Below are 57,411 nucleotides of genomic sequence, written 5' to 3' on the forward strand. Positions count from 1 at the left end.
TCACGGTGCTCGCCTTTCGTTCGCGGCTGCGGGACTCCGCTTCGCTGCGTTCCTCGCGCTCACGGGATCACATCCGGAAGACGCCGAAGCCGTCGGCGCCCTTCACCGGTGCGTTGTGGATCGCCGACAGGCAGAGCCCCAGGACGGTACGGGTGTCCCGGGGGTCGATCACCCCGTCGTCGTAGAGCCGGCCGGACAGGAACAGCGCCCCCGACTGCGACTCGATCTGCTGCTCGACCATCATCCGCATCGCCGCGTCGGAGTCCTCGTCGTAGTCCCGGCCCCGGGCGGCGGCGGCCTGCCGGGCGACGATCGACAGCACCCCGGCCAACTGCGCCGGACCCATCACCGCCGACTTCGCGTTCGGCCAGGTGAACAGGAACCTCGGTTCGTACGCCCGGCCGCACATGCCGTAGTTGCCGGCCCCGTACGAGGCACCCAGGTTGACCGTCAGGTGCGGCACCGTCGAGTTCGCCACCGCGTTGATCATCAGGGCGCCGTGCTTGATGATGCCGCGCTGCTCGTACTCGGTGCCGACCATGTAGCCGGTGGTGTTCTGGAGGAAGACCAGCGGGGTGTCGGCGGCGTTGGCGAGCTGGATGAACTGGGCCGCCTTCTGCGCCTCCGCGCTGAACAGCACCCCCCGGGCGTTCGCCAGCACCCCCACCGGGTAGCCGTGCAGCTCGCCCCAGCCGGTGACCAGCGCGGTGCCGTACGCCGGCTTGAACTCGTCGAACTCGCTGCCGTCGAGGACCCGGGCCAGCACCTCACGCGGGTCGAACGGCACCTTCAGGTCGGCGCTGACGATGCCCAGCAGCTCCTCCGGGTCGTACCTCGGCGTTCGGGGTGCCGGGTCTCGCGGCGGTGGACCCTGCTTGCGCCAGTTGAACCGGCGTACGCACCGCCGGGCCAACCGGATGCCGTCCCGCTCGTCCTCGGCGAGCTGGTCGGCGAGGCCGGACGTGCCGGCGTGCATCGCCGCGCCGCCGAGCGACTCGTCGTCGGTGACCTCGCCGGTGGCCATCTTCACCAGCGGCGGCCCGGCCAGGTAGACCTGCGACCGGTCCCGGATCATGATCACGTGGTCGGACATCCCCGGCACGTACGCGCCACCGGCGGTGGCGTTGCCGAAGACCACGCTGACCGTGGGGATCCCGGCGGCGGAGAGCCGGGTCAGGTCGCGGAACACCCGACCGCCCGGAATGAAGATCTCCGCCTGGGTGGGCAGGTCCGCCCCGGCGCTCTCCACCAGGTTGACCATCGGCAGCCGGTTCGCCAGGGCGATCTCGCCGGCCCGCCGGGTCTTCGCCAGCGACCACGGGTTCACCGCGCCACCGCGTACCGTCGGATCGTTCGCGACGACCAGGCACTCGACGCCCTCGACGACGCCGATGCCGGTGACCACGCTCGCCCCGACCGGGAAGTCGCTGCCGTACCCGGCGACCGGCGACAACTCCAGGAACGGGCTGTCCCGGTCCAGCAGCAGCTCGATCCGCTCCCGGGGCAGCAGCTTGCCGCGCCGGTGGTGCCGGGCCACGTACTTCTCGCCGCCGCCGGCCCGCGCCTGGTCGAGCGCGGCGTCCAACTCGGCCAGCCGTTCCCGCAGCGCCTCCCGGTTGGCCACGAAGGCCGGCGCGGCCGGATCGACCGCACTCTCCAGTGTCGTCATAGACCCAGGCCCTTCGCGATGATCTCGTTCATGATCTCGGTGGTGCCGCCGCCGATGCCGAGGATGCGGGCGTCCCGGTAGTGCCGCTCCACCTCGGCGTCGCGCAGGTAGCCGAAGCCGCCGTGCAGTTGCAGCGCGGCGTCGACCACCTGGTCGCAGGCGGCCACCGCGACGTTCTTCGCCATCGCCACCTCGGTCACCACCGGCTCGCCGGCCGCCACCCGGGCGGCCACCTGGTGCACGTACGCGCGGGCCGCCTCGGCGCGGGTGTGCATCTCGGCCAGCCGGTGCCGGACCAGTTGCCGGCTGGCCAGCGGACGACCGAACGTGGACCGGTCCCGGCACCACCGGGTCGACAGCTCCACGCAGCGTTGCGCCGTCGCGTACGCCTGGGTGGCCAGGGAGAGCCGCTCGGCGGCGAAGCCCTGCATGATCGCCAGGAAGCCGGTGTCCTCCTCGCCGATCCGGTTGCCCACCGGCACCCGCACGTCCACGAAGGACAACTCGGCGGTGTCCGAGCAGTGCCAGCCGAGCTTGTCCAGCTTCCGGCCGACGGTGAACCCGGGGGTGTCCTTGTCGATCACCAGCAGGTGCAGCGACCCGCTGCCGGGGAAGTCGCCGCAGACCGCGGTGGTGACGAAGTCGGCGCGTACCCCGCTGGTCACGTACGTCTTCGACCCGTTCACCAGATAGTGGTCGCCGTCGCGGCGGGCGGTGGTGCGGATCGCGGCGACGTCGGAGCCGGCGTCCGGTTCGGTGATCGCCAGCGCGCCGATCAGCTCGCCCGCCAGCGTCGGCCGGACGTACCGGTTGACCAGGGGATCGTCGGCGGCGGACCGGCGGGCGGCGAGCCGGCCACCGAGCGTGCCGCCGGTCCGCCCGCCGGCCGCCGCGACGATGTGCGGCAGCGCGATACCGTGCGTGAACAGGGCCGCGACCAGCCCGGACGAGCCGCCGGAGCGGATGATCTCCTCGGTGACCACGATCGAGTCGAGCAGGTCGCCGCCGCTGCCGCCGACCGACTCGGGGAAGCCGACGCCGAGCAGGCCGAGCTTCGCGGCGGTGGCGTGCAGCGCGCGCGGCACCTCGCCGGCCCGTTCCCAGTCGGCCAGGTGCGGCAGCACCTCCCGGGTGACGAAGGCCCTGGTCAACTCCCGTAACTGCCGCCGCTCCGGGGTGTCCACGATGGTCACCGGTCCGCCTCCCCGGCTGCCGGCGGTCCGGGGGTGAGGGCGGCGGGCAGGTCGACGATGCGGGAGCGGAGCAGTTCGCCGAGCGCCTTGGCCTGCGGGTCGAACCGGGTGGAGGCGGCCACCCCCGGCCCGAGCAGTCCCCGGATCACGAAGTTGACCGCCCGCAGGTTCGGCAGCTCGTACCGCTCGACGGTCGACGCGGCCGTCTCCGGCAGCAGCTCGGCCAGCCGGTCGACGGTCAGCCACCCGCGCAGCCACTCCCAGGTCGCGTCGGTACGCGCCCAGACGCCGAGGTTGGCGTCGCCCCCCTTGTCGCCCGACCGCGCCCCGACCAGCTCACCCAATGGCCCCCGCCGGGTCGGCCCGGCCATCGGGGTCGGGCCCGCCGTGCCGGGCGTCGGACCGGCCACGGCCGGTGCCACCGTCCGTGGCGGCGGGGGAACCGGCAGCCGGGTGCCGTCGGGCAGGACTGCCACGTGCGGCACGTCGGCCTGGGGCACCGCGTCGGCGGTGAAGACCCCGTACGGGATGGCGTCGCCGGGCAGGGTGGTCAGGGTGCAGCCGGGGTAGGAGGCGAGGGCCAGTTCCACCGCCGCCGCCGAGAACGCCCGCCCGGCCCGCGCTCGGTCACCGTCACGCAGGTGTACGTGCAGCAGCGCGCTCGCCGTCTCGGTGTCGACCGCGTCGACATGGTCGGTACGGGCCAGCGTGAACTCCAGCCCGTCCGCACCGACCGCCGCCTCGATCTGCCCCCGGACCAGGGCGGCCTTGGCCGGGACGTCCAACCCGCAGAGTACGAACGTCATCGCGTTGCGGAAGCCGCCCAGGTTGTTGACGCCCACCTTGAGGGTGTCCGGCGGTGGGGTGCCCCGGACCCCGTCCACCCGGACCCGGTCCGGCCCGTCCGGGCGCAGCCTCACCGTGTCCAGCCGGGTCACCACGTCCGGGCCGAGGTAGTCGGGGCCGCCCACCTCGTACACCAGTTGGGCGGTGACCGTTTCGACGGTGACCGCGCCGCCGGTGCCGGGGTGCTTGGTGAGCACCGACGAGCCGTCCGGGTGGATCTCGGCGATCGGGAAGCCGGGCCGGTGCCCGCCGTCGGGCAGCTCGGTGAAGAAGCTGAAGTTGCCGCCGGTGACCTGCGCCCCGCACTCGATCAGGTGCCCGGCGACGGTCGCCCCGGCCAGCGCGTCCAGGTCGTCCCGCCCCCAGCCGAACCGGGCGATGGCCGGCCCGACCGCCAGCGAGGCGTCGGTGACCCGGCCGGTGACCACCACGTCCGCCCCGGCGTCGAGGCAGGCGGCGATGCCGAACGCGCCGAGGTAGGCGTTGGCGGTGAGCGCGTCCGGCCGGGCCAGGGCGTCACCCTCGACGTGGGCGACCCGGACGGCGAGGCCGAGCCGGTCGGCGAGCGCGCCGATCGCGGCGGCCAGCCCGGCCGGGTTCAACCCGCCCGCGTTGGTGACGATCCGTACCCCCCGGTCGAGGGCGGTGCCGAGACACCCTTCGAGCTGGCGGAGGAAGGTCTTCGCATAGCCGAGACCGGGGTCGCGCAGCCGGTCCCGGCCGAGGATCAGCATGGTCAGCTCGGCCAGGTAGTCGCCGGTCAGCACGTCCAGCTCGCCGCCGTCGAGCATCTCCCGCCAGGCGGTGGACCGGTCGCCGTAGAAGCCGGAGGCGTTGCCGACCCGCAGCACCCCGGTCACCGGACGGCCGTCCCGGCCGCGCTCGCGCGGATCGTCCGGCCGGGGGCCGGCCGCGCGCACGCCTCGGCGGACGGCGCATCGGGCTGGTCGGACTCGTCGGTCGGATCGACGAGCGGTGCGGTCGGGTCGACCATGGTGCCTCCGGTCGGGTGGGCCGGTGAGTACGGGTCAGGTCGGGTCGGCGTCGTGGGGCTGATCCGGTGCCGTCCCGGGGGGGAGCAGGGTGGCGAGCTGGTGTTTCCAGGTGCGCAGCAGCGCGGTGCGCCGGGCCGAGTCGTCGTTGAGCAGGTTGGCCACGCCGAGCCCGCGCAGCAGGTCGAGGGTGGCCTGCACGGCCTCGCGGACGCCGGGGCGGCGCTCGTCCACGTCGAGCAGCGCCACGGTGAGCCGGTGCATCTCCCGACCGACCCGCGCCTCCAGCGGCACCAGCGCGTCGCGCAGCTCCGGGTCGGTGCGGGCGGCCACCCACAGCTCCAGCGCGGCGACGAAGAGCGGCCCGGTGAAGGCGACGCCGAGCAGGTCGACCACGCGGTCGAGGCGCTGTGGCCCGGCCGGCAACGCCTCGGCCTCGACGCGTAGCTCCTCGGCGCGTCGCTCGGCGAGGTGGGCGACGGCGGCGGTGACCAGGGCCGCCTTGGTGGGGTAGTGGTGCAGTTGGGCGCCCCGGGAGACACCGGCGTGGGCGGCGACCACGGTCGTGGTGGTGCCCGACCAGCCGTACCGCACCAGGCAGTCGACAGTCGCCTCCAGCAGTCGGGCCTGGGTGGCGCGGCTGCGTTCCTGCTGCGGGACGCGGGTCGACGGGGTGGACACGGGAACAGCGTGCCGTCGCCGAAACAAACAGTCAAGCCTGCCTTTTTTCTGCTCCGGGGTGACCCCGGCCGGTGCCGCCGGTCCGTGCCGGTCGCTGGTCCGGCGCCGGTCGCCGGTCAGCGGCCGTCGCGCGGGGCGAAGGCGGTGAGCGCGTCGAGGTCGCTGTGCCGGGAGCGCAGGTACTCGTCCGCCCAGGCGGCGGCGTCCGGGTAGGCCGATTCGGCGGCGACCCGGGCACAGGCCGCGTCGACGTCGAACCCCGTACGGCGCAGCTGCACCCCCGGACCGAGCAGCGCCCAGTACGCCCCCGGCCCGCCGTACGGCATGCCCACGCTGCCCGGATTGACCACCAGCCGGCGGTCGACCAGCCGGGTGAACGGCATGTGGGTGTGCCCGCAGACCACGGTGCGCACCTGCGGGGGCAGCCCGGCGAACACCTCGGCCCAGCGGGCCGGCCGGGAGTCGACGAGCACCACCTCCTCGTCGTCGCGGGGCGTGGCGTGGCAGAAGAGCACCGGGCCGAGGCCGGCGACCGGGAGGGTGAGCGTCAGTGGCAGCGCGCCCAGCAGGGCCACCTGGTCGGCCCGGAGCTGGTCGGCCGCCCAGTTCGAGACGTCGTGCTCCGACGGGTGGCCGGCGCGGGCCTGCACCAGCTCCCGGTCGGCGTTGCCGCGTATCCAGCGGACCCGGTCACCCAGCCCGGTCAGCAGGTCCAGCACCTCGACCGGCTGCGGGCCGGCCGCCACGTCACCGGTGACCACGATCAGGTCGGCGGCGGCCACCTCCGGCTCGGCCAGCACCACCTCCAGCGCGGGCAACGCGCCATGGACGTCGGAGAGCACCGCTACACGTTCCAGCACCGGTCCAGGGTCGCGCCCGGCGGAGCGGGTTGTCGAGGGATTCTGCGCCGGGCAGAGCGGGCCGTCGCCGACCGGTCGACCGGGGCGGGTGGAACCGGGCCGGAATGCCGACGAGCCAGGGCCGCCGGCGGGGGCGGTCCTGGCTCGGACGGTGAGGCGGTGCCGGTCAGACCCGGGCGCGGCGGGCGAGGCGCTCCGGGTCGAGGATGATGATGCTCTTGCCGTCCAGCCGCAGCCAGCCCCGCGAGGCGAAGTCGGCGAGCGCCTTGTTGACCGTCTCCCGGGAGGCGCCGACGAGCTGGGCGATCTCCTCCTGGGTCAGGTCGTGGGTCACCCGCAGCACGCCGCCGTCGCGGGTGCCGAACCGGCCGGCCATCTGGAGCAGGTTCTTGGCGACCCGGCCCGGTACATCTGTGAAGATCAGGTCGGCCAGCGAGTCGTTCGTCCGGCGCAGCCTGCGGGCGAGCACCCGCAACAGCTGCTCGGCGATCTCGGGCCGGTTGTTCAGCCAGGGCCGCAGCGCCTGCTTGCGCAGCCGGACCAGGCGGGTGTCGGTGACCGCGGTGGCGGTGGCCGTACGCGGGCCGGGGTCGAAGAGCGACAGCTCACCGACCATGTCCGACGGGCCCATCACCGCGATCAGGTTCTGCCGGCCGTCGGCTGCCCGCCGCCCGACCTTGATCTTGCCTGACAGGAGGATGTAGAGACTGTCGCCGGGCTCGCCCTCGTTGAACACGATCTCGCCCTTGCGGACGTCGATCGTCTCCATCTCCTTGGCGAGCGCCTCGGCAGCCTCCGGGTCCACACCCTGGAAGATCCCGCTGCGGGCCAGTACCTCGTCCATCGCGCACCTCCGGTTGCGCGTTGCCGTCCCTCGGCCGGGTCCGCCGTCCGCTGATCCCTCGCGCGCCGCCAAGTCTAGGCGCATGTGAGGACGAATCAGAGCTGCACCCCTGGAATCTTGATCGTTGGGCGTAACCTCGCCGACGCGGTCGGGCACTATGATCGTCCGCCCGAACCACCTGGTCACCGGGTCGGCCATCGCCGGTCGTAGGGTGTCCGGGTGCTGAGCGACCCGGTGCTGACCCACCGCCCCGAGGACGGGTGGGACATTCCGGTGCTCGTGTGGCGGGCCGACGTCCCGCTGCGGGCGGTCAGCTCCGGCCCGCTCGGTGGCGGCGTCGGCCCGCGCAACTGGGTGGTCAACGCGACCGTGCCGATGTCGTACCACCGGGACGACCCGGCGGCCCACCTGGCCGCGCTCGCCGACCGGTTCGACCTCGACGGGCCCGGGGTCGGCCTGCTCACCGGCGTCGACGTCGCCGAGGTGGTGACCCGGACCGACACCGGGGTCCGGGCCTGGGCCACCGTCGGCCTCGGCACCCCCCTGTGGGCCGCCGCCCCCGACCCCGCCCACGCCCCGGCGCAGCGGGTGGGCACGGTCAACATCGTGGTGTACGTGCCGACGGCGCTCAGCGACGCCGCACTGGTGAACGCCGTGGCCACCGCCACCGAGGCGAAGTGCCAGGCGATCGGGGAACTGGGCCTGCCGGGCACCGGCACGCCCACCGACGCGGTCACCGTGCTCTGCCCGATGGGCGACCCGGTCGAGCCCTACGGCGGACCCCGGTCGACCTGGGGCGCGCCGCTCGCCCGCGCCGTCCATGCGGCCGTGCGGGACGGCGGCGCGGTGCCCTGCGTCCCGTGGTCGCAGCGGCGGACGGGCTGAACTTCCGTCCGATCGGCCCGTCGTCGGTCGATTCGCCACCCGGTAGCGTCGCGGGCGATGTACTCTGCCGCCTTCCTCCAGCCCCGTCCCCGCCGCCGCGTCGCGCTCGCCTGCGGTGCGCTGCTCACCGTGCTCCTCGCCGGCTGCGGCCAGTCGTCCGACAGCCCGGACCCGGTCTGGCGGCCGGGCGGCGGCGGTGGCACCACCGGTTCCCCGGTGCCGACCACCGGGGCGGCCGACAAGACCGAGGCGATCACCCTGTCGGCGACCGGGGACATCGTCATGGGGATGGCCCCGTCCCGGCTGCCCGCCAACGGCGGCAAGGGCTTCTTCGACGAGGTCAAGGGCGCGCTCAAGGCCGACCTCGTGATGGGCAACCTGGAGGAGCCGCTCACCACCGACACCGGCACCGGCAAGTGCGGCGCGAACTCCAGCAACTGCTACCAGTTCCGGGTGCCGCCGGAGTACGCCTCCCATCTCAAGGACGCCGGGTTCCAACTGCTCAACCAGGCCAACAACCACGGCTACGACTTCGGCCCGCAGGGCTACGAGAACACCCAGCAGGCACTGGAGAAGCACGGCCTCAAGCACACCGGCGCACCCGACCAGATCACCGTGGTCGAGGTCGAGGGGGTGAAGGTCGCGGTGGCCGGCTTCTCGTCGTACCCGTGGTCCAACAGCCTGGTCGACATCGACGCCGCCAAGGGGGTCGTCGAGAAGGCCGCCACGATGGCCGACCTGGTCGTGGTGCAGGTGCACATGGGCGGCGAGGGGTCGGACAAGACCCGGGTCCGCCCCGGCACCGAGATGTTCCTCGGCGAGAACCGGGGTGATCCGGTGAAGTTCTCCCACGCCATGATCGACGCAGGGGCCGACCTGATCGTCGGGCACGGCCCGCACGTGCTGCGCGGGATGGAGTTCTACCAGGGCCGGCTGATCGCGTACAGCCTGGGCAACTTCGCCGGTGGCGCCCGGTCGCTCAACCCGACCGGCCGGCTCGGCTGGGGCGGGGTGCTGAAGGTGTCGCTCAAGCCCGACGGCAGCTTCGCCGGTGGCTCGTTCACCTCCACCCGGATGAGTTCGGTGGGCAAGCCGGGGATGGACCCCGCCGGGCAGGGGCTCGGCCTGGTCAAGCAGCTCAGCACCAACGACTTCCCGCGTACCGCCGCCCGGTTCGACGGCAAGGGGAAGATCAGCCCGCCCGACGCCGGCTGACCGGGGGCGTGCTCCGGCGGCCCGTCGGGGCGGCGACGTAGGCTGGCCGGCGTGACCATCAGCTCTCCCGGCCGGGTCGAAACGGAACTCGGCCGTACCCGGCGCGCCCGGCGGATCGGCCGGGCGCTGACCGAGGCGCACCCGGACGCCCACTGCGAACTCGACCACACCACCGCGTTGGAGCTGGCCGTCGCCACGATCCTCTCCGCGCAGTGCACCGACAAGAAGGTCAACGAGGTCACCCCGAAGCTGTTCGCCCGCTACCCGACGGCGGCCGACTACGCCGGGGCCGACCGGGGTGAGCTGGAGGAGCTGATCCGGCCGACCGGGTTCTACCGCAACAAGACCGACTCGCTGATCAAGCTCGGGCAGGCCCTGACCGAGCGGTACGACGGCCGGGTCCCCGGCCGGCTGACCGACCTGGTGACGCTGCCCGGGATCGGCCGCAAGACGGCCAACGTCATCCTGGGCAACGCCTTCGACGTCCCGGGGATCACCGTCGACACCCACTTCCAGCGGCTGGTGCAGCGGTGGGGGCTGACCATCCAGACCGATCCGGTCAAGATCGAACACGAGATCGGGGCGATGTTCCCGAAGCGGGAGTGGACCATGCTCTCCCACCGGATCATCTTCCACGGCCGGCGGGTCTGCCACGCCCGCAAGCCCGCCTGCGGGGCGTGCACCCTGACCCGGCTCTGCCCGTCGTACGGGCTCGGGCCGACCGAGCCGGCCGCCGCCGCCAAACTGCTCAAGGGCCCCCGCGCCCGGGACCTCGCGGTCGCCGCCGGGGTCGACCCGGAGCTGGTGCCGGCGCAGGCCGCCGCCGCGGAGGCACCGTGAAACCCCGGCTCGCCGCGCTGCTCGTCCCGGTGCTGCTGGCACTCGCCGGCTGCACCGCCACCACCGGCGGGGAGGACCCCGCCGCCGGCCCCACCCGCGCCGCCCGCCCGTCGCCGTTCGCCGACTGCGCCACCCTCACCACCGCGCCCGGCTCCACCCCCGCGCCGACCGGCTCCGCCGCCGCTGACGCCGGCAGCCCGCTGCCCGAACTGGTGCTCTCCTGCTTCACCGGCGGAGCCCCGGTGCAGCTGCGCGACATCCACGGCCCGGCCGTCATCAACGTGTGGGCCTCCTGGTGCCCGCCCTGCCGCAAGGAACTGCCGGCCTTCCAGCGGCTCAGCGTCCGCGCCGCCGGCCAGCTCCAGGTAATCGGGGTGAACAGCCGGGATAGCCGGGACGGCGCACAGGCCATCGGCGAGGACTTCGGCATCCGCTTCCCGGTCCTGTTCGACCAGGGCGAGGCCCTGCAACGGGAGCTGCGCCGCACGGCGGTGCCGCTGACCCTGCTGGTGGACGCGCAGGGGCGGATCAGGCACACCGACACCTCCGGCGCGCTCGACGACGCCCGCCTCGCCGACCTCGTCCGCCGGCACCTCGGCCTGGTGGTGCCCGCGTGAGGCCGACCGTCGGTGCCGGGTCGACCCGATGAACCGCCGTCCGCCGTCCTGGTTCGATCCGCTGCTGGGCCGGCTCGGCACCGCCCGGGCCGAGGACTTCACCCGGCTGACCACCCCCGAGCAGGGCGGCCGGGAGAGCGCGGTGCTGGTGCTGCTCGGCGAGGAACCCGGTGTCGGGCCCGACGTGCTGGTCCTGCAGCGGGCCGCCACCCTGCGCAACCACGCCGGCCAGCCGGCCTTCCCCGGCGGCGCGGCCGACCCGGGGGACGCCGATGCGCGGGCCACCGCGCTGCGCGAGGCCAACGAGGAGGTCGACCTCGACCCGGCCAGCGTGACCGTCCTCGCCGAACTGCCCAGGCTCTGGATCCCGGTCAGCGAGTTCGTGGTCACCCCGGTGCTGGCCTGGTGGCACAGCCCGCACCCGGTGCACCCCCGGGAACCGGCCGAGGTGGCGCACGTCGCCCGGCTGCCCGTCGCCGAACTGGTCGACCCGGCCAACCGGATGCTGGTCCGCCACCCCAGCGGCTGGACCGGCCCGGCGTTCTCCGTCCGGGGGATGCTGGTCTGGGGCTTCACCGCCGGGGTGCTCGCCGCGCTGCTGGAGATGGCCGGGTGGACCCGCCCGTGGCCCCGGTCGCGGGTGGTCGACCTGCCGCCGACCGGCGCCACCCCGGCCCCCTCCGCCGGCACCGACAGGGCCGACGAACTGGCCGGCCCGCTGACCTGACCGTCACGTTCCGCAGCCGCGACGCCGCACGGGTGTCCGGTGCACGTACCCTTGACCGGTGTCGGCCGTGGATCTCGTCCTGCTCCTGCTCATGCTCGTGTTCGCGATCAGCGGATACCGTCAGGGCTTCGTCATCGGGGCGCTGTCGTTCTCCGGGTTCTTCCTGGGCGCGCTCATCGGCCTTCAGCTCGGGCCGATGCTGGCCCGCCAGTTCATCGACAGCGGGACGCGGGTGCTGGTCAGCCTGGTCGCCGTCTTCGGGCTCGCCGTCCTCGGTCAGGCGTTGGCCGGCTGGCTCGGCTCCCACCTGCGCCGCACGATCACCAACGACGTCGCCAAGCGGGCCGACGACATCGGCGGCGCGTTCGTCTCGATCCTCGCGGTGATGCTGGTGGCCTGGCTGGTCGCCGTGCCGCTGGGTTCCTCGTCGCTGCCCTGGCTGGCCGCCTCGGTCAAGAACAGCGCGTTGCTGACCGTGGTGGACCGGGTCCTGCCCGACCAGGCCCAGGAGCTGTCCACGGCGCTGCGCGACACCGTGGACACCAACGGGTTCCCCGACGTCTTCAACGGGCTGGGGCGTACCTCGGCCCGGCAGGTCGCCCCGCCGGACCCGGCGCTGGCCGGCTCGCAGGTGGTGGCGAACAGCCAGCGGGCGGTGGTGAAGGTGCTCGGGTCCGCGCCGAGCTGCTCGCGCCGGATCGAGGGTTCCGGTTTCGTCTACGCCGACGACCGGGTGATGACCAACGCGCACGTCGTCGCCGGCACCCGCTCCGTCGCTGTCGAGCTGCGCGGCGAACGGTACGACGGCGTGGTCGTCGTCTACGACCCGGACCGGGACCTCGCCGTGCTGCACGTGCCGGGGCTGCCCGGTCCGTCCCTGCGCTTCGCCGCCGGGCAGGCCGGCAGCGGTGCGGATGCGATCGTGCTGGGCTTCCCGCTCGACGGCCCGTACGACGCCCGCCCGGCCCGCATCCGTGACGTCGACCGGATCGAGGGCCCGGACATCTACAACGCCAGCAAGGTCAACCGGGAGATCTACACCATCCGGGCGCTGGTCCGCAGCGGGAACTCCGGCGGGCCGCTGGTCTCCTCCAACGGGCTGGTGCTCGGGGTGATCTTCGCGGCGGCGGCGGACGACCCGAACACCGGCTTCGCGGTGACCGCCGAGGAGGCCCGGCCGGTGGCGCTGGCCGGCGCGGAGCGTACCCGGGGCGTGGGCACCGGCGACTGCACCTGAGCCCCCGGACGTGCCCCGACCGGCCGGGGCCGGGGTGCCGTTCCACCGGCGCGGTGGGGCGGGCGGGGGTCAGCCGCCGGCCGGCGCGGTGGCCGGGGCGTCACCGCCGGCCGGGGTGAGGCCGGGCAGCTTGGCCCGACCCCAGGTCAGCGACCTGTCGAGCACCGCCCGCGCCATGATCGCCACACAGGTGCCGCCGTTGACGAAGGACGCCACCACGTCGCTCGGGTGGTGCATCCCCCGGTACATCCGGGTCAGCGCCACCCCGACCGGGACCAGCACCAGCAGCGTCCACCAGGTCACCTTGCCGGCGGTGCTCCGGGCCCGCAGGGCCAGCAGCAGCGCGATGCCGACATAGAGGGCGACCGCCGCCGAGGTGTGCCCGGACGGGAAACTCGACGTCGGCGGCGAGACGTCCATGTGCTCCACCGCCGGCCGACGCCTGTCGATCGCCAGCGTGGTGAGCAGGAAGACCAGCGCCTGGGCGGACACCGCCGCGCACAGGAACAGCGGCTCCCGCCAGCGGTGCAGCACCAGCCGGAGCACCAGCGCCACCAGCACGGTGACCACCACGATCAACTGGGTGCTGGCCAGCGTGCTGAACACCAGCGAGACGTCGTTCCACCCCCCGGTCCGGTCGGCCGCCAGCTCGCGGTTGACCGCGTCCTCCACGGTGAACGGCCAGACGTCGTCGAGGACCCGGGTCACCAGCAGCCCGAGCAGGACCATGAACGAGAGCAGCAGGGTCACCGGAAGGAGCACCCGCTTGGCGACCTGCGCAGCGATGGCGGACATGGCCGCCCAGTACCCGGACCGGGAGGCCGCTACGCGTGCGGGTCGGTCAGCTCCGGTGCCACCCCGTCGACCGTGGCCCGGCCGGCCGGCAGCCCGACCCGCTCCCGCCAGGTACGGAACGCCGCCGCGGTGGCCGCCACCACCGCCACCCCCAGCAGGCAGCCGGCGAGCACGTCGCTGGCCCAGTGCACGCCCAGCGCCACCCGGCTCAGGCAGGTCACCCCGACCAGCAGCACGGCCACCGTCCACAGCGCCACCCGGGCCGCCGGACGACCCCGGGTGAACGGCAGGAACACCAGCAGCAGCACCCCCGCCGCGAGGGTCGCGTTCAGCGCGTGCCCGGACGGGAAGGAGTACCCGGCGGCCCGCGCCACCGGATCGAGCAGCTCCGGGCGGTCCCGGCCGACGAGGAGCTTCAGCACCGCCCCCAGCGCCCCGCCGGCGACCATCGTGGTGACCACCCAGAGCGCCAGCCGGCGGGCCCCGCGACGCCACAGCCACACCACCACGACCAGCGCGGCCACCCGCAGCGGCCCCGGCGAGGCCAGGTGCGTCCACGCCGTCATCGCCCGCACCCACAGCGGATGGTCGGCGGCGAACCGGTGCAGGGCGTCGGTGACCGCCGCGTCCAGGTCGTGCAGCGGCGGCCAGGCCCCGACCACCAGCACCGCCAGCAGCGAGAACGGCACCAGCACCAGGAACGCCGCCGCCGACGCCAGGGTCAGCCGCAACCCGAGCGAATGGTCCCGGTCCAGGCGGCGGTCCCGCCAGGACCGGCCCGACGGGGATACGGAGGTACGCCGACCGGAGGCACTCATGCGACCTGCTCTACCCACCCGGACCCACGATCAGGCCCGGTTAGTGACCCCGCAGCCGGAACCGGCGGACCATCATCGCGAACCCGGTGACCAGGGCCGCCACGACGGCGACACCCGTCCACAGCCGACGGGGGGCGTCCTCGTCGGCGCCACCGGCGGGCTGTGCCGTCCACCGGGTCTGCTGGCGGGGCGCGGTGAACCCGAGCGGGTCGCTGCCGGTGCCACCATCGCGGGCGTCCTCGGCGGAGCCGGGGGCCGGCCCGAACCCGACCACCCCGGGGGAGTCGTTGTCGTCCAGCGGGTTGTGGCCGATCAGCGGCACGTCGGCGGTGAGCGCGGCCACCGGGTCGACCAGGCCGTACCCGAAACGGTCGTCCCGGCCGACGGGCCCGATGTCCTTCGCGGTGCTCAGCAGCCGGTTCACCACGTCCCCGGCGGACATGTCCGGGTAGCGGGCGCGGACCAGGGCGGCGGTCGCCGTCACCAGCGGCGCGGCGAAGCTGGTGCCCTGCACGCCCCAGTAGTTGCTCGGCGGGCGGGCCCCGACCAGGCCGGTCGCCGGTGCGGTCAACGTGGTGGCGTGACCGGTGATCGAACCGGACCAGAGGTTCTCGCTGTCGCGTTCCAGACCGGCCACCGCGATCACGCCCGGCTCCCGGGCCGGGTACCAGACCTTCGAGGTGGTGGACGTGGCGACGTTGCCGGTGCAGGCCACCACCACCACGTCCCGGGCGAACGCGTAGTCCAGCGCGGCGGCCAGGGCCGGGCTGTCGCCGCTGCCGCCCAGGGACAGGTTGATCACCCGGGCGCCGTTGTCGACCGCCCAGCGCACGCCCTTGGCGACGATCATCGCGTCGTCGTACCGGTTCTCGTCGTCGAGCACCCGCACGGGCAGGATGCGTGCGTCCGGCGCGAGCCCGACCACGCCCCGCCGGTCGTCTCCCCGCCCGGCGATCAGGCTGGCCACCGTCGTGCCGTGCCCCACCGGGTCCGGCTCCTCACCGCCGCCCGGAGAGACCAGGTCCATGCCGGGCAGCACCTGACCGACCAGGTCGGGGTGGTTGCCGTCCACCCCGGAGTCGATCACCGCCACCGTGACGCCACGCCCGGTCGAGGTACGCCAGGCGGTGGCCGCGTTCAACTCGTCGAGCTGGAACTGGTCGTCGCGGACCCGGTCGGCACGCGCCTGGGCCGGGGCGAAGTCGGGCTCGGTCAGCGGACTGCCGGCCCGCGTCCCGACCAGGGTGGACGACGACGGGGGCGCGGCGGACGCGGGAGGCGGGGCCGTGCCGAGCACGGTGACGGTGGTCGCCGCGACACCGAGCAGCGCCCGCCCGGCGAACCGGTGCAGCGCCGTCGGGGAGCCCTGCCGAACCCTGGTCACATCGTCAGCCATTCGTCACGTGGGACACATGCTGCTCGGAGATTACCGGTTCCGGCTGCCGACACGGCACGTTCCGGCACACCAGGATCACGGTGGCGGAAGATGAGCCAGTTGAACGAGGCGGACACCCTCGCGTCGAGTGACCAGCCGACCACGCCCCGCCGGCAGCGGGCCGGGACGGACCGCGCCGACGAGCTGCCCCTCGTCGGGGCTGCCGCTCATCACCAGCCCGGCGGTGGACAACTCCCGCAGCCGCTGCACCACCGGCTCGTACTGGGACCGGCCCGCGCCACCACAGCGCCGGGCCAGCACCAGGTGCAGGCCGACGTCGCGGGCCTGGGGCAGGTGCTCCTCCAGCCCGCGCAGCGGGTTCGCCGGGCCGCTGGCCACCAGGTCGTAGTCGTCGACCAGGATGAACAACTCGGGACCGGACCACCAGGAACGGTCCCGCAACTGGGCCGGGGTGACCTCCGGGCCGGGTAGCCGGCCGCGCATGTAGCCGGCGACCGACTCGATCAGCTCGGTGGTGTGCGCCGCCGCCGTGCCGTACCCGATCAGGTGGTCGGTCTCGACCGTGCCGAGCAGGCTGCGCCGGTAGTCGACCAGGATCACCCGGGCCTGCTCCGGGGTGAACCGCGTGACGATCGAGGTGGCCAGCGCCCGCAGGAACGACGACTTGCCGCACTCGGCGTCGCCGAAGACCACGAAGTGCGGCTCGATGGCGAAGTCGAGCAGCACCGGGCGCAGGTCCGCCTCGGCGATCCCGACCGGGAACGCCAGCCCGGTGCCGGCGGTGGTGTCCAGGTCGGCGTAGGGCAGCACCGGGGGGAGCAGCCGCACCCGGGGGGCGGGCGGCCCCGACCAGGCCCCCGCGACCGCCTTGACCAGATCCGCCGTGTCCCCGCCGGTGAGCTGCGGCAGGGCGGTGAGGAAGTGCAGGCTCTGCGCGGTGATCCCCCGTCCCGGCTGCTCCGGCACGCCGGCCGCCGCCACCCGCTTCACCACCGAGTCGGACGGGTCACCCAGGCGCAGCTCCAACCGGGACCCGAACAGGTCCCGGATGCCGGGCCGGAAATCCAGCCAGCGCACGGCACTCGCCACCACGTGCACCCCGTACGACAGGCCCCGGGTGGCCAGGTCGGTGATCAGGGGTTCCAGGTCGTCGTACTCGCCGCGCAGGGTGGCCCAGCCGTCGACGACGAGGAACACGTCACCGAACGGGTCGACGGGGGGCTGACCGGCGACGGCCAGCTCCCGCCGCCGCTCGCGCCACGCCGCCACCGACTCCACGCCCAGCTCGGTGAAGCGGCGTTCCCGCTCGGCGAGCAGGGTGGCGATCTCCCCGACCGTACGCCGGACCACCGTCGGGTCGGCCCGGCCGGCGACCCCGCCCACGTGCGGCAGCTCCCGCAGCGCGGTCAACCCGCCGCCGCCGAAGTCCAGGCAGTAGACCTGCGCCTCGGCCGGCGTGTGGGTGAGCGCCAGCGCGCAGACCAGCGTCCGCAACGCGTGCGACTTGCCGCTCTGCGGCGCGCCGACCACGGCCACGTGCCCGGCCGCCCCGCCCAGCGCCAACCACAGCACGTCGCGGCGCTGCTCGTACGGCTTGTCGACCACCGCCACCGGCACCTGGAGGCCGCCGTGCAGCTCCGGGCTGGCGAAGCCCAGACCCCGGTCGGGGTCGACGCCGGGCGGGCCGAGCAGCTCGTCCAGGGTGGGCGCCCGGTCCAGCGGCGGCAGCCACACCTGGTGCGCCGGCGGCCCCTGCCCGGCCAACCGGCCGACCAGCGTGTCGAGCAGGCTTCCCGCCTCGTCCTCGACGACCGGTGGGGTGACCGGGGCGGCCGGCTCGGGCACCGGCACCAGATGGGTGGAGAAGGTGAGCAGCCGGGCCGCCCCACCGGCCCCGCCCCCGGCCGGGCCGCCGTGGCGTCGCAGCGGACCGGAGACGTACGCGGCCCGGAACCGGACCAGCGGGTCGGTGCCGGCGCGCAGGAAGCCGTGCCCGGGGGAGCGGGGCAGCTCGTGCGCGTCCGGCACCCCGAGCACCGTGCGGGACTCCAGCGCCGAGAAGGTCCGCAACCCGATCCGGTACGACAGGTGGGTGTCCAGCCCGCGCAGCCGCCCCTCCTCCAGCCGCTGGCTGGCCAGCAGCAGGTGCACGCCGAGTGAGCGGCCCAGCCGGCCGATCTGCACGAACAGGTCGATGAAGTCGGGCTTGGCGGACAGCAGCTCGGAGAACTCGTCGCAGACCAGCAGCAGCGACGGCAGCGGGGCCAGTGGCGCGCCGGCCGCCCGGGCCCGCTCGTAGTCACGCAGGCTGGCGAAGTTGCCGGCCCGGCGCAGCAGCTCCTGGCGGCGCATCAGCTCACCGTTGATGGCGTCCACCATCCGGTCGACAAGCGGCAGCGCGTCGACCAGGTTGGTGATCACGGCGGCGGTGTGCGGCAGCCGGTCGAAGGAGGCGAAGGTGGCCCCGCCCTTGAAGTCGACCAGGACGAAGTTGAGCTGCTCCGAGCTGTGCGTGGCGGCCAACGCCAGGACCAGGGTGCGCAGCAGCTCCGACTTGCCGGAGCCGGTTGCCCCGATCAGCAGCCCGTGCGGGCCCATCCCGTCCTGCGCCGACTCCTTGAGGTCCAGCTCGACCGCGCCGCCGTCCGGGCCGACCCCGATCGGCACCCGCAGCCGGTCCCGGGGCGAGCGGGGCAGCCAGCCCTGGTCGGCGGTGAACCCCTCCGGGTCGCCCAGCCCGAGCAGCTCGGGGAGGCCGGGTTCGGCCCCGGGGGCGGCCTCGGTGCCCCGGGCGACGGCGGCGAGCCGCAACGGGGCGAGCCGCCGGGCGACCGCCTCCGCGTCGACCACGTCCAGCCGGTCGGCGGTGCCCACCTCGGCGTGCCCCTCGGCCGACCAGGAGTGCAGCCGTCCGGCGCGCACCTCCAGCAGCAGGGCGAACCGGTCCAGCAGGCGCGGCGGCGGGGTGTCCAGGTCGAGCACGGTCACCGCGTCGATGCCGCCGTCGCCGGTCAGTTCGGTGGCGTCGGTCAGGTCACCGCCGTCGAGGAGCACCACCACGTGCGGGCCGTCGGTGGCCGGCCCGGCCGGGCTGAACCGGGACCGGCTGGCCAGCACGTCGCCGAGGAGCCGTTCCAGGTCGACGGCGGAGCTGGTGACCAGCCGGACGGGGCCCAGCGCGTCGACCCTGCTCGGGTGGTGGGCGTGCGGCAGCCACTTCACCCACTCCCAGTGCCGACGCCGTTCCGGGCCGGCGCAGACGGCGACGAGCAGCTCGTCGGGGGCGTGGAAGACGGCGAGCTGGACGAGCATCGCGCGGGCCAGCGCCTGCGCGTGGGGCGACCCGGTGCCGCTCTCCGCCGCGCCCCCGCCCGGCCCGACCGTGCCGCCCGGCTGCCCGCCCCGGACGAAGACCCGGGCGAAGCTGCGCAGCGACAGCGCCACCGGCAGGTCCGGCACCACCGAGTACGCGTCGAGGAAGCGCCGCAGCGCCCCCGCGGTCATCGGCTCCAGCTCCTCCAGCGGTCGGGTGACCGGCGGCACCAGCGGGGTGGCCAGCGTCTGCGGACCGACGGCGACCCGCACCACGCCGAAGTCCGGGTCGCCGGGGCGGCGTTCCCAGACCCGGTGACTGTCCACCGTCGACCAGAGCCGCTCCGGGTCGGGATGCCGGTAGTACAGCCCGGCCCGCTGCTGCCGGGCGGTCTGCCGGACCCGCCGTCGCAGGGTGGTCAGGTGCCGCAGGTACTCCCGGCGGGCGGCCATCATCTCCGACTTCCGCGGGCTGCCCGAGGCGCTGCCCCAGGAGGTCATCAGCATCGCCACCGAGGAGAGCCCGAACATCCCGCCCACCACGTACGAGTAGGCACCGCCACCGCGACCGAACATCATCGCCATCGCCACCGTGCCGCCCAGCATCGGCAGCACCATCAGCGCCTGCTGCCAGCGCCCGCCGGTGACCACCGGGATCTCCGGCGGACCCTCCACGGGCAGCTCGCCGACGGGGATCTCCGGGGCGGGCCGACGCGGTGGCCGCCTGATGACGACAGTGGACAAATCCACCTCCCTGTGGCGCTCGGTAACCCGAACCTGGCTCATCGTAGGTAAAGTGCGCGTCGTCCGTCAGCCGCCACCGCCTATCGATATGGAGTCCAGTCGATGACCATCGGGCTGGCCAGGGTCACCATCAGCGCGCCGGGGCGACGCGTCGACGTGGCCCTGCCGGAGCAGGTCCCCCTGGCCGAGCTGCTGCCCGAGGTGCTCCGGCACGCCGGGGAGGGGCTGGCCGACGACGGCGAGCGGCACGGCGGCTGGGTGCTGCGGCGTACCGACGGGGCGGTGCTGGTGACCGCGCAGCCGCTGCTGCCGCAGGGGGTACGCGACGGCGAGGTGCTGCACCTGGTGCCCGCCCACGACCAGTGGCCCGAACTGGAGTACGACGACGTGGTCGAGGCCATCGCCGACGGCGCGCGTCGCCGGGGGGCGGCCTGGTCGGCGGCGACGACCCGGGCGGCCGTGCTGGCCGGTGCGGGCGTCCCGCTCGCCGTGGGGCTGCTCGCCGTGCTGGCCGCCGGGCCGGGACAGCCCGCCGCCTGGCCCGCCGCGGGTGTGGTGGCGCTGCTGCTCACCCTCGCCGGCACCACCGCCTCCCGGGCGTGGGGTGACGGCCCCACCGGGGCCACCCTCGGCGGCTACGCCCTGCCGTACGCCGCCGCGGCGGGCGCGCTCGCGGTCAGCTCGGGCGACCCGGTGGGGGTGTTGCGGCCACTGCCCTGGCTCGGCGCACCCGAGCTGCTCGCCGGTGCGGTGGCGCTGCTCCTGACCGCCGTGCTGGGCCTGCTCGGCGTCGCCACCCGGCTGCGGGTCTTCGTGGCCGGTGCGACGGCGGGAGCGGTGGGCGGGCTCGCCGGTCTGGGCGGGCTGCTGCTCGACCCGGCCGGCACCGCCGCCGTGCTGCTCTGCGTCATGGTCTTCGTCCTGGGGGCGCTGCCGCTGCTGGCGATCCGGCTGGGCAAGGTACCGCTGCCACCGATCACCCTGCCGGCCGGCCCGACGGGTGGCCCGGACGGCGTACGGGACCTGCCGGACCGGGCCCGGGTGCATGCGGCGGTGGCCCGCAGCGAGGAGATGCTGACCGGGATGCTGCTCGGGCACGCGGTCGCGGTGGTGGCCGCCACGCTGGTGCTCGCCGCCGACGGTGGGCTCGCCGGGCGGGTGCTGGTGGCCGTCGGCGCGGGGGTGCTGCTGCTGCGGTCCCGGCTGTTCGTGGCCGTCCGGCACCGGGTACCCCCGGTCACGGCCGGCCTGGCCGGGTTCGCGGTGCTCGGGGCGGTGCTCGCCGGCCGGCCCGGTGTCCCCGGGCTGCTGGCGTTGAGCGGGGGCGGGCTGGTCGTCGCCCTACTCGCCGTCGCCGCCGGTACGACGTACGCCCGGCGGCCGGTCTCGCCGTACCTCGGTCGGGTGGCCGACCTGACCGACACGGCGCTGGTGGTGGCGGTGGTGCCGGTGGCCTGCGCGGTGCTGGACCTCTACGACGCGGCCCGGGGCCTGCTGGGTTGACCGCCGCCGACCGGGACCCGCGGCCGGCCGGGCGACGACGAAGGCCCGGACCGTCCGGTCCGGGCCGCTCGCGGTAAGCCGGTCAGTGCGCGGTGCCGCCCTGCGCCTCGGCGTCGCGGGCCCGCTGGTAGGACGCCAGCACCTCGGCCTCGGCCTCGACCCGGCCGACCCAGGTCGCGCCCTCGACCGACTTGCCCGGTTCGAGGTCCTTGTAGACCTCGAAGAAGTGCTGGATCTCCAGCCGGTCGAACTCGCCCAGGTGGTGGATGTCGCGCAGGTGCTCCTGACGCGGGTCCTCGTAGGGGACGCAGAGGACCTTGTCGTCGCCGCCCTTCTCGTCGGTCATCCGGAACATGCCGATGGTGCGGCAGCGGATCAGGCAGCCCGGGAAGGTCGGCTCGGGGACCAGCACCAGCGCGTCCAGCGGGTCGCCGTCCTCGCCGAGGGTGCCCTCGATGAAGCCGTAGTCGGCCGGGTACTGGGTCGACGTGAACAGGGTGCGGTCCAGCCGGATCCGGCCCGTCGCGTGGTCCACCTCGTACTTGTTGCGGTGACCCTTCGGGATCTCAACCGTGACGTCGAAATCCATCTCCCACGCTCCCTCGTCTGCCCACGCTGGCTGAACGGAACCACTGACGCCCGGTACGGATGAATGGCCACCCGTCGGCTCCGGACGCCGCATAGTCTTCGGACCGAAGTAGTGTCACCCAGGCGAGTTCGGCGGCGGGAGGAGGGGGTCGTGGGGAGGGAAGATTCACACTACCGCCCGGAGGGGGTTGACGGCCGGGGATCGGGCCGGTCCGTGACCGGCGGTGCCACCGGTCGGGTCTCGGTGCCCGACGCGAACGTCCCCCGTCGCCCCGAGTCGACGCCCGAACCGCCGGTCACCGGCCGGTCCGAGGAGCATCCGCCACCGCCGGCCTGGCGTCCACCGTCCGCGACCGAGGGCCGACCGGCCGTCGGGTCCGCCCCGGTGTCGCCCCCGTTCCCCCCGTCCGGTGCCGCCCCGGCGTCTGCCGCGCCGGCCGCTCCGGCGTCCGGCTCCGCGGCGGTCCCTCCGCACCGGGGCTCGGCCCCGGTCGCCACCCACCCGGTCGTGGCGTCGCCGCCGGCCCGTCCGGAGCCGTCGGCCCGTCCCGGCTCCGCGCCGCCGGACGGTGGCCCGCCACCGCCCGCCGGTCCACCTCGTCGGCGTCGGCGGTGGGTGCCGGCGCTGCTGGTCGTCGTGCTGCTGGTGGGTCTCGCCGGAGCGGCGGCGGTGCTCCGGCCGGGCCCGGTCGCCGGCTGGCTGGGCGGGGCGGACAGCACCCCGTCGCCCACCGCGCGACCGCCCGAGCCCGACCCGTCCCCGGTGCTCGCCGGCCCCGACGGCACCGCACCGGAGCCGACCCCGGCCGGGGTACGCGCCGCGGTGGAACCACTGACCACCGCCGCCGCCCTGGGCAGTCGGGTCAACGTGTCGGTGGCCGACGTCGTCACCGGCGAATCGCTGTACGCCAAGGGCGGCGACGACGCCACCGTGCCCGCCTCGGTCACCAAGCTCGCCACCGGGGTGACCGTGCTGAAGGCGCGGGGCCCCGGGCACCGGATCGCCACCCGGGCGGTGGCCGGGGCGAGCCCGGGCGAGGTGGTGCTGGTCGGCGGCGGCGACCCGACGCTGGCCGTGGACAAAAACGGCTTCTACCCCGGCGCGGCCCGCCTCGACGCGCTCGCCGCGCAGGTCAAGCAGGCCCTCGGCGGCACCGCCCCGACCCGGGTGGTGGTCGACTCCACGCTCTTCCCCGGCCCGGTCCACGGTCCCGGCTGGGATGCGGACATCCCGACCGGCGGATTCGGCGCGTCGATCACCGCGCTGATGACCGACGGCGCGCGCCGGGACCCGGTGGGGGCGCGGAAGAACTTCGCCGACAGCCACGGTGCGGCCACCCGGTACGCCGAGCCTGACCTGGCCGCCGGCCGTTCCTTCGCCCGGCTGCTCGGCCTGCCCCAGGGCGGGGTGGTCCGGGGCACCGCCCCGGCGGCCGGTGGCGCGACGGCGGCCGGCACGCCCGCGCCTGGCACCGAACTGGGCAAGGTCGAGTCGTTGCCGATGGTCCGGCTGGTCGACATCATGATCACCGACAGTGACAACGTGATCGCCGAGGCCCTGGCCCGCCAGGTCGCCCTGGCCCGCAACCAGCAGGCGTCCTTCGCCGGTGGCGCGGCGGCGATGGACGAGGTGATCGGCGAGCTGGGACTGCCGGCCGACGAGATCAGCCTCGCCGACGGCAGCGGGCTGTCCCGCAGCAACCGGATCAGCCCGTCGCTGCTCACCGACCTGATCGCGGTGGCCGGCAACGGCACCCACCCGGAGTTGACCGCGATCTTCGGCGGTCTCCCGGTGGCCGCCTGGTCGGGCACCCTCGGCACCCGCTACGAGTCGACGGAGACCGCCGCCGGAGCCGGCGTGGTCCGGGCCAAGACCGGCACCCTGACCGGGGTGCACGCCATCGCCGGCCTGGTCACCACCCGCGACGGCCGGCTGCTCACGTTCGCGGTGCTCACCGACCAGGCCCCGGCCGGCGACCCGGAGGTCACCCGGGCGGCACTGGACCGGATCGCCGGCGCGCTGGCCGGCTGCGGCTGCCGCTGAGCGGCGGCACCCGACCTGCCCCGGTGGGCGCGGACCGCCCGGGCCGGTGGGACGCGTCGGCCCCGCCGCCGGTGGCCCGGACGCGGGCAACCGGCCGGGGTGTCGCGGCGCGGGTACGGTGGGTGGCATGGCGCAGTTCGTGGACTGGGATCTGGCCGCCGCCACCGCTGGGGCGCTGAGCAAGTCGGGCCCCCGCGTGTCGTACGCGGAGGCGACCGGGGTGGTCGGCGATCTGCGCCGGCTCACCGACGAGGCGGCCGGGCACGTCGCCGACTACACGGGGCTGCGTCCGCAGGTGAGCCATCCGCCGGTGCGGGTGGTGGACCGGCGCGACTGGGCGGCCACCAACATCGCCGGCCTGCGTGAGGTGATCACGCCACTGGTCAGCCGGCTCTCCGGCGACAAGCCGCCCGGCGCGCTCACCGAGGCGGTCGGCTCCCGGCTCACCGGGGTGCAGGCCGGCACCGTGCTGGCCTACCTCTCCGGCCGGGTGCTCGGCCAGTACGAGGTCTTCTCGGCCGACCCGGGGCAGCTGCTGCTGGTCGCGCCGAACATCGTCGAGGTGGAACGCAAGCTCGGGGCCGACCCGCGCGACTTCCGGCTCTGGGTGTGCCTGCACGAGGTCACCCACCGCACCCAGTTCACCGCTGTGCCGTGGATGCGGGCGTACTTCCTCGGTGAGGTGCAGGCGTTCGTGGACGCCTCGCAGGGCACCGAGCACCTGGTCGAGCGGCTGCGCCGGGGGGTCTCCACCCTCTCCGACGCGGTCCGTGACCCGGACAGCCGCACCAGTGTGCTGGACATCGTGCAGACCCCGGCACAGCGGGCCGTGCTGGACCGGCTCACCGCGCTGATGACCCTGCTCGAGGGGCACGCCGAGTTCGTGATGGACGGCGTCGGCCCGCAGGTCATCCCCAGCGTGGAGCGGATCCGGGCGGGTTTCAACCGCCGCCGTGAGACGGGCAACCCGCTGGAGAAGGCGATCCGCCGGCTGCTCGGCGTGGACGTCAAGATGCGCCAGTACGCCGAGGGCCGCAAGTTCGTGCACGGCGTGGTCGAGCAGGTCGGCATGCCCGGCTTCAACAAGATCTTCGGTTCGCCGCTGACCCTGCCCCGGCTCGACGAGCTGGGCGACCCGGCAGCCTGGGTGGCCCGGGTGCACGGCCCGGCCGGCGCCACCCCGACCGCCGGCTGACCCGGTGGCCGGCCGGCCCAGCCCCGCCGACCTGCCGGTCGGGCTCCGTACCGCCGAGCCGGCCGAGGTCGGGCGGCGCGGCGTCGGTGTCTCTTCCGGGCCGTCGCCCGATCCGGCGGTGGCCGCCGTCCGGGTCGCGGTCCGTCGGGCGCTGGCCGGGCTGCCGCCCGCCGGGCCGGTGCTGGTGGCCTGCTCGGGTGGGGCGGACTCGCTGGCCCTCGCCGCCGCCACCGCGTTCGTGGCGTCCCGGCTCGGCCGGCCGGCCGGTCTGGTGACCGTCGACCACGGGTTGCAGGCCGGGTCGGCCGAGCGGGCCGCCGCCGTCGCCGGGTGGGCCGGGCGGGTCGGTTTCGATCCGGTCGAGGCGGTGCCGGTGACGGTGGCCGGCCGGCCCGGTGGCCCCGAGGCGGCCGCCCGGCAGGCCCGCTACCAGGCATTGACGGCGGCGGCCCGGCGGCACGGTGCGGTCGCCGTCCTGCTCGGGCACACCCGCGACGACCAGGCCGAGACGGTGCTGCTGGCGCTCGCCCGGGGGGCCGGCCCGCGCGGGCTGGCCGGGATGCCCGCCCGGCGGGAGTTGGCCGGGGTGCCGCTGCTGCGCCCTCTGCTCGACGTCACCCGGGCGCAGACCCGCGACGCGTGCGGGGCACTCGGCCTGACCCCCTGGCAGGATCCGCACAACACCGACCCGTCGTACGCCCGGGCCCGGGTCCGCGCCGACGCGCTGCCGGCGCTGGTCGCCGCGCTCGGCGACGGGGTCGTGGACAACCTGGCGCGTACCGCCCGGATGCTCGCCGCGGACACCGCCGCGCTGGACGACCTGGCCGCCGCCGCCCTCGGCGCCCCGCAGTCCCGGCCCGACGGCAGCCCGGGGGTACGCGACGGCGGCGGGCTGTCCGTGCCGGCGCTGGCCGGCCTCCCCGGGGCGGTACGCGGCCGGGTGCTGCACGCCTGGGCACGGGAGCTGGGGGCACCACCGGGTGCGCTGTCCCACCGGCACGTCGACGCGTTGGACGCCCTGGTCACCGCCTGGCGTGGGCAGGGCCCGACCGCCCTGCCGGGGGGCGTACGCGTCGGCCGTCGGGACGGCCGGCTGCTCCCCGTCGACCTGGGCGGGCCCGCTCCGGTGCGGTAGACAGGGCTGATGGCGTACCCCCGCAGTGCCCTGTTCGCCCCGCACGGTGCCGTCTCGACCAGCCATCCGCTCGCGGCGGCGGCGGGCCTGGCCGTGCTGCGGCGCGGCGGCAACGCCGTCGACGCGGCACTGGCGACCGCGATCACGTTGACCGTGGTGCAGCCGCCGTCCAACGACATCGGTGGTGACCTGTTAGCCATCGTCTGGGACGGCGACCGGCTGCACGGTCTCGCCGCCGCCGGGCGGTCACCGGCCGGGTTGACCCGGGAGGTGGTGCTGGCCGCCACCGGTGGGGCGGCGGCGGAACCGGTGGCGGCGCTCGGTGGCGCGCAGGCGTCCGGCCCGGCGATGCCCGCCCGGGGCTGGCTGCCGGTGACGGTGCCCGGAGCGCCGGCCGGCTGGCGGGACCTGCACGACCGGTTCGGCGTGCTGCCCTTCGCCGACCTCTTCACCGACGCGGTCGGGTACGCCGAACACGGCCATCCGGTCTCCACCGGCACCGCCGCCACCTGGGCCCGGGCACTGGCACAACCGGTGCCGGCGGGTGCCGAGTTCACCGAGTTCGACCGGGTCTTCACGGTGGCCGGCCGGGCGCCCCGACCCGGCGAACGCTGGCGCAACCCGGCGGCGGCCCGGACGCTGCGGCTGATCGCCGCCACCGGCGCGGAGGACTTCTACCGGGGCGCGATCGCGGCGGCGCTGGACCGGCACGCCGCCCGTACCGGTGGCTTCCTCACCGCCGCCGACCTGGCCGCGCACACCTCGACCTGGGTCGACCCGGTCAGCGTCCGCTACCGGGGGCACGAGGTGTGGGAGCTGCCGCCGCCGGGGCAGGGGCTGGCGGCGCTGCTGGCGCTGGGCGTCCTGGACGGCCTCGACCCGGGCGTCGACCCGGTGGACCGGGTGCACCGGCAGGTGGAGGCGGTCAAGCTCGGCTTCGCCGACGCGCACGCCCACGTGGCCGACCCGGAACGCGCCGAGGTGCCGACCGCCGGCCTGCTCGACCCGGGCTACCTGGCGGCGCGGCGGGCGCTGCTCACCGACCGGGCCGGCGACCCGGTGGCCGGCACGCCCGAGCGGGGCGGCACCGTCTACCTCTGCACGGCCGACGCGGGCGGGCTGATGGTCAGCCTGATCCAGTCCACCTACCTGGGGTTCGGCTCCCGGGTGGTGCTGCCCGGCCACGGCTTCGCCCTGCAGAACCGGGGCACCGGTTTCCGGCTCGACCCGGGTCACCCCAACCTGGTGGGGCCGGCCAAGCGTCCGTTCCACACGATCATCCCGGGTTTCCTGACCCGCGACGGCGCACCGGTCGGCCCGTTCGGGGTGATGGGCGGGCACATGCAGCCGTAGGGGCACGTCCAGTTGGTCGCCGCGACCGTCGACGACGGTCGTGATCCGCAGGCCGCCCTCGACGCCCCCCGCTGGTACTGGCACGCCGGCCGGACCCTGCTGGTCGAGCCGGCGCTGGCGGCCGAGCCCGGCCTGGTCGCGGGGTTGCGCGCCCGGGGCCACGAGGTCACCGTCGCCGACGAGCCGTCCGTCTTCGGGTACGGCCAGGCGCTGTGGCGGGCCCCGGCCGGCGGCTGGGTGGTCGGCGCGGAGCCCCGGGTCGACGGCGCGGCGCTGGGCTACTGACCCCGGCGCCGCCCCCGGGGGCGGCGGCTCAGGCGGTGGGGACGCGGTCGCGGAAGGTGGTGCGGTAGCCCTGCGGGGTGGTGCCGACCCGGCGGGCGAAGTGGTGGCGCAGGGCGGCGGCATCGGGGAAACCCGAGCGGCCGGCGACGCTCTCCACGCTCAGCCGGGTCTCCTCCAGCAGCCGGCGGGCCAGCAGCACCCGCTGGTTGGTCAACCAGTCGTGCGGGGTGGTGCCGGTCTCGGCCCGGAACCGGCGGGCGAAGGTCCGTGGTGACATGCCGGCGCGGGCCGCCAGCTCGTCCACGGTGGTCGGCCGGTCCAGGTGCCCCACCAGCCAGCTCAGCACCGGTTCGAGGGTGGGCGCGTCGGGGGTGGCCGGGATCGGCGCCTCGACGTACTGGGACTGGCCGCCGTCGCGGTGCGGGGGGACCACCATGCGCCGGGCCAGCCGGGTGGCGGTGACCGAGCCGTGTTCCTGGCGCACCAGGTGCAGGCAGGCGTCGATGCCGGCGGCGGTGCCGGCGCTGGTCAGCACCGGGCCGTCGGCCACGTAGAGGCTGTTGCACCGGACCCGGGCCGAGGGGTGCCGGCGTTGCAGCTCGTCGGCGTACTTCCAGTGGGTGGTGCACTCCCGGCCGTCGAGCAGGCCGGCCGCGCCGAGCACGAACGCCGCCGAGCAGACGCTGAACACGTACGCCCCCCGGTCGGCGGCGCGGCGCAGCGCGGCCAGCACCGCCTCGGGCACCTCACCCCCCTGGGTGTACGCGGGCACGGCGACCAGGTCGGCGTCGTCGACCGGGGCGAGGTCGGCGTGCGGGGTGAGCCCGAACCCGGAGGCGGTACGGACCGGGTCGCCGTCGGCGGTGCAGACGGTGAACCGGTAGCCGGGGAAGTCGTCGTCGGTGCGGTCGGTGCCGAAGACCTCGGTGAGCACGCCCAGCTCGAAGACGGCCACCTGGTCCAACGCGATGACGGCCACCGATCGAATCATGTGACGAGGGTAACCGGAAAGGTGGCAGGAAATCGAGGGTACCTGGCATGACTGCCACTGTCCCGGCCCGGACCACTGGCGGAAACTGGGATGAGTCCGGTGCGCACCGGCGGCGAAAACCACTCAGATCGCGAGAAAGCGAGCGCCGCCATGCAGTTCCTGTTGTTCCTGCTCTTCCTCGCCGCGCTGACCGCCGCCTCGGCGTTCGGCCTGACCGCCGACACCCGCGACTCGGCCGACTGGAAGCCCACCGAGGAGGGCCGCCGCTGGCGATCCCGCACCTGCTGAGGTGATTGATTCCGTTGTGCCGGAAAATTCGGGGCGGGACCGCGCCAGAAGGGGCGGCCCCGCCGACGCGGGCCCTCCGGCGTACGGCAGGCTAGGAGCATGGCTGACGGCTCCTGGTACGACGCCGACATCGATCACGTGATCATCTCCGAGGCGCAGATCCGCGAGAAGACGGCGGAGCTGGCCAAGCAGGTCTCGGCGGACTACGCCGGGGTCACCGACGGACTGCTGCTCGTCTGCGTCCTCAAGGGCGCGGTCATGTTCATGGCCGACTTCGCCCGCGCGCTGGGCCGGCAGGGTCCGCCCGTCGAGCTGGACTTCATGGCCATCTCCTCGTACGGCCAGGGCACCACCTCCTCCGGCGTGGTGCGCATCCTCAAGGACCTCGACCGGGACATCGCCGGCCGGCACGTGGTGGTGGTCGAGGACATCGTCGACTCCGGCCTGACCCTGTCCTGGCTGCTGCGCTACCTGGAGTCCCGGTCGGCGGCCAGCGTCGAGGTGGTGGCCCTGTTCCGCAAGCCCGACGCGGTGAAGGTCACGGTGCCGGTCAAGTACGTAGGCTTCGACATCCCGACCGAGTTCGTCGTGGGCTACGGCCTCGACTTCGGCGAGCGCTACCGCGAGCTGCCCTACGTCGGGGTGCTCAAGCCCGAGGTCTACGCCCGCGCCTGAACTGCGCCCGTATCGGTCGTCATCGAGCGGACGTTCAGCGGGCTCCCAGGCAATCCGACTACCGTGGGTGCCGGTGGCGTGGGACATCTCCGCGTCCGGCACCCCGACCCGCGTGACCGGGCGGTCGACGGAGCCGGTGCGCACGTTCCCCGTCACGCCGGCCGAAACCCGGTTCGCCGTACGCGTAACTGCGGGGCTCGCAAGCTCGCTCCTCGCGTGCACGGTGTACCGTCGAATGACCGCGGTGCGGCAGTTCGCGCGCCTCGGGGTCGAGGCCGGCCCGCACGGCGGCTCGACGCCGCCCCCGGCGGCGACACCATTCAGACGGTCAGGACGTCGATCAGGAGGATGCGGGCGCTCCGGCGCTCGACAACAGCATGGAACGTACGCGTTTCTTCCGCCGACCGGTGGTCTGGATCATCCTGGTCATCCTCGGCGCCGTTGTGCTCAGTCAGCTGTTCACCGCTGGTCCCAGTTACCACCGGGTGGACACTTCCGTTGCGCTCGACCAACTGCACACCGCCAAGATCAACAAGGTCGTCTTCCAGGACAAGGAGCAGACGCTCCAGCTCAACCTGGCCGAGAAGACCAAGTTCGGCGACACCACGACCGACCGGATCGAGGCCCAGTTCCCCTACCAGGCCGGCGAGCAGGTCTGGAACGAGGTGCTGGCGGCCAAGGCGGCCAACCGGGTCACCGGCCCGGCGGACGCCAAGGTGTCCTCCGACAGCATCTGGGTGAGCCTGCTGGTCAACCTGCTGCCGATCGCGCTGCTCGTGCTCCTGCTGCTGTTCTTCATGTCGCAGATGCAGGGCGGCGGCTCCCGGGTGCTCAACTTCGGCAAGTCCAAGGCGAAGATGATCACCAAGGACACCCCGAAGACGACCTTCGCGGACGTCGCCGGGGCCGAGGAGGCGGTGGAGGAACTCCACGAGATCAAGGACTTCCTCCAGAACCCGGCGAAGTACCAGGCCCTGGGTGCCAAGATCCCGAAGGGCGTGCTGCTCTTCGGTCCGCCCGGTACCGGTAAGACGCTGCTGGCCCGCGCCGTCGCAGGCGAGGCCGGGGTGCCGTTCTACTCGATCTCCGGCTCCGACTTCGTCGAGATGTTCGTCGGTGTCGGCGCGAGCCGGGTCCGCGACCTCTTCGAGCAGGCCAAGACGAACGCCCCGGCGATCGTCTTCGTCGACGAGATCGACGCCGTCGGCCGGCACCGTGGCGCCGGCATGGGCGGCGGCCACGACGAGCGGGAGCAGACCCTCAACCAGCTGCTCGTCGAGATGGACGGCTTCGACACCAAGGGCGGGGTCATCCTGATCGCCGCCACCAACCGGCCGGACATCCTCGACCCGGCGCTGCTGCGTCCGGGCCGGTTCGACAGGCAGATCCCCGTCGACGCACCCGACATGGAGGGCCGCAAGGCGATCCTGCGGGTGCACGCCAAGGGCAAGCCGTTCACGCCCGACGTCGACCTCGACGCGGTCGCCCGGCGTACCCCCGGCTTCTCCGGTGCCGACCTGGCCAATGTGATCAACGAGTCGGCGCTGCTCACCGCCCGCAAGGAACAGCGGGCGATCACCAACGACTCGCTCGAGGAGTCGATCGACCGGGTGATCGCCGGGCCGCAGCGTCGGACCCGGGTGATGAGCGACCAGGAGAAGAAGATCACCGCGTACCACGAGGGTGGGCACGCGCTGGTCGCCTGGGCGCTGCCGCACGCCGCGCCGGTGCACAAGGTGACCATCCTGTCCCGGGGTCGCTCGCTGGGGCACACCCTGGTCCTGCCGACCGAGGACAAGTACACCCAGACCCGGGCCGAGATGATCGACACCCTGGCGTACGCCCTGGGTGGCCGGGCCGCCGAGGAACTCGTCTTCCACGAGCCCACCACCGGAGCCGGCAACGACATCGAGAAGGCCACCCAGTTGGCCCGCGCGATGATCACGCAGTACGGCATGAGCTCGAAGCTCGGCGCGATCAAGTACGGCACCAGCGGGGACGAGCCGTTCCTCGGCCGCAACATGGGCCACGAACGGGACTACTCCGACTCGGTCGCCGCCGAGATCGACGGCGAGATGCGGGCCCTGATCGAGCTGGCCCACGACGAGGCCTGGGAGATCCTGGTGGAATACCGGGACGTCCTGGACAACATGGTCCTGGAGCTGATGGAGAAGGAGACCCTCTCCACCGCCGACATGGCCCGGATCTGCTCCCGGGTGGTCAAGCGCCCGCCGATGGCCCCGTACAACGGCTTCGGCAAGCGCCTGCCCTCCACCGAGCCGCCGGTGCTCACCCCGGCCGAGAAGGAGAAGCTCAAGGCGCAGGCGACCGCCGACGGCATCTCCGTCGGCGGGGCCACGAACAACTCGGACGGTCTGCACTGAACACCGACGCCGCGGCCAGCCCCGACAACCCGGGGCTGGCCGCCTCGTCCACCGAGCCCGGTGACGAGACGTTGGACTACGTCGCCGCCCGGCTGATCAGCGGCAAGCTCAACGGTCGCCCGATCGAGGACACCATGGACCTCGGCCGGATCGAGAAGGCGGTCCGCGAGATCCTCATCGCGGTCGGCGAGGACCCCGACCGCGACGGCCTCCAGCAGACCCCGGCCCGGGTGGCCCGCGCGTACGCCGAACTCTTCGCCGGCCTGCGGGTCGACCCGTCCCAGGTGCTCAGCACCACCTTCGAGGCCAACCACGAAGAGTTGGTGCTCGTCCGGGACATCGACGTGATGAGCCTCTGCGAACACCACCTGCTGCCGTTCCGGGGCAGCGCGCACATCGGCTACATCCCCGGCCCCGACGGCCGGATCACCGGCCTGTCCAAGCTGGCCCGGCTGGTCGAGGTCTTCGCCCGCCGTCCGCAGGTGCAGGAACGGCTGACCTCGCAGATCGCCGACCTGCTGATGAGCAAGCTGCAACCGCGTGGCGTCATCGTGATACTGGACTGCGAGCACATGTGCATGGCGATGCGCGGCATCCAGAAGTCCGGCGCCAAGACCATCACCTCGGCCGTGCGGGGCGTGCTCCAGCACGACGCGAAGTCCCGCGCCGAGGCGATGTCCCTGATCATTCCCCGCTGAGCCGCTGAGCCGCTGAGCCGCTGAGCCGCTGAGCCGCTGAGCCGCTGAGCCGCTGAGCCGCTGAACCGTGACGCGTGGGGCGGCGCGGTCAACCGGCCAGCAGCGCCAGCGTGATCCCGGCGGCGGTCACCACCGCCGGGATCAGGCAGGTCAGCAGCCCCAGTCGGGGCGTACGGTCCCACCGGCCGTCCGGCCCCGGCGGGAACAACCGACCCACCCCCACCCAGCCCGCCGCGAACGCCGCCGCAGGCATCGGCAGACCCACCAGCAGCGCCGCCACGACCACCGGTCCGGTGCCGAGGGTCACCAGGAGCAGCAGCTGCACCAGGGGCACGACCAGCGCCAGCGGACCGTACACCAGGAGGTTGCGCAACCGGGGCGTCCAGGCCGCCGGCCGCAGCGAACCGCGCGCCGCCAGCGCCGCGTCGGCACCCTCCGCCCAGCCCTGCGCCTTGCGCAGGCCCGCCAACACCGCCGCCGGACCACCCGCCATCGCCCGGGTCGCCTCGGCCAGTTCCGGTGGCGTCGGGGTCAGCGAGATCGCCGGTACGCCCAGCTCGCGCAGCCGGGTCTGCTGCGGCGTCAGGCGGGCGCGCACCTCGGTCAACTCGGCGCGTGCCGCCTCCACCGCCCGGGCCTGCGCGGCGGCTGCCGTCGCCGCGCCCCGGCGTACCCCGTCGAGCTGACGGGCGGCGGCCAGGTAGTCGGTCCAGGCGGCGGCCACCGACGGGGTCGGCTCGCCCCCGGCCCGCTGCCGGACCGGAGCCACCGTCACGGCGTCGTCGATGCTCACGGCCGAGGCTCCTCGCGGCTCGTCACGCCCGGTCCTCCTCGCGGTCGGTCACCTGCGGTCCTCCCGGGGGCCGGTCCCGCACGCCGCGCATCGCGGCCGGAGCCGCGTGGCGGCCCTGCCCGGCCGGCTCCGCGCGGACCGCCTTCCGTACCGCGGGTTCCGGCCCCGTCGTGGATGGTCTCCGCGCGGGCTGCGCCGTGAATGGCCTCCACGCGGGCCCGGCCGTGGCCGGTCATGCCGGGTCCGCCTCGTCGGCGAACGGCACCAGGACCGTGCCCCGGTCGTCGGTGGTGTCCCAGAGGACCACCCGGGCCGGTCGGGGACGCCACTGCACCGGGTGCCCGAAGAGCGGGGCGAGCTGCGCACCCGGCACGTCGACCGTCGCGACCGCGGCCAGCTTCCCGACCTCGCCGTCGGGCCCCACCAACCCGGCCAGCGGCGGCACCGTCCGCCACCAGCCCAGCAGGTGCCGACCCGCCGGCGGGCCCTCCCGCAGCAGCGTACGCAGCCGGTCCGGCGGCAGTTCCTCCGTCGAGGGCACGTCCACCCCGAACACCACCAGGTAGGTCGGACCGGTGCCCGAGAACTCGGTCAGCAACCCCGGCCCGTCCACCGTCGACACCCGGTGACGCTCACCCAACTCGGCGGCGAGCGCGGCGGCCAGCGACGCGGAGCCCTCGGCCAGCGGCGCGAGCACGAACTCCGCGCCGCCCGGCGGATGGTGCGCGGCGGTGCTGCGCGCGGCCGTCGCCAGCAACGTCGCCGCCGCCGGACCCGGCCCGAGGACGGCCAGGTTGCGGCCGGCCACCGGGCCCAGCGGCACCGCCACGGTCGTCCGGGCCACGTCGACCGCCCGGCCCAGCAGCGCCGCCGGCGCCCCGCACCGACCGGCAACGGCGGCACGCATCCGGGGATCGTTGCCCAGCAACGGCCGGGCCCAACCCGCGAACACCACAGGCGGTACGGCATCCTCCGGCCGTGCCGCGAACAGCCGGTGCCGCAGCTCCTCCACCACCTCCGGGGCGTCGTGCGGGTCGGGGAACCGGACCAGCCGCTCGTGCCCGCGCGTCGCGCCGCGTGGGCCGCCCAGGCCACCGGCGGTGTTGACCACGGCACTGCCCACCGCCAGACCGGCGGCGGCGTCGTTGGTCGGCATCAGCACCGCGCTGCCGCCGGCAAGCGCCACCCGCACCGGGAACTGCCCCAGCACCGAATCCCGAGGTGCCGCTCCCGCGCCGACGCCCAGATCACCCGCGCCGGCCAGAAGCAGGTGCACGCCGTACCCGCGACCCGACCTGGCCAGCCCGTCCAACCGGGCCAACACCTCGGCGGCCACCGGATCCCGATCCGACAGCAGCAGCGGAAAATTGTCGATGACGCAGACGACGCGCGGCAGCACCTGATGGTCACGCAGCTCGGCGAAACGCTGGCCGCCGGCCCGTGCCGCCGCCTCCTCCCGGCGATTGATCTCCGCCGCCAACTGGTCGAACAGGTCCCGCACGTACTCCGGGTCGGCGGCCATCCCCGCCGCGCGGACCTGCGGCACCCACGACCTGTCCCGCCGGGTCTGGAGGAACTCCACGAACGACTCCCCGGCACCCATATCCACCAGGTACAGGGCCAGTTCGTCCGGGCCGTAACGGGCGGCCAGGCCGAGCAGCGTGTTGGTCAGGAAGGCCGCCCGGTCCGCGTCCGACCGGCCGCTGACCAACCAGTGCGGAGTCAACTCGGTGAAACCCACGGTGACCGGCCGGCCGCCGGCGTCGCCCACCGTGGTGGACAGGCCGTCGACCGAGGAGGACGCCCAGAGCGGCGCGTCCCCGGGCGGCAGCAGCTCGGCGAGACCCAACCGGGAGCCCGCCTCGATCTGGTCGGCCAGCCGACGGCAGACGGCGTCGATCAGCTCCGCGCCGGGGTCCTCGTCGACGAGGACGGGACAGTTCAGGCCCCCCGGCGCGTCGGTGCCCGGTCCGCTGAACGGGCTGCCCGGCGGATCACCCAGCAGCGCGTACGAGGTGCGCAGCCGTACCGGGGTGGCCTGTGGCAACGGTGGCCGGGCCGCCGGCCAGCCGGCGACCACCAGGTGCAGCCCCGCACCCCGACCCCGCTCGGCGAGCGCCACGATCCGGTCCAGGTCACTCGACGCCGTCGACCCGGGCAGCCCGGCGATCACCAGCAGCAGCGTCCGGTCGTGCCGGCGGGGTCGGCCGGCCCCCGGGGAGACCCACTGCTCGGCCTCGGCGAGCACCGCCCGCAGACCGGCCACGTCCGTCGCCGCAGGCGGGAACAGTCCGGCGTCGGCCAGCGCGGTGAACGGGGCGAAGACGGCCCCGTCCCGGGGGTTCGTCGTTCCACTGTGCTGCGGTGCGGTGCTCGCGTCGGCGGCGGTGTTCTGGGGGGCGGCCCCTGCGGTGCGGGCTCTGCCGATGTCGGATTGCCCGGCGCCGGCCTGTTCCGTGCCAGCCTTGCCGGTGCCGGTGCCGGTGCCGGTGCCGGTGCCGGGGCGGGCGGTGGTGTCGGAGGTGCCAGGTCGGGTGCCGGCGCCTGCGGTGCCCGGTGTTGCGGTGCCGTCGACGCCACGGACCAGGAGGCAACCCGCGGGCGTGGCCGCCAGCAGGCGCAGCAACACGGCCCGGACGAGACCCGCCACCCGGGTGTCACGCACGTCCACGTCGAGAGTCAGGTGCGCCGAGCCGAGCAGCGGCACCAGCGCCGGGAAGCGCGCATCCTCCAGCGGGGCCCCCGTCCCGATCCGGACGAAGGGCGGATGCTCCTCACCACACGGCGTGTGCGCCGACAGGTCCGTCAAGGCGTCCCCGGCCCAGCCCGGGGCGAGCAGGGCGGCGGCGTGCCGCAGCCGGTCCGCCAGCTCGTACTGGCGGCGTTGGTCGGCGGGGGCCGGACGGATCTCGTCGAGGACCGTGGCGGCAGCGGCGACGGTCGCGGCGGCCCGGCGGTGCAGGGCTGCGGCGCGGTTCGTGCGAGCCTTCGGACCGGCCACCGCGTCCACCCCTCTTTCCGAGGTGCTCCACCCCGCTGTTCGCGACGGGAAGCCTCCCCGACTGCAGACCGTATCCCAGCCCCGGCCACTCCTCCGGGAAGCGCGGCGGCGATGCGCCGGGCTTGTCGCACATCGCGACGAACTCTCACCTCCCGGGGTCGCCCTGTCACGATCCGCAGCCTTCGGGGCATTGGGTACGGAGCGTCCAGCCGATAGCCTCAGGGGGTGGAATCAGTGCAGCCCCCCGCCGGTTCCCAGGTGTCCCGAGTACCGGCGCAGCGGACCCCACCGGAGCACTCGGCACCCCCTGCGCCGCTGCCGGTGCCGCAGCGTCCACCCCGTCGGCTCCGGACCGTCCTCACCGTCGTCGCCGGGGTGCTGGCGTTGCTCTGCGTCGGCGGCGGGATCACCGGCTACGTGCTGTACGAGCGGGCCGCCACTCCGGATCGCAGCGCTCCGGACGTCGTCGTCGACAACTATCTCCGTGAGTTCCTGGTCAACGAGAACGACACCCGCGCCAGTCTTCTCGTCTGCCAAGATGCGGATCTTGGTGCGGTCGCGGCTCTCCGTGACGAGTTGCGGCAACGAGAGAGCAAGTTCGATGTTGTGGTAAGAGTTGGTTGGGGATCGTTGACCAGAGTGGAAACGCCTCAGGGTGAGTCCGTGACGACCACTTTGACCATCTCGGGTTCGGCCAACGGTCAGCAGCGAAGCAGCCGTCGGGAGGACTGGACTTTCGACGTTGTCGACATTCGTGACGGCTGGCGTGTCTGCGGTGCGCGGAAGGCTGTCTGACAGCTATTCGATCCACAGCAGGTGGACGGGGATTTCCATAGTGGTGGGTGGTTGTCCGCGCCAGGCCCAGCGGTACCATTCCAGTTCCGGCGTGACCCGGACACAGATGTCACCGTCGGCACCGGAGTAGGACTCGGTCACCGCGCGTAGATCGCGGTGTTCGACGGCGTCCTCGACGTGGACCACCCGTCGTCCGCTGACCGCGTCGGTTTCGAAGACCGGGGTGGGGGCGTGGTGCGTCGGTCCGTCCAGCGAGACGAGTTGGATCCCCTGTTCCCGCACCGGTCCGGTAGGCGCGGGCCGGTCACCCAGGGTCTCCACCCAGACCCGCTCCACGGGGACGAGCGGGGCGAAGACCTCCACCTGGTCGGCCTCCGCCCGGTACCACTCGTGCTCGGGGATGACCGGCACGTAGGTACGGCTGCCCTGTACCACCCGCTCGTCGGCGCGCAGGTCTCCGCGCCAACCGAGGCCGGGGAGCCCGACGAGGACCCGCCGGCCGCGCAGCTCCACCCGGCCGGTGGCGGGAACGATCTCGACCGGTCGTGGTGGAAGTGGCGCCCAGTCGGGCTGGCCGGCGAACGGGTCCGGCAGTGGTCCGCTCATCGGGGCGACAGCCTCATGCCGAACCGTTCAGCGGTGCACCACGTTGCCGCATGAACGGCACCGGGTTGATGCCGCCGGAGAAGCTGCGGTTGCTGTCGATGTGCACCTCGAAGTGCAGGTGCGGGCCGGAGGAGTTGCCACTGCTCCCGACCAGACCGATCACCTCCCCGGCTTTGACGAGCTGCCCGGGGACCACCCGGGGCTTTTCGATCATGTGGCAGTACCGGGTGATGAAGCCGCCGGCGTGCAGGATGTCGACGAACCACCCGCACCCCCCCTTGCCCGGGAAACCGTCGACGTCACAGTTGCGGTTTCCACGGTGGTCGGGATCGCAGCGGGCCACCAGCACCCGACCGGTGGCGGCGGCGTGGATCTCGGTTCGCTTGCGGGCACCGATGTCCACGCCGTTGTGTCGCGGTCGGCTCGCTGTCCGAAAGCCGGAGCCGACCCCGCCGTCGATCGGCGCGGTCCAGCCGGAGGCGGCGATGGCGCGGGCGGAGGCGCGGTCGCACACCGCCCGCTCGGCGATCTGGACCGTGCGGGCAGCCCCACCGGCGAGCGCATTGACGATCTGACTGGCGACGTCCTCGTGTTTCGCGTACGCGTCGGGGTAGGCGCTGATCTGCACCTTCTGCGCGGCCCGGGTCAGGGGCATCCGTTCCCAACCGTCGATCTTCAACAGCTTCTCGTAGAACTTGCGGGCCGCATAGTCGGGGCTCATCCGTTGGGTGACGCTGCCCCAGCCGGCCCGCTGCTGGAAGAGACCGAGGGAATCGTGGTCAGAGCCGACACCCTCGTTCGGAATGCCGCTGGAACCGGCGACGGTGCTGTTGGACAGGTTGCGCAGCGCTGACTCCTGCATCGCCGTCGCCACCGCGATCACCCAGCCCCGCGGTGCCACCTTCATGTCCTGACCGACCTTGATGATGACTGCGGCATTACGCATCTGACTGGCCCCGTACGCGGACATCCGGGGCATCTTGCCGGTGACGTTGACCCGGTGCTCGTCATCGCACTGCTGCTCGTTCGACACCAGGGTCTCCTGGTCGCCGCCGAGATTGGTCAGGAAGAACGCGGCGCTGCCGCCACCACAGCAGAGCAACGCGAGAGTGCCGGTCAGTGCGGCGGCAACGGCACCCATCCGGACCCGGCGGCGTGGGGCGCCGGTCGGTGGCAGTTCGGCAGTCATTCCCGCTCCCAGTCCACGGCATCCACCAACCAGCGGCCGTCGGGGGCGACCAGTTCCAGCCGCAGCTGTCCGCCCTCCAACGGAACCAGAACCTCCGTGAAGACCGCCGTCCGAGGTCGTAGCGTCGGAGTGCCGGCAATCTTGACAGCAGGCACTCCGGCCGGGTCGGCACCGGCCAACTTCTCGGTGAGTTCCGACGTCGACATCGGCCGCAGAGCCGCCTGCCACTGCTCCGCAGTGATGGTGGCCCCGCCCAACCAGGCGGTGGTGAATCGGGTCGCCGTCTGCTCGGGGGTCAACTCCCCGGGCCGGGTGCGCGGTGACTCCGGGACCGGGGTGGCGATGACTCCGTCGTCACCCTCCTCTGGATCGACGGTCGTGATCGGTTCCCGTGGACGGCTGCTGAGTCCCGCTGTGAGGTCTTCGGGACCAGACACCAGGCGAGCCGTACCGATCACCCCGAGCACCAGCACGGCGATCACGAGCGCGATACCAAGCCGCGACCGGATGAGTCGCGTGAAGAGGAGTTCGATCGCTCGCCGCATCGCGTCACCTCGCCTCGGAGCGTATACGGGGGCTGGGCTTCACGGGTGTCGGTGCCGGCGCGGAGTCAGGTCGGTAGACCACGAAGGACGGCACCTCCTCCGGCACGTCCGGCTCGGTCCAGCTCGCCGGACGGCGCCGGGGACGGGGTGCGGGCGTGGGCCGCTTGCCCTCCCGAGTCGATGGCTTCGTCTCGGTCTCGTCGGCGCGTTCGCGTCCATCCGGGCGCTCCCGCTGCCCCGGCGTGCTGACCGTCGAGTGGCTGGGGTCTTCCCGCCTGGCCTCAGGCCGCAGGGTGGCCGGCTCCAGCGCGGCCCCGCGTCCCCGGGTGAGCTTCGGCTCGGCCGTGCCCCCCGGCTCGGCCACGTCGAGTCGGGCGGCGACGCGCATGTCCCGGAAGAAACGGCGGTGCCACGACCCGGCCGAGCCAACCGCCTCACTGCTGTCCTTGCCGCCGAGCTGGGTGATCCTCCGGTAGGGCCGGAGCAGCAACCAACCGACCACACCACAGAGCCAGACCAGCACCACCTGGAGCCAGCCCGGCAGTGTCGGAGTGCTCATGATCAGGTCGACGGCGAACAGGTAGATCGCCGCTCCGGTGCCGAAGATGGCGATGTTGAACACGGCAGCGACCACGGCGTTCGCCAGCCGCCGCAGCCCGGCGCTGGCCGGGCGGAGCAGGCCGATCGTGCCCAGGATCGGTGCGGCGATCACCGCCCACCGGAAGATCATGAATCCGAGCAGCACCAGCAGCGAGGCGGTGAGGTCGAACATGGCGAAGAGCAATGCGGCCAGGACCGCGATGAACCCGGAACCGATCCGGTCCATGTCCCGGCTGCCCTGGAGATACTCGTAAGCCTCGGGATTCTCGGTCTTGATCTGTTCGGCGACCGTCATCCACTGCTGTTGCTTGGCCTTGATGGTGGCCTCGCGGGTGGCGGGATTCTCCCTGAGCTTCTCGGCCTCCTCCCAGGAGAGCGACTTCGCATCGTAGAGAGCTGCCCCGTACTTCTTGGCCGTCTCGCTGTCCGCCGAACCCAGGACCCCGCGCAGCCAGTTGCGGTACAACATCGATTCGGTGGCGGTGTCACTGGCACGGACTGCCGGGGGACGACTGTCCTTACAGGCATCGGGATTCGGATCGTCGCACTGGTCCGCCGGTGTGTCGCGCGCCGCCGGACCGATGGCGTCATGGACGACGCCCAGTGAGGTGATGAGGGTGCCGTCGGCAATGTTGGCCGACTTCACCGGCCAGGCGGCCAGTGCGGTCACCGCGACCATCACCAGCAGGGCCCAGCCCGCGGTGGTCATCGCGTTGCTCATGTCCGACTGGCGGGAGCGCCAGAGGAGGTAGAGGCCCACCACACAGAGCGTCACGATGCCGAAGACGCTGAACACCTTCTGGTAGACGGCCTTGGTCGCCTTCTCCACCAGCGGGTCGGCCCAGTTCCACATCGACCGGGGGTCCCAGGCGCGTTCCCGGAGCGCGTTCGAGGCACCCACCACGGCAGTTGCCATCATCAGTTCGCCGTTCGCGACCGTGGTGGTGAACTTGTAGTCCGGATGCAGGACGGTGGAGGCACAGCCCCCTTCCACGTCGTACGTGTTGAAGCTGTAGCCGCCGTAGCCGTAGTCGCTGTAGAAGCCTTTCGGCCCGGGAAGCTTCGACGAGTCGGGGCGGGAGGCGAACCAGCCCGCCAGACCGGAGTCCGGGGCTGACGGTACCGGCGGCTTCCGGCAGTCCACCTCCGTCTCGCTGACCTGCTTGAGCTTGGCGACGCAGGCGCGGAAGTCGGCCTGCCACTCCTTGGTGGTGCAGAGATCGGCAGCCGCCTGTGCCGCCAGGGTGGCCTGACCTGTGACGGGGGTACGGGCGTACGCCGGTGTGGCCCCGACCACCGGCCAGGCGATCGTGGCACCGGCGAGTACGCCGAGTGCGAGGAGGAGCGCCGTGATCCGTGCCCGGGCCCTCGCCATTGTCACGCCTCCAGATCAGCCAGGACGGTCGGCAGTATCCCGGCGGCCTGGGCGACCGCGGCGGGGGTGGTGTCGAGGTGATCCAACAGCCCCTCGACGTACGACACGTCGACCCGGACCTTCTGCACCCGGCCGTCCACGTCCCGCATGACGAACTCGCGGAAGCCGAGCCGGGTGGCGGAGGTGGTGTCGACGGCGGACAGGGAGGCCAGGGTGGCCTCGTAGCCGTCGTCGACCGGCACCCGGAGCAGCCGGAGCGCCTCGGAGGCGATCTCGGTGTCCTCGGCGATGCGGCCGACGAAGACGGTGGAGACGAGGTTCTGGACGTCGAGGCCGAGGATGTCCTTCGGGTTCTGCGAGGCGACCAGGGCGGCGAGGTTCCACTTGCGGGAGTCGCGGGCGAGGCGGACCAGGAAGGACCGGCCGGAGCGCCAGCCCTCCATGAAGTGCGCCTCGTCCAGGCCGACGAGTTTGCGCGAGGACATCGACCCGCCGTAGCAGCGGCGGACGGCGAGGCGGTGCGCGGTGTGCAGCATCGGCAGGGCCAACGCCTCCTCGGCCGACCAGTACTCGCGTTCGATCTTGAGGTCGGGCAGGCGGAGGCCGGCCATGGTGATCACGGTGAGCGCCGCCCCCGCACCGAGCAGCCCCTCCGGCGGGCGTCCGAAGAAGAGCATGGCCAGGGGCATCTCGGCGGTGTCGAGCAGCAGGTGGGCCAGTTCCCGGCCGGCGTCGTCGTCGAGCCCCTGCAGGCAGGTGACCACGTCGTCCAGGGTGGACGTCTCCTCGGCCGGCACCTGGCGTACCGCGTGCCGGAACAGGGTGGCGGTGGACGCCTCCCGGGCCACCTGCGGCGGCACCAGCATCATGCAGATGTCCTGCACCAGCATGCGTCGCTCGGCCCGGGCGTTGGAGACGGCGATCTCGAACTCCCGGTCGCCCGCCGCCCCGGAGGTGAACTCGCTGCGCAGCGGGGTGGGGATGAGCGCGTACGGGGCCAGCGTCCCCGGTTCCGAGCCGGTCAGGTTGAGCACCCGGGCGTACGGCTTGAGTTCCGGCATGGCGCAGAGCCGGGCCAGTGGTCCGGAGGGGTCGAGCAGGGTGACCTGCACGCCCCGCCTGGCGGCCAGGTAGCCGAGCGCGCCGAGCAGGGTCGACTTGCCACCACCGGGTTCGGCGACGAAGACGGCGAGCCCGGAGCGCTCGCGTACCTCCATCGGGAAGTGCAGGTCGAGGAAGACCGGCCGACGGCAGGTCCCGGCGGTCCGCCCGATCAGGTCGCCCCGACGGTCGCCGACGGTCGAGGCGGCCTGGGGGAGCGCGGCGGCCAGCAGCGGCACCGGCATCCGGCGGACGTAGCCGGTGTTGGCGATCGGCTCGCCGGGGATGAACTCCCGGGCCAGCCAGTCCTGGTTCTTCGGGTGTTGCAGGGAGATGCGCAGCTCGCGCGAGTAGAGCTGGATGAGCCGGCGGGCCCGTTCCATGCACTCCTCGCGGGTCCGGCCGCCCACGGCGATCCGGTGCCAGCCGTGTGCCCGGGCGGAGTCGACCGGCAGGCCGGTGGTCATCTCGTCGCCGATCACCAGCGCCCGCTTGGCGAGCCGTTCCAGCTCGGGCGGGGCGTCGATGCCGTGTTCGGCGTAGTCGAGCTGCTGCGACCGGATCATCCGCAGCCGGTGTTCGAGGTTACGGAAGGAGTCACCGGAGCCGAGGATGTCGACCCGGGTGGAGATCTCCATCGGCCAGGGCAGCCGCTCGTGGAAGTGCAGCCACGGCTCGTGCCGTTCGGGGATCTCCAGTGGCTCCATCCGGCCGACCGCGAGCACGGCCACGTGCCGTTCCTCGCCGGTCATCCGGTTGACCAGCTTGACGGTGGTGCCGTACGGGGTGCGGTACCGCTCGACCTGTTCGGTGAGGGCGAGCAGGTCGCCGCGCTCCCACCGGCCGTTGGTCACCGGGGAGAGCGCACCGGGCGGGGCCATGCACAGCGCCACCGAGCGGTAGAGCAGCCATTCCAGCTCCTGCGCGGTGACCCGCCGGCCCCGCATGCCGAAGCTGCCCAGCACCTCGTCGAACTGCTCGACGGTGCGACCCAGCTTGCGGCGTTCACCGTCGGCGGTGCCCTTGCCGAAGGCGCGCAGCAGACGTTCGGTGAGGGAGTCGCCGAGGGAACGACGGGCGAAGGTGACCCCCAGGTAGGTCTGCCCCTCGGCGTGGTTGACCGACATCAGGTGCTGCTGCGCGGCGACCAGGTGGTCGGCCCAGCCCGGCGTGCCGGGCACGTCGGGCAGCGGCGACGCGGTGTGCGCGTCGATGGTGCGGGCCCACTCGTCGGCGGGGAACGGCCTGGTGGTGCGGCGCAGGTGCAGCCGGAAGCCGGCCAGGCCGGCGTACTGCTCGGAGATGGCGGAGAGCAGCGCCTCGCGTTCGGCGTCCGGACGGAACGCCCACCGCACCTCGGGGAGCCAGTACCAGGCGGTGACCGTGTTGGGGGTGAACGTCAGGTGCCCGGCGATCTCGGTGATGGCCAGCTCGATCGACGGGTCCCGGTCCCCGAACTTGATCTTCGGTGGGCGCACCCGGACCGGCTTGGTCGCGGCGGTTCGGCGGCTCGCCGCACGTTCCCGGGGCGTGGCCAGCTCCCGGGAGCCGGGGTCCGCCGGCGCGGGCCGGTCGGGGTCGACGGGCGCGGGCCGGGCCGGTTCGGCGGCCAGCGCGCCGGCCGGGGCCACCACGGCCTCCGCCCGGATCGGCTCGGTCGGCTCCGGCCAGGCCGGCTCGACGTCCTCCGGCCAGGCCGGCTCGACGGGTTCGGGCCAGGCCGGGGCCGGGGTCGCCGCGGGGGTGGGTCGGGGTCGGGGGGTCAGTGTGGCGTCCCGCCGGGACTGGCCGGCGTTCTCCCGCCGCGCCTGCTCGGCGGCCTCGCGTCGGCCCCGCTCCGCCGTCTCGCGCCGGGCCGCCTCGGCCGCCTCCCGCCGGGTCTGCTCGGCGGCCTCGCGTTCGGCCTGAGCGACCGCCTCGCGGTGTGCCGCCTCCGCCGCCTCGCGTTCGGCCCGAACCACCGCCTCGCGATGTGCCGCCTCGGCTGCCTCGCGGCGGGCCGCGTCCGCCGCCGCCTGTTCGGCGGCCTCCCGGCGGGCCCGCTCGGCGGCCTCGCGCCGGGCGCGGTCGGACGCCTCCCGGGCCCGTTCGGTGGCCTCCCGGCGGGCGCGTTCGGCCGCCTCCCGGGCGGTGAGCGGTTCGCCGGTGTCCCGGGGGAACGGGTCGGTGGGGACCCGGCGCGGTGCCCGCTGCGGTGCCTCGGCCGGACGGTCGCCGGTCGGGACCGCCGTCGACCGGTCGCCCTGCTGGTGCGGGACGCGGGTACGCGCGGCCGGGGGGGCCGCCTCGATGGCCGCCGCAGGTGCCTGCGCCTCGATGGCCGGCGGCGGGGTGGGGGCCGGCTGGTGCGGCACGGGTCGGTGCTCCCGGCCGGGTCCCCGGCGCGCGGGGGTGCCGGGCGACGGGGTGGTGCCGGGGCGGGGACCACCACCGAAGAGGTCGAGGAAGGGGGAGTCGATGTCGGTGCCGTCACCCACCAGCATCGGCGCGGCGGGTGCCGGCTCGGCCGGCGGGGTGCCCCGGCCGGGACTGGGCCGGGGAGCCTGGAAAACCCCCACACCGCCCTGTCCCGGGCCGGTGAGCAGGGACGGGTCGTACGGCTCGTCGTCCCGCAGCTCCTCCTGGGGGTAGTCGAACGACCGCGCACGGTTACCGTGTGGGGCGCTGTGTCGTCCGGCCGGGAAACCCGGCGTGGAAGAGCGACTCATTCGACCGCCTCACCCGTGTGGTCCGACTGCCCGATAGGGAAACGCCCCGTCATGCCAGTTCCTCCCGGATCCTGATCCGGCTGCCGACCAGGCGGGGGTCCCGCAGTTCGGCGGCCGGTTCCCGGGTGCGTCGCCAGTCGGTGAGCGCGGTGCGGATGACCATCCGCGCCGGCCGGTCCGGGTCGACGTACCGGAAGATGAACGAGGTGCTCACGATGGCGAGCGCGATCTCCCAGGCGGGAAAGAGCTCGACCTGCAGCGTGAACAGCCAGTGGATGAACATGTAGAGGGGCACGAGCAGCATGAACAGTCCGTACTGGGCGTACGGGAGGTGGACCGGAAGGGTGTAGCCGGGCGGCCCGAGGTAGACCAGGCGGGCCCGGTAGATGTCGTCGTCGGTGCGCAGCCGCATGTCTCGCCCGCGCCTATTCGAAGATCAGATCGATCAGGTAGTCACCGATGAAGAAGAGTGTTGCCGCGCCGGCGATGAAGGCCAGCCCGACGATCGCGATGGCCGAACTGGTCAGCACCTTGGAGATCTCGCCCCGGCTGGCCCGGCCGATGAAGATGACCCCGAGCACGGCGAGCAGGATGGGTGCGATCTTGCTGGCGAAGAAGGTGACGACACCGTTGGTGTCGATGCCCTTGGGGGCCGGTTCGGCGAGTGGCGTCGTCGCCAGGGTGTGCAGCACCTGTGCGACGCCGGAAGACGTCGTCTCCATCAGCTCGAAGGCGATCACTGGAACCTCCCCATAACGCGGCCGGCGGTGCCGCGGTGGTGCAGTAGGCAAGCCTGGCGGGAATGTGCTCACTGTGCACAGCGTCGATGACGCGGCGCGGGTCTCTCACCACGGAGAGTGGCGAGATTTGGGGGGATTTTCCCGCTTCGGCCCTCCCTCCAGGCTTCGCCATCTCTTGATGCTGGGCAATTCCACAGCGTACGGGCCGCCCCCCTTTGCGACAAGCCGCGAAGAGTCGACCCGATTCGACCCGGACGACCGATCGTACACCTGTTCCAACAGGCACGTCAGGGTGGTCGTGGCGGGGCTGGTGGGGGGCCCCGGAGCGCCCCCGTGCGACCGGTACCGTCTAGTCGTGACCGATCTGGTACGGGCGCAGGCCCCGGTGGTGATGGGCGTCCTCAACGTCACCCCCGACTCCTTCTCCGACGGCGGCCGGTACGCCGACCTCGACGCCGCCGTCGCACACGGGGTGCGACTGCACGACGAGGGCGCGCACCTGGTCGACGTCGGGGGCGAATCCACCCGGCCGGGCGCCGACCGGGTCGACCCCCGCACCGAGGCGTCCCGGGTGCTGCCGGTGATCCGCGAACTCGCCGCCGCCGGGGTGCCGGTCAGCATCGACACCACCCGCGCCCCGGTCGCCGAGGCGGCCGTCGTCGCCGGGGCCGCCGTGGTCAACGACGTCTCGGGCGGCCTGGCCGACCCCGACATGGCCCGGGTGGTCCGCGACGCCGGCTGCCCCTGGGTGCTCATGCACTGGCGGGGGCACTCCCGGGGGATGCGCGAGCTGGCCAGCTACACCGATGTGGTCACCGACGTCCGGGCCGAACTGGCGAGGCGGGTCGACGACGCGCTGGCCGCCGGGGTGGCCGCCGACCGGCTGGTGATCGACCCCGGGCTCGGCTTCGCCAAGACCGCCGCGCACAACTGGGAACTCAGCGCCCGCCTGCCCGAACTGCTCGACCTCGGCCTGCCGCTGCTCTTCGGTGCCAGCCGCAAGTCCTACCTGGGCCACCTGCTCGCCACCCCCGACGGCACCCCCCGGGAGACCGACGGCCGGGCCGCCGCCACCATCGCCACCAGCGTGCTCGCCGTCGCCGCCGGCGCCTGGGGGGTACGTGTGCACGACGTCCGGGGCACCACCGACGCGCTCGCCGTCTGGTCGGCCACCGGCCGCCCCCGGCTCGCCACCAGCGGCAACGACCCGGCCCCCACCGGCCGGACGGAGGGAGGAACGTGACCGACCGGATCGTCCTGACCGGACTGCGGGCCCGGGGCCGGCACGGCGTCTACGACTTCGAGCGTGCCCAGGGCCAGGAGTTCGTGGTCGACGCCGAACTCGAACTCGACCTCGCCCCGGCCGCCCGCTCCGACGAGGTGACCGACACCGTGCACTACGGCGAGCTGGCGCAGCGGCTGGTCGCGGTGGTCACCGGCGAGCCGGTCAACCTGATCGAGACGTTGGCCGACCGGCTGCTCGCGGTCTGCCTGGCCGAGCCGCTGGTCGTCGCCGCCACCGTCACCGTCCACAAGCCCGAGGCCCCGATCCCGCACACCTTCACCGACGTGGCCGTCACGATGCGGCGTACCCGGTGACCCGGGCGGTGCTGTCGATCGGCAGCAACCTGGGCGACCGGCTCGACCATCTACGGGCTGCGGTCGCCGGTCTCGGTGACGCGGTGCTGGTGGTCTCCGGCGTCTACGAGACACCCCCGTGGGGCGACGCCGACCAGCCGGCGTACCTGAACGCGGCGGTCATGGTCGCCGACCCGGCGGCGACCCCGGACGACTGGCTGGCGCGGGCGCACGCCGCCGAGACCGCCGCCGGCCGGGTCCGCGACCCGGCGCGCCGGTACGGGCCGCGCACCCTCGACGTGGACGTCGTCGCCGTCTGGGACGACGACGGCCGGCCGGTGCTCAGCGACGACCCCGCGCTGACCCTGCCGCACCCCCGCGCCCACCAGCGCGCCTTCGTGCTCCGCCCGTGGATCGACATCGACCCGCACGGGCGGCTGGCCGGGCACGGCTGGCTGACCGACCTGCTCAACGCCGAACCGGTCGCCGGGGACGCCCTCGAACTGACCCCCCGCCCCGATCTTTCGTTAGAGTCGGACACATGAACCAGTGGAGCCGGCCGGTATGACGCCGCCCCGACCGCCCCGTGACCGGGAGCCCGACGGGTCGAGGATGGGCCCCACCCGGTTCTCGACGCTGCTGGTCGCCGCGCTCGCCGCCGCCGCTGTGGCCTGGTTGCTGATCAGCAGCTTCTACTACAGCGGCACTCCCCGGCTGCCCTGGCTGCCGGTGGTCACCCTGGCCGCGCTGGCCGTGCTGGAGGCGTACGCGGCGGTCAACACCCGTGGCCGGATCGAGCGGCGGCCCGGTCGGGAGCCGGTCAACCCGCTGCTGGTCGCCCGGTTCGTGGTGCTGGCCAAGGCGTCCGCGCTGGCCGGGGCGATCTTCCTCGGCTTCTACGCCGGGCTGACCGGCTGGCTCTTCGTCGAGCCGACCAACGCCGCCATCGAGGACCGGCCGGCCGCCGGGGCGGGCACCCTCGCCTCGCTGGCCCTGGTCGCCGCCGCGCTCTGGCTCGAACGCTCCTGCCGGGTCCCCGAGTCCGACGACGACGCCGACGACCGGGCCGACCGACCCGGGCAGCGCTGACAGGGGTTACGCCCGCCCCCGGCGCGCGGGTACGGTGCCTGGCGACCGGAACACAGTCAGCCGTCACCGGTGACGGCCGGTCACCTGGGAGGCGCACCGCATGGTGTACGACGAACCGGGCCGGACCGCGTCGGCAGAGGTGCCCGCGACCGTACCCGAGAACGTCCTCGACGATCCGGAGCAGGGGGAACCCGGCCGGGACCGGCTCGGCGTGCACGTGGTCTGGGAACTGGCGCTGCTGCTCGCCCTCGCCGCGTTGGCCTACCTGCTGTGGCGGGACGACCCGGACGCGCTGCGCGGTGCCGGCCTGCGGCGGCTGCTCGTCGACGCGGTCGCGCTCGGCCTGCTCGTCCTCGCCGCCGGGCTGAGCCTGCGGACCGCCGCGGTGAACCTGGCGATCGGCCCGGTCACGCTGGCCGCCGCGCTGCACTTCGCCGAGCAGGGCGACCGCGGGGTGTCCACGGCGGTCGTCCCGGCACTGGTCGCCGCCGCGTTGGGCGGGCTGGCCCTGGCCTGGGCGGTGGTGGTACTGCACGTGCCCGGCTGGGCGGCCAGCCTCGCCGCCGCCGCCGGGGTGATCGTCTGGATCGAACGGCGGGACCTGCCGGTGGCGGTGCAGGCCGACTACGACCCCCGGCGCAACGCCTACTACCTGTTCGCCGGGTTCGCCGCGGTGGTCGTCCTGCTCGGCGCGTTCGGCGCGATCCGGACCGTACGCCGGCTGGTCGGCCGGTTCCGGCCGGTGGCCGACCCGGCCCGCCGACGCGGCATGGCCGCCGCCCTGGTGACCTCGGCCGCGCTGATCGCCTCCACCGTGCTGGCGATGCTCGCCGGGGTGCTCGTCGCCGCCAACGCGGACGGCCCGGTGACGCCCACGTCGGGACTGGACTGGACGGTGCTCGCGGTCGGGGTGTCCATGTTCGGCGGCACCAGCGCGTACGGCCGGCGGGGTGGGATCTTCGGCGCCCTCCTCGCGGTCGGCCTGGTGGTGACCTACCTGGCCTGGGCGGACGGTGTCGGCGCGCCGACCGACAGGTGGGCCGTCGGTGGGACGGCCCTGGCCGGTGGCCTGCTGGTGACCCGGCTGGTCGAGACGTACGGCCGGCCCCGCACCGTCCCGGGTGAACCGGTGGAGCTGCCGCCGGTGCGGGACGGGGCGATCAGCTCCGGTTGGTCGATGCCCCCGGGCGGGGAGGCGCGCAACTGGACCCCGGCCCTGCCGGAGCGGACGACCGACGACACCCCGCCCGACCCCTGGGAGGCCCCCCGCTGGCCGAGCGCCCCACCCCGCTGGGACGCCGACGAGCGGTGAGCGGCCCCCGCCCGGACCGGTGCGGCCGGCGACCGGGCGTGGACGACGGGCCGGCGACGATCTCTCCGGTTAGGCTCGCGGGCATGACCGAGACTCCTTCCGCCGGCACCGGCCACACCTTCGACCAGCTCGACGCCCTCTCCACCGAGGAGCTGCGCGAGCGGGCCTTCGCGCGGGCCCGGGAGCGGCGGGACGTCGGGTTCTTCTGGTCGGTGCTCCGGCACCTGCCGAACGCTGACGAGGCCGCCGCGCTCGACGGGGCGCCCAACTCGGTGGGGCCGACCATCGACGAGGCGGCGGCGCTGTGGCGGGAGCTGACCGGGCACGGCTACGAGGAGTCCGCGCCGCTGCTGCGGGCGGCGTTCATCGACTACCTGATGAAGCACTGAGCGGCCGGCCCGCCGGCTGGCGGGAGAGGTTTGCCGGCCGTGGCGGGTCGGGAACTTCCCGCCGCATGGCCCTCACCCAACGCCCCCGCACCGTGCAGGGGTACGGCACCGCCGCCGGCACCGGCACCCTCGCCGCGTTGATCCTCGTCGTCGTCTGCGGCAGTCCCTGGTACGTCCGCTGGGCCGAGGCCCACACCGATCCGAACTCCGCCGGGGGCTGGTACCTGCGGCTGCTCGCCTGGCCCGCCTGGCGGGTCGAGTCGACCCCGGAGCACGGGGTGCTCGCCACCGACCTGCGGGCCATCCTGCTGCTGCTGTTCGCCGGGGCGCTGCTCTACCTGCTGCCGGCCGGTCAGGTGGCCCGGGTGCCCGGGTCGGCCAGCCAGTTCTTCTCCGGTTGGGCCGCGTACACCCTGGCCGCGGCGGCGGCGACCCTGCTGGCGGCGCTGCTCACCGCGGACGGTCCGCTGCTGGCGGCCTTCGAGGCCACCGGCACCGGGGCCGGCTACGGCTTCTTCGCCGGCTGGATCATCGGGCTGGCCAGCCTGGGCGGGCGGGCCTGACCCGCCGGACACGGGCTAGCCGCCGGGCTGCCCGAGGTCGAGCACCCGGGCGCGGCTGAGCGTGCCGGCCGGCCGGCCGTCGGCGGTGACCACGACCGCGTCGGTGCCGGCGGTCAGCATCGCGGCCAGCGCGTCGTACGCCGAGCGGCCCAGCGGCAGTTCCGGCAGGCTGGCGTCGGTGGCCTCGCCGTCGAGCACCTCCCGGGTGACCGGGGTGACCGCCAGCCGGCGGATGCCCCTGTCCGCGCCGACGAACTCCCGCACGAACGGCGAGGCGGGCGTGCCGAGCAGGGCCGCCGGGGTGTCGTACTGCTCCAGCCGGCCGCCCTCGGAGAGCACCGCGATCCGGTCGCCGAGCCGGACGGCCTCGTCGAGGTCGTGGGTGACCAGCACGATGGTCTTGCGGACCTCGGCCTGGAGCCGGAGGAACTCCTCCTGCAGCCGGGTCCGCACGATCGGGTCGACGGCGGAGAACGGCTCGTCCATCAGCAGCACCACCGGGTCGGCGGCCAACGCGCGGGCCACCCCGACCCGCTGCCGCTGCCCGCCGGACAGCTCGTGCGGGTAGCGGCGTCCGAACTGGGCCGGGTCCAACCCGACCAGCTCCAGCAGCTCGCCGCTGCGCTGCCGGATCCGCTCCTTCGGCCAGCCGAGCAGCCGGGGTACGGTGCCGACGTTGGTGGCGACCGTCTGGTGCGGGAACAGGCCGACGTTCTGGATCACGTAGCCGATGCGTCGGCGCAGTTTCACCGGGTCGACCCGGGTGATGTCCTCGTCGCCGAGCATGATCCGGCCGCCGGTCGGCTCGATCAGCCGGTTGACCATCCGCAGCACCGTCGACTTGCCGCAGCCGGACGGGCCGATCAGCACCACCAGCTCGCCGGCCGGCACCTCCAGGCTCAGCTCACGGACCGCGTCGGTGCCGTCGGGGTACCGCTTGCGGATGCCGTCGAGCGTGATCGACGCGGCACTGTGTCCTGCGTCGCCGGTGCCCCCGGGGGTAACGTCCACGTGTGTCCTTCCACCTGAGTTACCGGGCCGAGCCGGGTAATCCGTGGTTCTCCTGGCAGTACGTGCGGGACAACTCTGACACCATTCTCGCCGCGCTGCGCGAGCACGCCTCGCTGACCGGCCGGGCCGTGCTGCTCGCCGCGCTGGTGGCCCTGCCGCTGGCGGTGCTCGCCTACTGGTACCGGCGTCTCGCCGGGCCGATTCTCGCATTGACCGGGGTGCTGTACACGATCCCCTCCCTGGCCCTGTTCGCGTTCATCGCCCCCTACCTGGGTATCGGCGCGGTGACCGTGCTCACCGTGGTGGTGCTGTACGCGCTGCTGGTGATCGTCCGCAACGCGGTGGCCGGGCTGAACCAGGTGCCTCCCGAGGTGCGTGACGCCGCCGAGGGCATGGGGTACGGCCGGTGGGCCCGGCTGTTCCGGATCGACCTGCCGCTGGCCCTGCCCGGCATCCTCACCGGGGTACGCCTCGCCACGGTCTCCACCGTCGCGCTGGTCACCGTCGGGGTGGTGATCGGCCGGGGTGGCCTGGGGCAGCTGATCTTCGCCGGGTTCCAGAACAACTTCTACAAGGCGCAGATCATGACCGGCACCCTGCTCTGCGTCCTGCTCGCCCTGGTGCTGGACCTGATCCTGGCCTCCGTGGGCCGCCTGCTCACCCCCTGGCTGCGGAGTCGCCCCCGATGAGGGCAGCGCAGCGGAGCCCCGCAGTCACGAACGAAGGATCTGACCAGTGAATCCGGTGCAGCAGGCGGTGGTCTGGCTCAACGACCCGCTCAACTGGACCAACCCCGGTGGGGTGCTGGACCGGGTCGGGGAGCACCTGAGCATGTCCGCCGCGGCGGTGCTGCTGGGCTGCCTGGTGGCCTGGCCGATCGGCCTCTGGCTGGGGCACTCGGGGCGCGGCGGCGGCGCCGTCGTGCTGATCTCCAACCTGACCCTGTCCATCCCCACCCTGGCGCTGCTCACCATCCTGCCGCTGACCTTCCTCGGCTTCGGGCGACCGGCGGTGGTGGTGGCGCTGGCCGTGTTCGCGGTGCCGCCGCTGCTGGCCAACGCGTACACCGGGGTGCGGCAGGCAGACCCGGAGGCCCGGGACGCGGCACGCGGGATGGGGCTGTCGGGCTGGCAGGTGCTGCGTCGGGTGGAGTTGCCACTGGCGGTGCCGTACCTGGCCGCCGGGTTCCGTACGGCCGCCGTCCAGGTGGTGGCGACGGCGGCGCTGGCCTCGTTCGTCAACGGTGGAGGGCTGGGCCAGATCATCCGGGCCGGTTTCGGGCTGGACATCGCGGCCGGTGGCGGGCAGATCATCGCCGGTGGGGTGCTGGTGGCGGGGCTGGCGTTGGCGGCCGAGGGGGTGCTGGCACTTGTCGAGCGGGCGGTGACCCCGCGACCGCTGCGGCGTACCCGGCGGGCGGCCAACCGGCGGGCGGCGGACGCCACGGCGGGGAACTGATCCCTTTCCGTGACGATCACGTTGCGAAAGCGGTTCAGAGTTTGTCGGTCGGTCCGGAAGGATATTGGCTGAACCCGCGGGCGGCGGCCGTCGCCCGTCGGACACGCGGCCGGCCCTGCCCGGGGTCGCGCCGGGACACGGAAGGCGGGCACGATGCGCGTACGGACACGGCTGGCGGCGGGTGCGGTGGGTGCCCTGACCCTGGCGGGTCTGTTGACCGGGTGTGGGGATGCCGGCTCGTCCGGCACCGACGCTCCGCAGCAGGGCGCCAGCGGTGCGGGCTGCGCCCCGGTCGCCGGTGACCAGCTCGTCGTCCTCGACGACGACAAGAAGCTCCAGAACACCGACAACATCATCCCGGCGGTCAACGCGAAGGTGGCGAACCCGCAGCTGCTCGCCGCGCTGGACAAGGTCTCGGCCGCGCTGGACACGTCGAAGCTGATCGCCCTCAACAAGGCCGTCGACGTGGACCGCAAGACGCCGAAGGCGGCCGCCGAGGAGTTCGCCTCGGCCAACGGGCTGACCAGCGGCATCGCCAAGGGCCCGGGTGGGCAGATCGTCGTCGGGGCGGGCAACTTCTCCGAGAGCCAGACCCTGGCCGAGCTGTACAACATCGCCCTCACCGCCGCCGGCTACCAGGTCAAGGTGCAGCAGATCGGCAACCGCGAGCTGTACGAGCCCAGCCTGGAGAAGGGCGAGATCCAGGTCGTCCCCGAGTACGCGGCGACCATGGCCGAGTTCCTCAACACCAAGGCCAACGGCAAGGACGCCACCCCGGTCTCCTCGCCGGAGCTGGACAAGACGGTCAGCGCGTTGAAGTCCGAGGGTGACAAGGCGGGCATCACGTTCGGCACCCCGTCCTCGGCGCAGGACCAGAACGCCTTCGCGGTGACCAAGGCGTTCGCCGACAAGTACTCCCTGAAGACCCTCTCCGACCTGGCGGCCAAGTGCTCCGGCAAGGACACCGTGCTGGCCGGCCCGCCGGAGTGCCCGCAGCGGCCGAAGTGCCAGGCCGGTCTGGTGGAGGTCTACGACTTCAAGGCCGGTTCGTTCAGCTCGCTGGACGCCGGTGGCCCGCAGACCAAGAACGCCCTGAAGACCGGCACCGCCAGCGTCGGCCTGGTCTTCTCGTCCGACGGCGCGCTCGCCACCAGCTGAACGTGATCCCGGTCGCGGTCGGTGGGAGCCGACCGCGACCGGGAACGCCCCGCAACGGGCTGATCGTGTCCCGTTGACCAGGGCGGATGCCGCTCGGCGGCGATTCGGTCGCGCCGAGGCGTACCGGACGAGATCGGGGCAATTCTGCCCTGGGACCGTTCCCAGCCCGCGTACATCTCGGTAGGCTGCACAGCCATGCCCTCCCCGGTCGTCTCCGAGAAGCGCAGACCGCAACTGCTGACCGTCCTGTTCTGGATCGGGGTGGCGTTCGCGCCGATCGCCGCGCTGATCCTGCTGTTCGCTGACGGCAACGGTCCGCTGCGGTTCGCCGCGGTGCTGGCCATCACCGCCGTCGTGCTGATCGGCCTGTCCATCGCGCTGCGCGCCGACGGCGGTGTCCGGGCGTCCGACGAGTCGGTGCTCGACGAGTTGGAGCAGCTCCGGCGCGAGCTGCGCAGCGAGATCGTGGCCGCCGCCCAGCGTGGCAACCAGGCGTTGGACCAGTCGCAGCGGGCTGAGGAACAGGTCACCGCGTTGCGTCGCCGGTTGGACTCGGCGGCCGAGCTGGCTGCCGCCGTCGCCGCCCCGCCCGCCGAGGATTCCGTCGCCGGTGCCGGCCGGGCCCGGGTCCCGGCCGCCGAGCCGGCACCGGAGGCCCCGGTGGGCCGGCGACGGGCCGCAGTCGAGGAACCCGCGTCGGACTGGAACCACCCGGAGGCTTCCGAGCCGGTCGCGGCGGGCCGGGGCCGGGTGCCGTCCGACCGGGAGGCCGCCGAACCGACCGGCCGTCGCTACGCCCCGGAGCGCCCGACCACCGGGCAGGCCGGGGTGTACGGGGCGGCCAGCCGGGAGCCACGCGGCGGGGGGCCCGCCGCCGAGTCGGCGTCCCGTCCGCTCGGCGTGGTGCGGCACACCGAGACCGTGCACGTGACCACCCGGCACACCGTCGTCGACGGCCCCGACCCGTCCGGCGGATACGGCGGCGGGTACGCCGGCCGGTGGGCCCCCGGCGGGGACGAGTCGTCCTGGGCCGGCGGGGAGCCGGAGCGTTCCTGGTCGGCACCGTCCGAGCCGACCGGCCGGGGCTGGTCGGCCCCGCCGGAGGACCGTTCCCGGGCGGCCCGCCCGGCATCGCGTGACGAGCGGGCCTGGCCGGCCGCTGCCGGCCCCGCCTGGTCGACGCCGGGCGACGACCGGCCCGAGCCGGGCCGGCCGGAGTGGTCGGCGGGTGGCGGGGAGGCCGGTGGCTGGTCGGCGGGAGGTCGGTCCGGTTGGGCGGGAGGCCGTGCCGAGTCGCCCGCGTCGCGTGCCGGTGACCGCTGGGAGCAGGACCGGGCCGAACCGCCGGCCCGCCAGGCGCGGGCCGGTGACCGCTGGGCCGAGGCGCGTGACGAGGGCCGGGCCCGCCAGGCGCGGGCCGGTGACCGCTGGGCCGAGGCGCGTGACGAGGGCCGGGCCCGGGAGGTGCGGGTCGGGGAGCGCCACGCGGAGGCGCGCGCCGACGGCGGCTACCACTACTCGGACCGCTGGGCCTCGGTGCGACAGGAGGAGCCGTACCGGGACGGGACGGAGCCCACCGGCGACCGCTGGGATGGCGGTCGACCGGAGCAGTCCGAGCGTCCCGCGCTGCCGGCCGGCGGGGTGCCGGTGCCGCAGCAGTGGCGGGAGCCGGCGCGCAGCTACCGGCCGGCCGAACAGTGGCCGGCCCACGCGACCCCACCGGCCCAGGACCGGCCGGACGGGCAGTGGCCGGCCCGCGCCGAGCCGCAGCCCGCCCAGGACCGGCCGGCGCGCGCCGACGACCGGCGGTGGGAGGGACAGCGGGCCGAGCAGTGGCGGGACCGGGAGCCCGTGGTGTCGTGGCGCGACCCGGAGCCCGAGCCGCGCGACCATCCGCAGTGGGCGGGCGAGCAGCGGTACGGCTACCCGCCGCAGGACGACACCCCGCGCGCGGGCGGGCACTGGCGCTGACCGGCTCAGCGGCGGGTCACTTGTCGATGTCGCCGACCACGAAGAACATCGAGCCGAGGATGGCGATCAGGTCGGGCACCAGGCAGCCGGGGAGCAGGGTGGCCAGGGCCTGCACGTTGGCGTACGACGCGGTGCGCAGCTTGAGCCGCCACGGCGTCTTCTCGCCCCGCGACACCAGGTAGTAGCCGTTGATCCCGAGCGGGTTCTCCGTCCACGCGTAGGTGTGCCCCTCGGGGGCCTTGACCACCTTGGGCAGCCGGGTGTTCACCGGGCCGGTGAGCCGGTCGACCCGGTCGAGGCACTGTTCGGCGAGGTCGAGGGAGGCGTACACCTGGTCGAGCAGCACCTCGAAGCGGGCGTGGCAGTCCCCGGCGGTGCGGGTGACCACCGGCACGTCGAGCTGGTCGTACGCCAGGTAGGGCTCGTCGCGGCGTAGGTCGAGGTCCAGGCCGGAGGCGCGGGCGACCGGCCCGGACGCCCCGAACGCGGCGGCGTCGGCGGCCGACAGCACCCCCACCCCGACGGTCCGGGCCAGGAAGATCTCGTTGCGTCGGATCAGGTTGTCCAGGTCGGGCATCCGGCGGCGTACCTCGGCGATGGCGGCGCGGGCCCGGCCGGT

Annotated in this window: 50 protein-coding genes and 1 pseudogene (1 of these 51 cut by a window edge); 27 read left to right on the forward strand and 24 right to left on the reverse strand. The window is 74.0% G+C overall.

Annotation, left to right across the window (positions count from 1 at the left end):
• Positions 1 to 67: 67 nt before the first annotated feature.
• The 7 genes from ACN265_RS00555 to ACN265_RS00585 form a co-directional block, all read right to left on the reverse strand.
• Positions 68 to 1,669, reverse strand: a complete 1,602-nt coding sequence (locus ACN265_RS00555; protein ID WP_421405714.1) for an acyl-CoA carboxylase subunit beta — start codon at positions 1,667 to 1,669, stop codon at positions 68 to 70.
• Positions 1,666 to 2,862: an acyl-CoA dehydrogenase family protein gene (locus ACN265_RS00560; protein ID WP_421405715.1), complete on the reverse strand. Its 1,197-nt coding sequence runs from the start codon at positions 2,860 to 2,862 to the stop codon at positions 1,666 to 1,668. The genes ACN265_RS00555 and ACN265_RS00560 overlap by 4 nt, the downstream gene beginning before the upstream one ends.
• Positions 2,859 to 4,568, reverse strand: coding sequence for an acyclic terpene utilization AtuA family protein (locus tag ACN265_RS00565; protein WP_421405716.1), 1,710 nt, complete (start codon positions 4,566 to 4,568; stop codon positions 2,859 to 2,861). The genes ACN265_RS00560 and ACN265_RS00565 overlap by 4 nt, the downstream gene beginning before the upstream one ends.
• Positions 4,565 to 4,702, reverse strand: a complete 138-nt coding sequence (locus ACN265_RS00570; RefSeq protein WP_357932729.1) for a hypothetical protein — start codon at positions 4,700 to 4,702, stop codon at positions 4,565 to 4,567. The genes ACN265_RS00565 and ACN265_RS00570 overlap by 4 nt, the downstream gene beginning before the upstream one ends.
• 34 nt (positions 4,703 to 4,736) lie before the next feature.
• Complete coding sequence (locus ACN265_RS00575; protein WP_421405717.1) at positions 4,737 to 5,381, reverse strand: TetR/AcrR family transcriptional regulator; 645 nt, start codon at positions 5,379 to 5,381, stop codon at positions 4,737 to 4,739.
• Between the two features lie 116 nt (positions 5,382 to 5,497).
• Positions 5,498 to 6,241 (reverse strand): metallophosphoesterase family protein, encoded by a 744-nt coding sequence (locus tag ACN265_RS00580; RefSeq protein WP_421405718.1) that lies wholly within the window; start codon positions 6,239 to 6,241, stop codon positions 5,498 to 5,500.
• Positions 6,242 to 6,407: 166 nt separating this feature from the next.
• A complete protein-coding gene (locus tag ACN265_RS00585) occupies positions 6,408 to 7,085 on the reverse strand; it encodes a Crp/Fnr family transcriptional regulator (protein ID WP_067306583.1) in 678 nt (225 codons plus the stop codon).
• 219 nt (positions 7,086 to 7,304) lie between these two features.
• On the opposite strand from ACN265_RS00585, the gene ACN265_RS00590 reads away from it, so the two are divergent.
• Genes ACN265_RS00590 through ACN265_RS00615 form a run of 6 tightly spaced genes read left to right on the forward strand, consistent with a single transcriptional unit; the run spans position 7,305 to position 12,606 of the window.
• Positions 7,305 to 7,970 carry an adenosylcobinamide amidohydrolase gene (locus ACN265_RS00590; RefSeq protein ID WP_421405720.1) on the forward strand — a complete coding sequence of 222 codons (666 nt, stop codon included), beginning with the start codon at positions 7,305 to 7,307 and terminating at the stop codon, positions 7,968 to 7,970.
• Between the two features lie 57 nt (positions 7,971 to 8,027).
• Positions 8,028 to 9,185 carry a CapA family protein gene (locus ACN265_RS00595; protein ID WP_421405721.1) on the forward strand — a complete coding sequence of 386 codons (1,158 nt, stop codon included), beginning with the start codon at positions 8,028 to 8,030 and terminating at the stop codon, positions 9,183 to 9,185.
• A gap of 51 nt (positions 9,186 to 9,236) precedes the next feature.
• Positions 9,237 to 10,025 (forward strand): endonuclease III, encoded by a 789-nt coding sequence (gene nth / locus ACN265_RS00600; protein WP_204927064.1) that lies wholly within the window; start codon positions 9,237 to 9,239, stop codon positions 10,023 to 10,025.
• Complete coding sequence (locus tag ACN265_RS00605; protein ID WP_421405722.1) at positions 10,022 to 10,642, forward strand: TlpA family protein disulfide reductase; 621 nt, start codon at positions 10,022 to 10,024, stop codon at positions 10,640 to 10,642. Before nth ends, ACN265_RS00605 begins: the two co-directional genes overlap by 4 nt.
• A gap of 28 nt (positions 10,643 to 10,670) precedes the next feature.
• Positions 10,671 to 11,369 carry an NUDIX hydrolase gene (locus ACN265_RS00610; RefSeq protein ID WP_204927066.1) on the forward strand — a complete coding sequence of 233 codons (699 nt, stop codon included), beginning with the start codon at positions 10,671 to 10,673 and terminating at the stop codon, positions 11,367 to 11,369.
• A gap of 58 nt (positions 11,370 to 11,427) precedes the next feature.
• A complete protein-coding gene (locus ACN265_RS00615; protein ID WP_088643850.1) occupies positions 11,428 to 12,606 on the forward strand; it encodes a MarP family serine protease in 1,179 nt (392 codons plus the stop codon).
• A gap of 69 nt (positions 12,607 to 12,675) precedes the next feature.
• On the opposite strand, the gene ACN265_RS00620 is transcribed toward ACN265_RS00615, so the two are convergent.
• From ACN265_RS00620 to eccCa, 4 genes are all read right to left on the reverse strand, one after another.
• A complete protein-coding gene (locus ACN265_RS00620; RefSeq protein ID WP_420115278.1) occupies positions 12,676 to 13,401 on the reverse strand; it encodes a phosphatase PAP2 family protein in 726 nt (241 codons plus the stop codon).
• 29 nt (positions 13,402 to 13,430) lie between these two features.
• Complete coding sequence (locus ACN265_RS00625) at positions 13,431 to 14,219, reverse strand: phosphatase PAP2 family protein (RefSeq protein WP_420115279.1); 789 nt, start codon at positions 14,217 to 14,219, stop codon at positions 13,431 to 13,433.
• A gap of 40 nt (positions 14,220 to 14,259) precedes the next feature.
• Positions 14,260 to 15,615 (reverse strand): type VII secretion-associated serine protease mycosin, encoded by a 1,356-nt coding sequence (gene mycP, locus ACN265_RS00630; RefSeq protein WP_421405724.1) that lies wholly within the window; start codon positions 15,613 to 15,615, stop codon positions 14,260 to 14,262.
• 75 nt (positions 15,616 to 15,690) lie between these two features.
• Entirely contained in the window at positions 15,691 to 19,671 is a 3,981-nt protein-coding gene (gene eccCa, locus ACN265_RS00635) for a type VII secretion protein EccCa (protein WP_421405725.1), read from the reverse strand.
• A 102-nt stretch (positions 19,672 to 19,773) separates the two neighbouring features.
• Between eccCa and eccD the strand changes: the two genes are divergently transcribed.
• On the forward strand, positions 19,774 to 21,174 hold the full coding sequence (eccD, locus tag ACN265_RS00640; RefSeq protein ID WP_421405726.1) for a type VII secretion integral membrane protein EccD: 1,401 nt from the start codon (positions 19,774 to 19,776) through the stop codon (positions 21,172 to 21,174).
• Between the two features lie 82 nt (positions 21,175 to 21,256).
• Here the strand turns inward: eccD and ACN265_RS00645 are convergent, their stop codons facing one another.
• Positions 21,257 to 21,763, reverse strand: a complete 507-nt coding sequence (locus ACN265_RS00645) for an inorganic diphosphatase (protein ID WP_204927072.1) — start codon at positions 21,761 to 21,763, stop codon at positions 21,257 to 21,259.
• A gap of 615 nt (positions 21,764 to 22,378) precedes the next feature.
• Here ACN265_RS00645 and dacB point away from each other — a divergent pair.
• The 4 genes and pseudogenes from dacB to ACN265_RS00665 all read left to right on the forward strand — a co-directional run bounded on the left by dacB (position 22,379) and on the right by ACN265_RS00665 (position 27,774).
• Complete coding sequence (dacB, locus tag ACN265_RS00650; RefSeq protein WP_421411284.1) at positions 22,379 to 23,806, forward strand: D-alanyl-D-alanine carboxypeptidase/D-alanyl-D-alanine endopeptidase; 1,428 nt, start codon at positions 22,379 to 22,381, stop codon at positions 23,804 to 23,806.
• 127 nt (positions 23,807 to 23,933) lie between these two features.
• The gene (locus ACN265_RS00655) at positions 23,934 to 25,001 is read left to right on the forward strand and encodes a zinc-dependent metalloprotease (protein WP_204927074.1); all 1,068 of its coding nucleotides are present in this window, start codon (positions 23,934 to 23,936) and stop codon (positions 24,999 to 25,001) included.
• Between the two features lie 118 nt (positions 25,002 to 25,119).
• A complete protein-coding gene (gene tilS, locus ACN265_RS00660) occupies positions 25,120 to 26,136 on the forward strand; it encodes a tRNA lysidine(34) synthetase TilS (RefSeq protein WP_421411287.1) in 1,017 nt (338 codons plus the stop codon).
• Positions 26,137 to 26,145: 9 nt separating this feature from the next.
• Positions 26,146 to 27,774 (forward strand): annotated as a pseudogene (locus ACN265_RS00665) (gamma-glutamyltransferase family protein).
• Positions 27,775 to 27,802: 28 nt separating this feature from the next.
• On the opposite strand, the gene ACN265_RS00670 reads toward ACN265_RS00665, so the two are convergent.
• Positions 27,803 to 28,765, reverse strand: coding sequence for a GlxA family transcriptional regulator (locus ACN265_RS00670; RefSeq protein ID WP_204927076.1), 963 nt, complete (start codon positions 28,763 to 28,765; stop codon positions 27,803 to 27,805).
• A 150-nt stretch (positions 28,766 to 28,915) separates the two neighbouring features.
• Here ACN265_RS00670 and ACN265_RS00675 point away from each other — a divergent pair, with 150 nt between their 5' ends.
• The 4 genes from ACN265_RS00675 (at position 28,916) to folE (ending at position 32,810) form a co-directional block, all read left to right on the forward strand.
• On the forward strand, positions 28,916 to 29,053 hold the full coding sequence (locus tag ACN265_RS00675) for a hypothetical protein (RefSeq protein WP_169733054.1): 138 nt from the start codon (positions 28,916 to 28,918) through the stop codon (positions 29,051 to 29,053).
• 99 nt (positions 29,054 to 29,152) lie between these two features.
• The gene (gene hpt, locus ACN265_RS00680; protein WP_067302270.1) at positions 29,153 to 29,728 is read left to right on the forward strand and encodes a hypoxanthine phosphoribosyltransferase; all 576 of its coding nucleotides are present in this window, start codon (positions 29,153 to 29,155) and stop codon (positions 29,726 to 29,728) included.
• A gap of 377 nt (positions 29,729 to 30,105) precedes the next feature.
• A complete protein-coding gene (gene ftsH, locus ACN265_RS00685) occupies positions 30,106 to 32,112 on the forward strand; it encodes an ATP-dependent zinc metalloprotease FtsH (protein ID WP_204927078.1) in 2,007 nt (668 codons plus the stop codon).
• Positions 32,113 to 32,147: 35 nt separating this feature from the next.
• A complete protein-coding gene (gene folE / locus ACN265_RS00690) occupies positions 32,148 to 32,810 on the forward strand; it encodes a GTP cyclohydrolase I FolE (RefSeq protein WP_204927152.1) in 663 nt (220 codons plus the stop codon).
• Between the two features lie 88 nt (positions 32,811 to 32,898).
• On the opposite strand, the gene ACN265_RS00695 is transcribed toward folE, so the two are convergent.
• Positions 32,899 to 33,603, reverse strand: a complete 705-nt coding sequence (locus ACN265_RS00695; RefSeq protein ID WP_421405727.1) for a hypothetical protein — start codon at positions 33,601 to 33,603, stop codon at positions 32,899 to 32,901.
• 232 nt (positions 33,604 to 33,835) lie between these two features.
• The gene (locus ACN265_RS00700; RefSeq protein ID WP_421411291.1) at positions 33,836 to 36,412 is read right to left on the reverse strand and encodes an FtsK/SpoIIIE domain-containing protein; all 2,577 of its coding nucleotides are present in this window, start codon (positions 36,410 to 36,412) and stop codon (positions 33,836 to 33,838) included.
• 426 nt (positions 36,413 to 36,838) lie between these two features.
• Here ACN265_RS00700 and ACN265_RS00705 point away from each other — a divergent pair, with 426 nt between their 5' ends.
• The gene (locus tag ACN265_RS00705; RefSeq protein WP_421411294.1) at positions 36,839 to 37,399 is read left to right on the forward strand and encodes a hypothetical protein; all 561 of its coding nucleotides are present in this window, start codon (positions 36,839 to 36,841) and stop codon (positions 37,397 to 37,399) included.
• 3 nt (positions 37,400 to 37,402) lie between these two features.
• Here ACN265_RS00705 and ACN265_RS00710 read toward each other — a convergent pair whose 3' ends face one another.
• From ACN265_RS00710 to ACN265_RS00740, 7 genes are read right to left on the reverse strand one after another with little or no spacing between them, the layout of a single operon-like run.
• Positions 37,403 to 38,005 (reverse strand): hypothetical protein, encoded by a 603-nt coding sequence (locus ACN265_RS00710; RefSeq protein ID WP_420117537.1) that lies wholly within the window; start codon positions 38,003 to 38,005, stop codon positions 37,403 to 37,405.
• Between the two features lie 13 nt (positions 38,006 to 38,018).
• Positions 38,019 to 39,194: a M23 family metallopeptidase gene (locus ACN265_RS00715; protein ID WP_421405728.1), complete on the reverse strand. Its 1,176-nt coding sequence runs from the start codon at positions 39,192 to 39,194 to the stop codon at positions 38,019 to 38,021.
• On the reverse strand, positions 39,191 to 39,739 hold the full coding sequence (locus tag ACN265_RS00720) for a hypothetical protein (RefSeq protein WP_357932771.1): 549 nt from the start codon (positions 39,737 to 39,739) through the stop codon (positions 39,191 to 39,193). Before ACN265_RS00720 ends, ACN265_RS00715 begins: the two co-directional genes overlap by 4 nt.
• Positions 39,740 to 39,743: 4 nt before the next feature.
• Positions 39,744 to 41,714 (reverse strand): MFS transporter, encoded by a 1,971-nt coding sequence (locus tag ACN265_RS00725; protein ID WP_420117544.1) that lies wholly within the window; start codon positions 41,712 to 41,714, stop codon positions 39,744 to 39,746.
• A 2-nt stretch (positions 41,715 to 41,716) separates the two neighbouring features.
• Positions 41,717 to 45,523, reverse strand: a complete 3,807-nt coding sequence (locus ACN265_RS00730; protein WP_421405729.1) for an ATP-binding protein — start codon at positions 45,521 to 45,523, stop codon at positions 41,717 to 41,719.
• 49 nt (positions 45,524 to 45,572) lie between these two features.
• Positions 45,573 to 45,935, reverse strand: coding sequence for a hypothetical protein (locus ACN265_RS00735; RefSeq protein WP_067302246.1), 363 nt, complete (start codon positions 45,933 to 45,935; stop codon positions 45,573 to 45,575).
• 13 nt (positions 45,936 to 45,948) lie between these two features.
• A complete protein-coding gene (locus tag ACN265_RS00740; RefSeq protein ID WP_088643869.1) occupies positions 45,949 to 46,263 on the reverse strand; it encodes a hypothetical protein in 315 nt (104 codons plus the stop codon).
• Positions 46,264 to 46,618: 355 nt separating this feature from the next.
• Between ACN265_RS00740 and folP the strand changes: the two genes are divergently transcribed.
• The 7 genes from folP (at position 46,619) to ACN265_RS00775 (ending at position 51,194) form a co-directional block, all read left to right on the forward strand.
• On the forward strand, positions 46,619 to 47,506 hold the full coding sequence (folP, locus tag ACN265_RS00745) for a dihydropteroate synthase (protein WP_420115852.1): 888 nt from the start codon (positions 46,619 to 46,621) through the stop codon (positions 47,504 to 47,506).
• A complete protein-coding gene (gene folB / locus ACN265_RS00750) occupies positions 47,503 to 47,862 on the forward strand; it encodes a dihydroneopterin aldolase (RefSeq protein WP_204927086.1) in 360 nt (119 codons plus the stop codon). Before folP ends, folB begins: the two co-directional genes overlap by 4 nt.
• Complete coding sequence (gene folK / locus ACN265_RS00755) at positions 47,859 to 48,386, forward strand: 2-amino-4-hydroxy-6-hydroxymethyldihydropteridine diphosphokinase (RefSeq protein ID WP_420115853.1); 528 nt, start codon at positions 47,859 to 47,861, stop codon at positions 48,384 to 48,386. The genes folB and folK overlap by 4 nt, the downstream gene beginning before the upstream one ends.
• A gap of 19 nt (positions 48,387 to 48,405) precedes the next feature.
• Complete coding sequence (locus tag ACN265_RS00760; protein WP_377685542.1) at positions 48,406 to 48,930, forward strand: DUF3180 domain-containing protein; 525 nt, start codon at positions 48,406 to 48,408, stop codon at positions 48,928 to 48,930.
• Between the two features lie 100 nt (positions 48,931 to 49,030).
• The gene (locus tag ACN265_RS00765; RefSeq protein ID WP_421405730.1) at positions 49,031 to 50,242 is read left to right on the forward strand and encodes an ABC transporter permease; all 1,212 of its coding nucleotides are present in this window, start codon (positions 49,031 to 49,033) and stop codon (positions 50,240 to 50,242) included.
• A gap of 83 nt (positions 50,243 to 50,325) precedes the next feature.
• On the forward strand, positions 50,326 to 50,631 hold the full coding sequence (locus ACN265_RS00770) for a hypothetical protein (RefSeq protein ID WP_088643875.1): 306 nt from the start codon (positions 50,326 to 50,328) through the stop codon (positions 50,629 to 50,631).
• Positions 50,632 to 50,696: 65 nt separating this feature from the next.
• Positions 50,697 to 51,194, forward strand: a complete 498-nt coding sequence (locus ACN265_RS00775; RefSeq protein ID WP_357932785.1) for a hypothetical protein — start codon at positions 50,697 to 50,699, stop codon at positions 51,192 to 51,194.
• A gap of 15 nt (positions 51,195 to 51,209) precedes the next feature.
• Here ACN265_RS00775 and ACN265_RS00780 read toward each other — a convergent pair whose 3' ends face one another.
• Positions 51,210 to 52,205, reverse strand: a complete 996-nt coding sequence (locus ACN265_RS00780; RefSeq protein WP_357932788.1) for an ABC transporter ATP-binding protein — start codon at positions 52,203 to 52,205, stop codon at positions 51,210 to 51,212.
• A gap of 2 nt (positions 52,206 to 52,207) precedes the next feature.
• On the opposite strand from ACN265_RS00780, the gene ACN265_RS00785 reads away from it, so the two are divergent.
• From ACN265_RS00785 to ACN265_RS00800, 4 genes are all read left to right on the forward strand, one after another.
• On the forward strand, positions 52,208 to 52,894 hold the full coding sequence (locus tag ACN265_RS00785) for an ABC transporter permease (protein WP_420115856.1): 687 nt from the start codon (positions 52,208 to 52,210) through the stop codon (positions 52,892 to 52,894).
• A gap of 46 nt (positions 52,895 to 52,940) precedes the next feature.
• Positions 52,941 to 53,663: an ABC transporter permease gene (locus tag ACN265_RS00790; protein ID WP_088643879.1), complete on the forward strand. Its 723-nt coding sequence runs from the start codon at positions 52,941 to 52,943 to the stop codon at positions 53,661 to 53,663.
• Between the two features lie 153 nt (positions 53,664 to 53,816).
• A complete protein-coding gene (locus ACN265_RS00795) occupies positions 53,817 to 54,821 on the forward strand; it encodes a glycine betaine ABC transporter substrate-binding protein (RefSeq protein WP_421405731.1) in 1,005 nt (334 codons plus the stop codon).
• 195 nt (positions 54,822 to 55,016) lie between these two features.
• Positions 55,017 to 56,792 (forward strand): hypothetical protein, encoded by a 1,776-nt coding sequence (locus tag ACN265_RS00800; RefSeq protein WP_421405732.1) that lies wholly within the window; start codon positions 55,017 to 55,019, stop codon positions 56,790 to 56,792.
• 16 nt (positions 56,793 to 56,808) lie between these two features.
• On the opposite strand, the gene ACN265_RS00805 is transcribed toward ACN265_RS00800, so the two are convergent.
• Positions 56,809 to 57,411, reverse strand: partial view of an NADH-quinone oxidoreductase subunit D gene (locus ACN265_RS00805; RefSeq protein WP_421405733.1) — the 3' portion only. The gene runs 567 nt beyond the window's last position; only the last 603 of its 1,170 coding nucleotides appear in the window; the start codon falls outside the window, past its right edge; its stop codon occupies positions 56,809 to 56,811.

The organism is Micromonospora sp. WMMD730 (assembly GCF_049178955.1).
In the GTDB taxonomy this organism is placed as follows: Bacteria; Actinomycetota; Actinomycetes; order Mycobacteriales; family Micromonosporaceae; genus Micromonospora; species Micromonospora wenchangensis.

Bases quoted from the DNA above. Each gene is read 5' to 3' on its own strand.
- ftsH (WP_204927078.1), top strand. From the start codon at position 30,106: ATGGAACGTACGCGTTTCTTCCGCCGACCGGTGGTCTGGATCATCCTG.
- ACN265_RS00715 (WP_421405728.1), bottom strand. From the start codon at position 39,194: ATGACTGCCGAACTGCCACCGACCGGCGCCCCACGCCGCCGGGTCCGG.
- ACN265_RS00710 (WP_420117537.1), bottom strand. From the start codon at position 38,005: ATGAGCGGACCACTGCCGGACCCGTTCGCCGGCCAGCCCGACTGGGCG.
- ACN265_RS00570 (WP_357932729.1), bottom strand. From the start codon at position 4,702: ATGGTCGACCCGACCGCACCGCTCGTCGATCCGACCGACGAGTCCGAC.
- mycP (WP_421405724.1), bottom strand. From the start codon at position 15,615: ATGGCTGACGATGTGACCAGGGTTCGGCAGGGCTCCCCGACGGCGCTG.
- ACN265_RS00725 (WP_420117544.1), bottom strand. From the start codon at position 41,714: ATGGCGAGGGCCCGGGCACGGATCACGGCGCTCCTCCTCGCACTCGGC.
- ACN265_RS00800 (WP_421405732.1), top strand. From the start codon at position 55,017: ATGCCCTCCCCGGTCGTCTCCGAGAAGCGCAGACCGCAACTGCTGACC.
- ACN265_RS00760 (WP_377685542.1), top strand. From the start codon at position 48,406: ATGACGCCGCCCCGACCGCCCCGTGACCGGGAGCCCGACGGGTCGAGG.
- ACN265_RS00620 (WP_420115278.1), bottom strand. From the start codon at position 13,401: ATGTCCGCCATCGCTGCGCAGGTCGCCAAGCGGGTGCTCCTTCCGGTG.
- ACN265_RS00675 (WP_169733054.1), top strand. From the start codon at position 28,916: ATGCAGTTCCTGTTGTTCCTGCTCTTCCTCGCCGCGCTGACCGCCGCC.
- ACN265_RS00730 (WP_421405729.1), bottom strand. From the start codon at position 45,523: ATGAGTCGCTCTTCCACGCCGGGTTTCCCGGCCGGACGACACAGCGCC.
- eccD (WP_421405726.1), top strand. From the start codon at position 19,774: ATGACCATCGGGCTGGCCAGGGTCACCATCAGCGCGCCGGGGCGACGC.
- ACN265_RS00795 (WP_421405731.1), top strand. From the start codon at position 53,817: ATGCGCGTACGGACACGGCTGGCGGCGGGTGCGGTGGGTGCCCTGACC.
- ACN265_RS00655 (WP_204927074.1), top strand. From the start codon at position 23,934: ATGGCGCAGTTCGTGGACTGGGATCTGGCCGCCGCCACCGCTGGGGCG.
- ACN265_RS00735 (WP_067302246.1), bottom strand. From the start codon at position 45,935: ATGCGGCTGCGCACCGACGACGACATCTACCGGGCCCGCCTGGTCTAC.
- ACN265_RS00775 (WP_357932785.1), top strand. From the start codon at position 50,697: ATGGCCCTCACCCAACGCCCCCGCACCGTGCAGGGGTACGGCACCGCC.
- ACN265_RS00555 (WP_421405714.1), bottom strand. From the start codon at position 1,669: ATGACGACACTGGAGAGTGCGGTCGATCCGGCCGCGCCGGCCTTCGTG.
- ACN265_RS00645 (WP_204927072.1), bottom strand. From the start codon at position 21,763: ATGGATTTCGACGTCACGGTTGAGATCCCGAAGGGTCACCGCAACAAG.
- ACN265_RS00625 (WP_420115279.1), bottom strand. From the start codon at position 14,219: ATGAGTGCCTCCGGTCGGCGTACCTCCGTATCCCCGTCGGGCCGGTCC.
- hpt (WP_067302270.1), top strand. From the start codon at position 29,153: ATGGCTGACGGCTCCTGGTACGACGCCGACATCGATCACGTGATCATC.
- ACN265_RS00595 (WP_421405721.1), top strand. From the start codon at position 8,028: ATGTACTCTGCCGCCTTCCTCCAGCCCCGTCCCCGCCGCCGCGTCGCG.
- ACN265_RS00585 (WP_067306583.1), bottom strand. From the start codon at position 7,085: ATGGACGAGGTACTGGCCCGCAGCGGGATCTTCCAGGGTGTGGACCCG.
- ACN265_RS00610 (WP_204927066.1), top strand. From the start codon at position 10,671: ATGAACCGCCGTCCGCCGTCCTGGTTCGATCCGCTGCTGGGCCGGCTC.
- ACN265_RS00720 (WP_357932771.1), bottom strand. From the start codon at position 39,739: ATGCGGCGAGCGATCGAACTCCTCTTCACGCGACTCATCCGGTCGCGG.
- ACN265_RS00670 (WP_204927076.1), bottom strand. From the start codon at position 28,765: ATGATTCGATCGGTGGCCGTCATCGCGTTGGACCAGGTGGCCGTCTTC.
- ACN265_RS00770 (WP_088643875.1), top strand. From the start codon at position 50,326: ATGACCGAGACTCCTTCCGCCGGCACCGGCCACACCTTCGACCAGCTC.
- ACN265_RS00765 (WP_421405730.1), top strand. From the start codon at position 49,031: ATGGTGTACGACGAACCGGGCCGGACCGCGTCGGCAGAGGTGCCCGCG.